We start from the raw sequence: 56,642 nt of genomic DNA on the forward strand, positions 1-56,642 counted from the left end.
CTATTAGGGCGCTCCGGCGCCTTGCGATCGCACGCACCAGACGCCGCGGGGCCCACCCTTCGGGCGGACGACGGGACTTTCAAAACACGCCCTAGCGCTGCTCGCCGACGGGGGGCGCCGCGGCGTCACCCGGCAGGAACACGGCGTCGCGTCCGGCGAGCTTGGCGCGGGCCAGGCCGATCATGGCCGTGGAGCTGTCCACTCCGCTGACCCGGTGTCCCTGTTCGGACGCGAGCAGCGACAGGCTGCCGGTGCCGCAGCCGAGGTCCAGGACGTCTCCGGGCGGGGCGGGCAGCCAGTCCCGCAGGCGTGCGGCCCAGGCCCGGCGCACCTCGGGATCGCGCAGGCCGTGGTCGGGCTCGTCGTCGAAGGCGGGCGCCGCCGCGTCCCAGTCGGTCGTCGGCACGGCCGTCCTCCTGTCATGGTTCGTCGTCATACGCCCGAGAGTGACACGCGCCACTGACAGTCGAATCGTGACAACGGCCACTGACAGAACGACGAAGGATGAGGAAGTCTCCGCGAATGGGTCTACCTCCGTGAAAAACGCGGAAGACAGTAGGCACCGAAGGAGGCAGCCATGCGCCGCATCACCGTGCAGAAGCCCCTGAAAAAGTCGGAGTCGCGCCGGACTCCCCGTGAGAACAAGGACGAACGCCCCGCGGGACGGCCCGAGATCCGCGAGGACATCGCACGAACGTGGTGGCCGGACGGCTGACCGGCCGGCTCAGCTCAGGCGCTTGCGGTAGTGGACGCGGTCGTAGGGCCCGTCCACTCGGCGTTCCACGGCCTCGTAGCCGAATCTCGGGTAGATCGTCCGGTTCTCCCACATCATGGCGTTGGTGTAGAGCCTGATCTCGGGCAGCGCGAGGGCGCGCGCGTGCGCCTCCACGAACTCCAGCAGCCGTCGCCCGACGCCGCGTCCGTGCGCGTCGGGGTGGACGGCGATGCTGTCGAGGAGGAGATGGTCCTCGTGGGCCTCGACGACGACCAGCCCGATCACTCGCGGCATCGGTCGACGTTCTTCACGGCCGCCACGTCGGCGGCCTCGGCGGGGCGGATCCCGTCGTGCGTCATGCCGTGCACGGTAGCTACCTGAGCGCAGGCTCAGCACTCCCTTAACGGCAGCATAAGGATCACTGTCACCCGCCTCCAACAGGCGATTTCGCGGTTCTCCCGGGCTAGCTTGCTGATCGCCCCCCACGGGTCCAGCACAGCAAACGCCGACTGTTTCCCAGGAGTTCCCCATGCCCGCACGCCGCAGGGTCGCCACCACCGCCTCCGTCGCCGTTGTCGGTGTCGTGCCGCTCGCGCTGACCGCGCTGGCCGCCTCGCCCGCGGCCGCGCACGGTTCGATGGGCGACCCGGTCAGCCGGGTCTCGCAGTGCTACGCGGAGGGCCCCGAGAGCCCGAAGTCCGACGCCTGCAAGGCGGCCGTCGCGGCGGGCGGTACCCAGGCGCTCTACGACTGGAACGGCATCCGCATAGGCGACGCGGCCGGGCGGCACCAGGAGTTGATCCCCGACGGCAAGCTGTGCAGCGCGGGCAGCGACGCCTTCAAGGGCCTGGACCTGGCCCGCGCCGACTGGCCGGCGACGAGCGTGAGCAGCGGCGCGTACACCTTCAAGTACCGCGTGACCGCCCCGCACAAGGGCACCTTCAAGGTGTACCTCACCAAGGAGGGCTACGACCCGACGCAGCCGCTGGCCTGGGGTGACCTGGACCTGCAGAACCCGGTGGCGACGGTCACCGACCCGGCCGCGTCCGGCGGCTTCTACACGTTCTCCGGCACGCTGCCGGAGCGTTCCGGCAAGCAGGTGCTGTACGCGGTCTGGCAGCGCTCGGACAGCCCGGAGGCGTTCTACTCCTGCTCGGACGTCACCTTCGGCGACGCGAGCGGCGGCAGCGGTTCGGGGACGGGTTCGGGCACGGATTCCGGGACCGGTTCCGGGACCACGACCGACGACTCCCCCGCGCCGACCGCCTCCGCGCCCTCCGAGGAGCAGATCGAGGACGGCGCCGACGAGTCGACGATCGAGCACAACGGCCACGGCGACCAGGACGCCAGTACGTCGGCGGACCCCGTCGCCGGGAACGAGGGCGCCGGCGAGGAGCCGGCGGTGGCCGCCGCCAACGAGCCCAAGGCGGCCGGGGCCACGGAGAACCTCGCCGAGACCGGCGGCGACAGCAGCACCCCGTACCTGGCGATGGGCGGCGCCGCGACCCTGGCGCTGGGCGCCGCCGCCCTGTTCATGTCGGTCCGGCGGCGGGCCGCGGTCGGCGGCCGGCACAGCCGCTGACCCTGACCCTGCCCCTGACACGAAGGAACTCCGGGGCCTGACGGGCGGCTCAGGCCGGTCAGGCCCCGGCGGGGCTCAACTGAAGACCGACGCGCAGGTGGTGGCCTTGGCGCGGGCCGGGTCCAGGGCGTTGGCCACCTCGTGGAAGGCGATCCGGTCGAACAGTCCGATCGCCAGATGCTCGGACAGGTCGACCGGACACAGGTCCTGGAGCAGGACGTTGCGTACGTCGGTCCCGTTGAGGAACTGGCTCCGGTACGGCGTCACGACCTGGTCGTACTTGGTCGCGATGACCGTGTACTTGACGCCGGGCACAGTGTCGCCGCCCGCGTTGAGCTTGGTGAGGAAGGCGGAGCCGACGATCTGGTCGGCGAGTCCGGGCGTGGCGGCGGAGAGCAGGTCCTCGGCGCCCGGGAAGAAGGGCAGCAGGTTGGTCAGGCCGGACAGGTTGGTGCCGTGGTTGTCGGGCGCGATGCCGACGAGGGCGTTCACCTCGGCCGCTCCGCCGAGGAACTTCAGGTAGTAGCGGGGCATCATCCCGCCCTGCGAGTGCCCCACCAGGTCCGCCTCGGCGGCGCCGGTCGCGGCGAGCACCTTGTCGACGAAGGCGTCCAGCTGCTCGGCCGACTTGTCGATCGGGCCGAGGCCGTGGAAGAACGGCACGCCGGGCAGCTGGCCGTAGTCGAGCGAGAAGACGCAGTAGCCGCGCTTGGTCAGATAGGGCGCGAGGCCGAGCCAGTTGTCGACGGAGTTGCCGAAGGTGCCGTGCACCAGGACGACGGGGCGCGGGTGGGCGGCGGACGGCTTGCAGGAGTAGTCGTTCCAGCCGCTGCTGGTGGCGGTCTCGGCGGCATGGGCGGTGGTGGCGGCGGGGACGACGGCGACCGCGGCGGTCAGCAGCAGCGCGGCGAGGGGTCTGAACACACTCTTCCAGGGCAGCATCGAGTGATCTCCTTGCGGCTCAAGGGAGGTACGACGGCCTTACGCCCTGTGATCCGGATCACGGGATGCTGGTTCAACTGCCAAGTTACGGACGAGTAGTTCAAGGGGGAAGTTACGCGTCAGTAAAAACTTCCAGTGGTAACCGGTGCTGGGTGTAGTGGGGCTGACGAAACGTCACCAGGCGGGCTTGATGGGACCATAGGGCGCGATACGGGCCAGCCCGTCGCGCAACGCCCGCAGTTCACCCTCACCGAGCAGTTCCCCCCAGGCCCGCACGGCGTCGGCCATCGCCTCCTCGGCCGCCCGGGTGCAGGCCCGGCCCCGCTCGGTCAGGACGACCAGCCGGGCCCGCGCGTCCCCGGGGTGCGGCCGGCGCTCGACGTACCCCTTGCGAGCCAGCTCGTCGACGAGCTGGCTCGCGGCCTGCTTGGTCACCCCGAGATGCGCCGCCAGCTCGGTGGCGGTCGCGCCGTGCGGGGCGAGCCGGGCGAAGGCGAACCCGTGGGCGGGCCGCAGTTCCTCGAAGCCCCGGGCCGCGACCCCGTCATTGATGCGCCGGGTCAGTTCACCGGCGGCGGCGAGCAGGGCTGCGGACAGGGCGACGGCCTCGGAGTTGTGCACGCAGGCATTGAAACACCCTTGACGATACGGTCAAGCCGCTTGACCATGGAGACCGACCAACTGGTCAAGCAACTTGACCAATTACCCCAGGGGGAGACCCATGCCCGTGATCCGCTCGTCCAACGCCGTCACCCACGACATCCACGGCGTCCGCTTCGTTTCGTACGCGACACCCCGTACCGGCAGCAAGGAGCTGTGCGCCTGGCGGGGCGAGGTCCCGCCGGGGACCAGGGCTCCCGCCCACACCGTGAACCGGGAGGAGATCCTGCACGTCCTCGTCGGGAATCTGCGGGTCACGGTGGACGGCCGCACCGACGACATCGCCGCGGGCGACACCCTGATCGTCAACCCGGGCGCGACCCTCGCCGTCGAGAACCCGACCGAGCAGACCGCCCTGACCTGGGTGACCACCTCCGTCGGCCTGTCCGCGGAGCTGGCCGACGGCACCGTGCTCACTCCCCCGTGGGCGAACTGACCCGCCCGCGTCCAGGACTCCGGCCCCGCCCGGGACTCCCCGCCCCGTCCGGGACTACCGGACGCGGGCGGGACTACCGGACGCGGGCGGGACTACCGGACGCGGGCGGGGTTCACGCCGCCAGCACCCCCGGCACCACCGCCCGGGGCCCGAACCTCGCCCGCAGCCGGTCCGCGACCTCCTCGATCCGCCGCGCCTTCTCGTCCACCGGGTCGAAACTGAGCTGGTACGAGGCCCCTTCGGCGGGGTCCAGCCCCTCCGCCCGCAGCGCGACCGCCCGCACCCGGGCCCGTTGCAGCCCCAGCGCCTCGTACATCCCGTACGCCACCCGGGTCAGCGCGGCCGAGTGCGCGGTCGGCTCCTTCAGCACCCGGCTGCGCGTGGTCGCCGAGCGGTCCGCGTACCGCACCGTGAGCGTCAGCGTCCCGCACACCTGGTCCAGCGCCCGCAGCCGCGCCCCCAGTTCCTCGGCGGCCGAGACCAGCGCCCGCCGGTGCCGGTCGGGATCCAGTTCGTCGCGCCCGAAGGGCCGTTCGGTGACCAGGGACCGGGCGATGCCGTCCGGCACCACCCGCCCGCGGTCCACCCCGTTGGCCTTCTCGTGCAGGTCCCGCCCCGCCTTCGCCCCGACCAGCCGTTGCAGCGTGGACAGCGGCGCGGAGGCGACCCGGCCGAGACTGTCCAGCCCGTACTCGCACAAGGTGCGCGCGGTGGCCGGGCCCACCCCCGGCAACGCCGTGACGGGCTGCCCGGCGAGGAACTCCACGATGCCGTCCCGCTCCTGCGGCACGACACGGGTCACTCCGGGCCGGGCGTCCCGCAGCGCCATCCGGGCCAGCATGGTCCCCGGACCGGCCCCGATCACACAGTCCACGCCGTACAGCGCGAGCGCCCGCACTCGGATCACGGAGGCCAGTTCGACCGCGCTGCGCCCGAAGTACCGTTCGGCGCCCCGCAGATCGACCAGCGCCCCGTCCGGCGGCAGGGCCTCGACGACGGGCGAGAACTCCTCCAGCAGCCCGAGCAGTCCGGGCAGGGCCGCCTCGTACATCGGCGGCAGCTGGAAACGTACGCAGAGGATGGTCATCCCGCACTCCCCGGACTCTGATGCCACAACTTCCTTGTCTGCGAGGGCTCCTGACCCGCGGGACGCAGATCGGCCCACGGATGCATTTCGTATCCGGTCGGCATCTGGATGCGCCGGCCGCCGGTCGGGTCGGCGCCACCCTCGGGCACGGGCTCCGCGAGCCGTGCCGCCACCACGTCGAGCCCTCCTTCCGCGCGCAGTTCGGCCAGTTCGGCGAGGTTCCAGGCGGCGCTGCCCACCACGCTGAGGCTGCGCGGCCCGCGCCGCTGGACGACCCCGCGCACCAGCAGCAGCCAGGAGTGGAAGACGGTGTGCGCGCAGGCGTCGTGGGAGTCGTCGAAGAAGGCGAGGTCGACCAGGCCCGTGCCGTCGTCGAGGGTGGAGAAGATGACCCGCTTGCCGGACCGGATCGGCGGGGTCTGGGTGGCCGCCTTGGCGCCCGCGACGAGGACCGTGTCGCCGTGCCGCGCCTCGCGCAGCCGGCGCGCGCCGACCACGCCCAGCTCGTCCAGGAACTCCCGGTGGTCGTCCATCAGATGGCGCGAGGTGTCCATCGACAGCACGCCCAGCTCGGCGCTGAGCCGCTCGGCGGAGGACAGGTCGGGCAGCCCGGCGGACGCGGTGCTCCGCCCGCCGGCCAGCGGCAGTTGGCCGCCTCCGGCACCCCGCGCGCCCCGGTGCAGCTCGGTCAGGTGCAGTTGCAGATCGCGCCGGTTGGCACCGAACGCGTCCAACGCGCCGACCTGCGCCAGCCGTCCGGCCAGAGGACGGCTGGGCCTGGCCCGCTCCCAGAAGTCCAGCAGCGAGGCGTACGGCTGCCCGTCCGCGATCCGCGCCGCCTCGGCCTCGCTGATGCCGTGCACATCGCTGAGGGCGAGCCGCAGTCCCCACACCGAAGGCAATTCAGACACCAGTTCGATACGGTGGGCGACCGCCGACCGGTTCACGTCCAGCGGCAGGATCGGCACCCCGCGCCGCCGCGCGTCGGCCAGCAGCAGCCGCTTGGGGTACATCCCGGGATCGTGGGTGAGCAGCCCGGCGTAGAAGGCGGCCGGGTGGTGCGCCTTCAGCCAGGCCGACTGGTACGTCGGCACCGCGAAGGCGACCGCGTGCGCCTTGCAGAAGCCGTACGAACCGAAGGCCTCGACGATCTCCCAGGTCCGCCGGACCGTCTCCGCGTCGTAGCCCCGGGCCGCCGCGTGCTCGGCGAACCAGAACCTGATCCGCCCCTGGGACTCCGGGTCGGACAGCCCGCGCCGCACCCGGTCCGCCTCGGCGCGTCCGCAGCCGGTCATGATGTCGACGATGTCGATGACCTGCTCGTGGAAGACGACGACCCCGTAGGTCCCCTTCAGCGGCTCCTCCAGGTCGGGGTGCGGATAGCGCACCGGCGCCCGCCCGTGCCGGGCCTCGATGAACGGCCGCACCATGTCGGCGGCGACCGGGCCGGGCCGGAAGAGCGAGATGTCGACGACCAGGTCGTGGAAGGTGGCCGGCTGAAGCCGCCCGACCAGGTCCCGCTGGCCCGGCGACTCGATCTGGAAGCAGCCGAGCGTCTCGGTGGAGCGGATCAGCGCGTACGTGGCCGGGTCGCCGGGCGGTACGGCGTCCAGGTCGAGCCCCTCCCCCGTGGCCCGCTCCACCTCCGCGACCGCGTGCGCCATCGCCGACTGCATCCGCACCCCGAGCACGTCCAGTTTGAGCAGCCCGAGGTCCTCCACGTCGTCCTTGTCGAACTGCGACATGGGAAAGCCCTCGCCGCTGGTCGGCACGACCGGCGTACGGGCGAGCAGGGAGGCGTCGGACAGCAGCACTCCGCAGGGGTGCATGGCGACTCCGCGCGGGAGGGCGTCCAGGGCCTCGGTCAACTCCCACAGCCGCCCGTACTTCTCCTTCTCCCCCGCCAGTTCCCGCAGTTCGGGCAGTTCCTCCAGGGCCGCGCGGGCGTCGCGGGCGCGGATGTGCGGGAAGGACTTGGCGATCCGGTCGATGTCCGCGGGGTCCATGGACAGGGCCGCGCCGACGTCCCGGATCGCGTGGCGGACCCGGTACGTCTCGGGCATGGCGACCGTGGCCACCCGCTCGGTGCCGAACCGGCCGATGATCGCGCGGTAGACCTCCAGCCGGCGCGCGGACTCCACGTCGATGTCGATGTCGGGCAGCACCGAGCGGCGCTCGGACAGGAAGCGCTCCATCAGCAGCCCGTGCTCGACGGGGTCGGCGTGGGCGATACCGAGGAGGTGGTTGACGAGCGAGCCCGCGCCGGAACCGCGCGCGGCCACCCGGATGCCCATCCCCTTCACGTCGTCCACGACCTGAGCGACCGTCAGGAAGTAGGAGGCGAAGCCGTGGTGGGCGATGACGTCCAGTTCCCGGTGCATCCGCTCCCAGTAGGAGCGCCTCCCCGTGTAGCCGCGCAGCACCATGCCCGCCGCCGCCCGCGAGGCGAGCACCCGCTGGGCGGTGCGCCGGTCCGCGCCGACCAGGCGCGGCTCGGGGAAGTGGACGGTGCCGATGCCGAGGTCGTCCTCGGGGTCGACCAGGCACTCGGCGGCCGTGGCCCGGGTCTGCTCCAGCAGCCGGTGGGCGGTGTCGCGCCGGAAGCCCGCGGCCTCCACGATCCGCTCGGCGGCGTGCAGCATGGCGGCGCCGTCCTTGAGCCAGGCCTCACCGGAGTCCAGCCCCTTGGCGGGGTCGACGGGGACGAGCCGGCGGGCGGCGTCCAGGATGTCGGCGACCGGGCCCTGTCCGGGGTCGGCGTAGCGGACGGCGTTGCTGAGCACCGGCCGGACCCGCTGCTCGGCGGCGAAGCCGACGGTACGGGCGGCCAGCCGCAGGGAGCCGGGTCCGGTGCCCTCGCGGCCGTGCCAGACGGCCTCCAGACGCAGGGCGTCGCCGTAGACCTCCCGCCAGGGGATCAGCAGCCGGGCCGCGCGGTCGGGGCGGCCGGCGGCGAGGGCGCGGCCGACGTCGGAGTCGGGGCCGAGCAGGACGGTGAGGCCGTCGCCCCGGTTGTCGGCCCGGGGCAGCAGCGGCGGGCCTTCACCGGTGTGCGATGCCGTGACGATTCCGCAGAGGTCGGCCCAGCCGCGGGCGCCGTCCCGGGCCAGAAAGGCGACCCGGGGTGTCGACTCGTCGATGAAGGCACCGCCCCGCACGGGGGTGCGGCGCCGCTCGGCCCCCTGCCGCCGCGCCTCGGTCCCGGCCCCCTGCCGCCGTACGGCCCCTTCCCGCGCCGCGGCCCCCTCCCGCCGTACGGGGTCGAGGTCCTCCACCGCCAGTTCCGCGCCGAACAGCGGGCGGACCCCCGCCTTCGCGCAAGCCTTGGCGAAGCGGACGGCGCCCGCGAGGGTGTCGCGGTCGGTGAGGGCGAGGGCGTCCATGCCCCGTTCGGCGGCGCGCTCGGCCAGCCGCTCCGGATGCGAGGCGCCGTAGCGCAGGGAGAACCCGGAGACGGTGTGCAGATGCGTGAACCCAGGCATCCGCACCTCCAAAATCGAACATCAGTTCCCGACTGCCACACCCCCACCATAGACCAAATCTCGAACGCATGTACGACAACCGTTCGACCCTCCCCCACCTGCGAAAACGCCCGAAGCACCCGCCCTGCGCCCGCACGCAAGGAAGTCCCGCCCCTCGCGCGAGGGGCGGGACTTCCGTCGGACGTGTGCGAGATCTCAGCCGATCTCGGTACCCGTGGCCGACAGCGCCTCGGTCACCGGCTGGAAGAAGGTCTCCCCGCCGGAGGTGCAGTCACCGCTGCCGCCGGAGGTGAGGCCGACCGCCTTGTCGCCGGAGAACAGCGAGCCGCCGCTGTCACCGGGCTCGGCGCAGACATCGGTCTGGATGAGCCCGTTGACGATGTCGCCGTTGCCGTAGTTCACGGTGGCGTCCAGGCCGGTGACCGCGCCGGAGTGGACCTGGGTGGTCGAGCCGCTCCGGGTGACCTGCATGCCGACCGTCGCGTCGGCCGCGCCGGAGATCGCCTGCGCGGAACCGTCGTAGAGGTTGACCTCGCTCGGGTGGTCGACCTCGGCGGTGTACTTCACCAGGCCGTAGTCGTCGTCCGGGAAGCTGGACACCTCGTTGGTGCCGAGCTGGTTCCCTTGAGCGTCCTGCCAGTTGGTGATGGACTCGGTGCAGTGCCCCGCGGTCAGGAAGAACGGCTCCCCGCCCTTGACCACGTTGAAGCCGAGCGAGCAGCGGCCGCTGCCGTCGGTGATGGCGTCGCCGCCCGCGACGAAGGGCTTGAACTCCCCCTTGGTGCGCTGGAGTTCCGCCGTCGCCCCGAGCCCGTCGACGACCTCGGTGAGCTTGGCCCACTCGGTGTCGGAGACCGTGCGGTCCGCGGTGACCACGACCTTGTTGGCCGTCGGGTCGGTCACCCAGGAGGTGCCCGGGATGGTCGCGTCCTGCTTGAGCGTGCCGCGCGCGCTCTTCAGCTCGGCGAGGGAGTTCGCCACGACCCGCGCCTTGGCGCCGGCGGCCTCGACGGTCTCCGCCGCGCCCTCGTCCAGCACGTTCACGACGAGGTTCTTGCTCTCCGCGTCGTAGTACACGCCGGCCGTGTCCGCGCCGAGGTTCTTGACCAGCGTCGAAGCGAGCTTTCCGGCCGCCTTGACCGAGAGGGTCTCGGGCGTGGCGGTCGTCGAGGACTCGCTCGCGTTCGCAGTCTGGAAGGTGACACCCGCGGCCACCAGTGCGGCGATGCCCGCACCAGCCGCTGCGGCCCGCCGCTTGGGTATGCGTCGGTGCTTCAACTCACGTCCTCCTGTGGGGGGTCGATCCGGAGGTTGTGGGGACCTCCGGACCGGAAGGCGTTCGGTCACAGAGGCGGCGTACAGCAAAATGCCGCGTCCGTGCCGGTTGATCGGCGCCCACTATTCCGACCCTCACAGGGAGCACACAAGGTCGACTTCCGGACGTACACACGGAGTTCACACCTTGCCCCCGCATCCTTGACCGTGCACGGTCACCGCGGGCCCGTTCGCACTGCAAACTACTACCCGCGAGTAGCAATGTGCGGCGCATGAGGTCCACGCCTGTCCGGAAGCAGGCCCGTCGGGCCCGGAACACCCGCGCCCCGGACAGGGGTGAGCCCCCGTACGCCGGTCGCGTACGGGGGCTCCGGTGCTGTCGACCGCGTGTCCGGGTGAGGCCTAGAAGACGCTCATCCCGTAGGCGTTCAGGGCCTCCACAACGGGCTGGAAGAACGTCGTACCGCCCGAGGAGCAGTTGCCGCTGCCGCCCGAGGTCAGACCGTAGGCGGTGCCGTTGCTGCCGTAGAGCGGGCCACCGGAGTCGCCGGGCTCGGCACAGACGTTGGTCTGGATCATGCCGTAGACGATGTCGCCGCCGCCGTAGTTGACGGTCGCGTTCAGACCGGTGACGGTGCCGGTGTGGATGCCGGTGGTGGAGCCGTCACGGATGACGCTGGTGCCCACGGTCGGGTTGGCGGCCCGGACGATGTCCGTGTTGCCCGCGGTGCCCGACTTGGTGATCGTGGTGTTGGTGTACCGCACCAGACCGTAGTCGTTCGTCGGGAAGCTGGAGCCGGAGGTCGGCCCGAGCACCGTCGTACGGCCCGAGTTGGAGTACCACGTACCCGCGCCGTCGGTGCAGTGACCGGCGGTCAGGAAGTAGTAGGCGCCCGCGCTGTTGCGGACGTTGAAGCCGAGGGAACAGCGCCAGCTGGTCGCGTAGATGGCGTCGCCGCCCGCGATGTACTTCTCGAACTTGCCCGCGGTGCGCTTGATGGTGAGGGCGTCGGCGTTGCCGCCGGCCTGCTCGCGGATCTGGGCGATCTCCGCCTCGGAGACCGTGCTGTCGACGGTGACGACGACACGGTTGTTCTTGCTGTCCACGACCCAGGCGGTGCCCGGCACGTCGGCCTTGAGCACGGAGCCGCTGGCGCTCTTCAGCTCCGCGGAGCTGAAGGTGGTGGGGGTGTCGGCCGCGTTCGCGCTGGGGATCGCGATGGCTGCGGCGGCCACGAGGCCGGTCGATACGGCGATCAGCCGGGTCCGTCTCGTGATTCCGCTGCGAGGGGTGGTGCGCTTGATCCTCACTTTTCGTTCCTCCACATGGGAAGTCGGGGGCCCTCGTGGGGTTTCGGGCCCGTGAGGCGCAGTCAGGGGCCGGGGCTGTCCGGATTCCGAACATGCCGTGCCCCTGACAAGCGCTGTGGGGGAGTATTCGGCCGCACGCCCGACCGGCGCAAGAGCGCCTTTCGGCCGTCAAGCTTTGAACCATCTGTGCGCCGACCGTGCGGCCACGGGCCGCCCGCGGCCCGGCGCGCGAAGCGGCCGGGCCGGTGACGATCATTCACGAACGCAGGCGCGAGCGGCGGTACGGCGGAGTGCCGCCGGACCCTCGCCCGCCGGGCGCCCTCGGATCCGCGCCACCCCGGCGCACCCGGCCCGCCTCAGCAGTCGCAGCCGCAGTCGCAGCCGTCACAGCCGCAGGTGTCACAGCAGTTGCTGCAGCAGTCACAGCAGTTGCAGCAGTCCCCGCACGCGCTGCAATCGCAATTCGCACACGGCCCCTGCCGTCGCTCCCCGGACCAGGGGCCCTCGTACTCACCGCAGCACACCTGACAGGTACAAGCCAATCCCACCCACACCGCGCACCCGGCAATCAACCCGCGTCGATTCCGTCGCGGCGGCTCCGGGGGCAGCCCGGGACCGCCCGGCCCTCCGGGCGGCGCGTAGGGCCCGGCCAGGTGCGAGCAGGACGACGATCCGAACGCCCGGTCCACCGACCGCCGCAGCTCGTGCACCAGCAGCAGGTGCGCCAGCTTCGGATCGGTGAAGGTCACCTCGCGCAGCGCGAGCCGGATGCCGTGCAGCGCGTCGTCGGCCAGCCGCCGGGCCTCCGTCAGGGGCGTCCCGGTCGCGGTCAGCGGGTTCCACGCTCCCGACGCGGCGTCAGTTTCCCTGTCCTCCACGGCGTCCAGCAGATGCGCGAGCCGGCCGAACAGCCGGCCCGCCTCGGCGAGCGGCTCCGCGTTGCCGGGCCGCCCGGCCAGAACCGCGGTGTGCGCGAAGGCCGCCCCGGTCGCGGTCTCGGTCGGCTCGGTCACCACCAGCAGCGAGGTGCCCGGCCCGGCCAGCGCCTCGATCCCGGTCTGCCGCTCCACCGCGTCCACCAGCAGACCGGTGTCGAAGCCCACGGCGGACCCGCCGCGCGCTCCCGCGGCGTCCCAGCCGGCGGCGACCCGGCGCGCGGCCGGCGCCATCGGCCTGCGCGCCAGCAGCCCGTCCCCGTCGGCGAGATGGTCCCGCACCTTGGCCGAGGCCAGCACCAGCGACACCGCCGCCGCGAGCCGCGCCCCCTCGCCCCGCGCGACGGAGGCGGTGCGCATCCCGCGCAGCGGACAGGGCCCGGCCTTGCGCCGCAGCCCGTCGGCCGCTTCGGCCTGAGCCTCCGTCAGAATCGATATGAGCAGCCCGTCGTAGTTGGTCACCACCCGGGCGAACTGACCGTGGTCCCCGCGCAACGCCAGGCAGAGACCGCACAGATGAGCCATCCACTGACCGGCGAGGCGCTCCCCCAGCCGGTGCCGGCAGGGCCTGACCATTCCGAACACGACGTTCCCCCGGGGTTCGTACGACTGGAGCCGCCGCATCGTACCGGCCGCCCCCACGGCCCCTTCCGCGGCCTCCCGGTTCACCCGTACGCACCGCGCCTCACCCATACGCCGTGAAGAATCATATTTCACTCACAGTCAGCAGCCATGTGGGGCAGGCCCCTTGGCACTACTGGGCTCTCGACGTACGCGCCGTGCACCAGTACCGTCACAAACCCCCCGCGCGGCGTCTATCCACTTGGCGCGCCGTCCGCATCATGGATGACCATAGGGATGCGGAAAGCAAGAAAGACCGCTGTGAGAGGAGGCGTCCATGGGATCGGTGCGCAAGGCGAGTGCCTGGCTGGGCCTCGTTGACGACAACGATGACGAGCGTTACTACGACGACGACTACTCCGAAGGGACCGAGTCCGGGGAGGCCTGGGTCACCGACCCCCGGGTCAAGGTGGCCGCGGACGTCGCCGAGGAGAAGGGACGCCGGATCGGCACGGTCACCCCGGACAGCTTCCGGGACGCCCGCGCCATCGGCGAGCTGTTCCGGGACGGCGTCCCGGTGATCATGAACCTCTCGGCCATGGAGGCCACCGACGCCAAGCGCGTCGTCGACTTCGCGGCCGGTCTGATCTTCGGCCTGCGCGGTTCGATCGAGCGGGTGTCCACCCGGGTCTTCCTGCTGACCCCGGCCGACACGGAGATCATCAACGGCGAGCCCGCCGCGCACCGCGCGGACGGTTTCTTCAACCAGAGCTGAGGCAGGGCCGATCGTCGGCCCTGCCCCCTCGGGGGTTCACCGGAAGGCGTCGAGCCCGGTGAGCGCCTTGCCCAGCACGAGCTGGTGCATCTCCACGGTGCCCTCGTACGTGAGCACCGATTCCAGGTTCGTCGCGTGCCGCATGATCGGGTACTCCAGCGAGATCCCGTTGGCACCGAGGACCGTCCGCGCCGTGCGGCAGATGTCGATGGCCTCGCGGACGTTGTTGAGCTTGCCGAAGCTGACCTGCTCGGGACGCAGGCGGCCGGCGTCCATCCGCCGCCCGAGATGGTGCGCGAGCAGAATCCCCTTGTGCAGTTCGACCGCCATGTCGGCGAGCTTGGCCTGGGTGAGCTGGAAGCCCCCGATGGGCCGCCCGAACTGTTCCCTCGACTTCGCGTAGTCGACCGCCGCCTCGAAACAGGAGCGCGCCGCGCCCATCGCGCCCCAGACGATGCCGTAGCGCGCGTGCGACAGACAGCTGAGCGGTCCGCGCAGCCCGGTGACCTCGGGCAGGACCGCCTCGGCCGGCAGCCGCACCTCGTCCATGACCAGCTCGCTGGTGACCGAGGCGCGCAGGGAGAGCTTGTGCTTGATCTCGGGGGCCGAGAAGCCGGGGCTGTCGGTGGGCACCACGAAGCCGCGGATGCCGTCCTCGGTCTGCGCCCACACGACCGCGACGCCGGCCACGGACCCGTTGGTGATCCACATCTTGCGGCCGGTCAGCACCCAGTCGGAGCCGTCGCGCTTGGCGTACGTCCGCATGGAGGCCGGGTCGGATCCGTGGTCGGGCTCGGTGAGCCCGAAGCAGCCGATGACCTCGCCGGAGGCCATCCGCGGCAGCCACGCCCGCTTCTGCTCCTCGCTGCCGAAGCGGTGGATCGCGTACATGGCGAGGGAGCCCTGTACGGAGACCAGTGAGCGGATGCCGGAGTCGGCGGCCTCCAGCTCCAGACAGGCGAGCCCGTACTGGACGGCGGAGGCGCCGGCGCAGCCGTAGCCGCTCAGCGACATCCCGAGGGCGCCGAGGGAGCCCAGCTCGCGGGCCAGCTCCCGGATGACGGGCAGCTCGCCGGTCTCGTACCACTCGGCGACCTGCGGCAGGACCCGGTCGGCGGCCCAGCGGCGGACGGTGTCGCGGACCGCGAGGTCCTCGGGCTGGAGGAGGTCGTCGATCCCCAGCGGATCGGCGGGATCGAACGGGGGCAACGGCATGGGAGACCCTCCGGCAGCTCAAAACTAGCAGTGCTAGTCACGGGTTGAAGGCCGACGTTACGACGCAGTCTCCACCACGTCCAGCCTCCTCAGGCGGAGACCGGGGTCTCCGCGACCTCCCGGGGCGCCGGAACCTCCACGGGCGCCGCGACCGGCTCCTCGCAGTTCATGGTCCGCGGCAGCCGCAGCGCCATCACCGCGCCGAGCAGCAGCAGGCCCGCGCTGACCAGCAGCGTCACATGGAGCCCGTGCACGAAGCAGTTCCGGGCCGCGTCGCGCAGGGTTTCACCCGCGGTGCCGCCGAGCCGGCCGGCCACCTCGTAGGCCTCGCCCAGCGAGTGCCCGGCCGCCGCGGACGCCGAGGCGGGCACCCCGGGCACGGAGGACAGACCGGGGGTGTACGCCGCGTTCATCACGCTGCCGAGCAGTGCGATGCCGATGCCCGCGCCGAGCTGGTAGGAGGTCTCGCCGATCGCCGCCGCGCCGCCCGCCTGCTCCGGCGGGGCCTCGCTGAGCATCGACTCGTACGCCCCGAACAGCGTGGTCTCCAGGCCGAAGCCCAGCAGCACGAACCCGGACAGCATCAGCGCGGGATTGTCCGTCCCGCCCATCGCGGTCAGCAGGACGACCGCGAACGCCGTCAGGCAGAACCCGGCACACACCATGGCGCGCGGCCCGAACCGGCGCAGCATGCGCGCGCCGGCCAGTCCGGCGCCCATCGCCGCGATGGTCAGCGGCAGCAGCCGCAGCCCGGTCTCCAGCGGGGACAGATCGAGCACCAGCTGGAGGTACTGGGCCGCGATCAGCTCCAGCCCGACCAGGGCGAGCATCGCCAGGACGATGCAGCCGACCGAGGTGCTGAACGCGGGACGGGAGAACATCCGCAGGTCCACCAGGGGGTGCTTGCGGCGTCGCTGGCGTCGTACGAAGAGGATCAGCAGGGCGGCGCCCAGCAGCAGGGGGAGCGCGGTCATCCCGTCCAGATCGCCTCCGCCGAGGCGCTTCACGCCCAGCACCAGGCCGAACAGGCCGGCCGCCGCCATCAGCGCGCCGACCACGTCCCAGGGGCCGTCCGCCGCGCCCTTGGACTCGGGCAGCAGCAGCCGGCCCACGGGCAGGCTGACCAGCATCAACGGAATGTTGACGAGGAAGACGGAGCCCCACCAGAAGTGCTCCAGCAGGAAGCCGCCGAGCAGCGGTCCGACGGCCGCGCCGACCGCGGCCACCGCGCTCCAGATGCCGATGGCGAGCGCGCGCTCGCGCCGGTCGGGGAAGACCTGGCGGAGGATCGACAGGGTGGCCGGCATGATCATCGCGCCGCCGACGCCGAGCAGCGCCCGGGCCACGATCAGCACCTGGGCGGTGTCGGCGAGGGCGGCCATCGCCGACGCGACGCCGAACAGGGTGTAGCCGAGGAGCAGGATCCGTCTGCGGCCCACGCGGTCACCGAGCGTGCCGAAGAGAATCAGCAGCGAGGCGCAGACGAGCGGGTAGATGTCGACGATCCAGAGCAGCTCTATGGCGCCCGGCCTGAGGTCCTCGGTGACGGCGGGTACCGCCACGTGCAGCACGGTGGCGTCGACGGCGACCAGCAGCAGGCTGACGCAGAGGACGACGAGGACGACCCAGCGGTTGGCACCGGCCCCGGCAGCCCGACGGCGCAGCACAGCGGCCGTGGTCGTACCGGACATGTACGTACCTCCCAGACGTTCCCCCGACTTCGGCGGGCTCACGAGGTGGGGACTCCCCGTGACTCGGCCGGAGAGGAGCGGTGATCCCCGGCCCGCGCAACGAAGCGAGTGACTCGTCAGGGTACGCGAGTCCGCGCTGGTGGCGAGTGGCGGACCTCTCAGACTCCGGACTGAACACGTGTGGCGTACGCCACGTCCCGCCCTGGTGGGGAACGCCCCGGCGGGCCGTCCGGTTCCTGGCTCCCCAGATAATCGGGCCCGTGACCGATCTTTCCGCGCACGCGCGCCGCGCCGCTCCGGCCCTGCTGGGCTACGCCGCCGTGCGCGCCCTGGGCCTGACCGTGCTGGCACTGTGGAGCGCCGCGCGCGACAAGAGCGGGTACACCCTGCTGACGGCCCGCTGGGACTCGCTCTGGTACACGAGGGTCGCGGAGCTGGGGTACGGCTACGAGGTACGGCTGCCGAACGGCGACATCCACTCCAACCTGGCCTTCTTCCCGCTGCTGCCGTGGCTGGAGCGGATCCTCGCCGCGGTCACCCCGCTCTCCTCCGCCGACGCGGGGTTCCTGGTATCGGCGCTCGCCTCGCTCGCCGCGGCCTGGGGGATCTTCGCGGTCGCCGATCATGTGCACGGCCGCCGGGCCGGGGTCTGCGCGGTGCTGCTGTGGGCGGTGCTGCCGGTCGGGATCGTGCAGTCGATGGCGTACAGCGAGTCACTGTTCACCGCGCTGGCGACCTGGTCGCTGTACGCGGTGCTGACCGGGCGCTGGGTCACCGCGGGCACGCTCGCCCTGCTGGCCGGGCTGACCCGTCCGGTCGGGCTGGCCGTGGTGGCGGCGGTGTGGGCGGCCGGCATCGCCTCGTTCGTGCGGGACCGACGTGCGGCGCGCGAGGGCCGCGCGCGGGCGTCCGAACACGCCCCCTCCCCCGCCCCCGGCACGACCGTGCCCGGCGCGTCCGCCACCCGGCGCGCCCTGGGCATGCTGCTCGCGCCCCTGGGCGCCGCCGGCTACGTCCTGTGGGTGGGCCACCGCACCGGCGGGGGCCCGCTCGGCTATCTCGACGTCCAGGCCGGCTGGCGCAACGGCTTCGACGGCGGCTACGCCTTCGCCCGGTTCGTCGCCGAAAAGTTCACGTCGTCTCCGACGGCCCTCGCCGGGCTCGCGCTGATCGCCGGGGTGGCCGCCCTCGTCTGGCTGTACATCGTCTGTCTCCGACAGGGTCAGCCGCTCCCCCTGCTGGTGTACGCGGGGATCGTCCTCGCCCTCGCGCTCTGCGCCTCCAGCTACTTCGGCTCGAAACCGCGCCTGCTGCTGCCGGCCTTCCCGCTGCTGCTGCCGCCCGCCGTGGCCCTGGCCCGGCAGACGACGCGCAGGTCGGCCGCGGTGCTGGGCGCGGTCGCGGTGGGGTCGGCGGTCTACGGGGCCTTCTGGCTGAACGGCTCCGGGCCGCCGTGACCCGTTCGGGCACACCCGGTGATCGCCAAGAGAATTCAGGACCAGCTTTCGGTGAACGAATTCAAAAGCGGTATAAAAACCCTGTGCCGGAATGATCAAAGGAATTGAAGGGCTCAGTCGCCGCCGAATGCGAAGTCGCAGGAAATAGGGCGCCCGCTGAGAGGAATCCCACATCACATCGTCATCACAAACCGGTGGATTCGACGGGCTTCCCAGCTCACTCGCTGTAACGTCGATTGGGTGCGTACCGAACGAAAGCCCACCCGTCTGGACCGGGTGTTCGCAAGGCTGGACCGTGAACCGGAACGGCCGGCCCACCTCGATGTGCCGAGGATGAGCCGGCACCGGGTCGCGCTTCTCGCCGCGACCCTGGCCTTCTACGGGGCGATCGTGTGGGCCGTGGTCATCACCTCGTGGCTGGTCCGGCTCGACTGGCAGGTCATGTTCTTCCGGCCCTACCAGCAGTGGTCGGAGATCCACGCGTTCGTCGACTACTACGTGGTGCTCGGCCAGCGCGGCCCCACCGCGGTGATGGTCGCGGCCTGGCTGGGCTGGCGCTCCTGGCGGCAGCACACCCTGCGGCCGCTCCTCGCGCTCGGCGTCTCCCTGCTGCTGCTGAACGTCACGGTCGGCGCCGCCAAGATCGGCATGGGCCGCCTCGGCCCGCACTACGCGACCCAGGTCGGCTCGAACGAGATGTGGCTGGGCGGCGATATATTTCCCAGCGGCCACACCGCCAACGCCGTGGTGACCTGGGGAATCCTGGCCTACATGGCCTCCACCCCGAGAGCCCGCCGCTGGCTGTCCGCGCTGTCCGCGGTGACCTCGCTCGGCGTCGGCCTGTCCACCGTGTACCTCGGTACGCACTGGCTGAGCGACGTTCTCCTCGGCTGGGCCGCCGGCCTGCTGATCCTGCTGGCGCTGCCCTGGTTCGAGCCGCTGATCGCCCGTGCCGAGGCCGTCATCCTCGATCTGCGGGACCGCAGGCGGGCCGGACACACCGGTACCGCCCCGGCCGCACCGGTCGAGGTTCCGGTGCTGCTCAAGCCGCGCGAGTCGGCCCAGGACGTCTCTCCCACGGCCCACTCACCCCGGGCGCCGGTCTATCTGGCGCCGGGCCCCCACACGGCCCGTTCGGAGCGCACCCCGGTCACCCCGGCCGGCAGTCGCAGACCGCCCCAGACCGAGCGGCTGGGCCGCGGCACGACCTCCGCGGCCCGCCCGGTGACGGGCGGCTGACCGTCCCAGGACCGCGGGGCCGGTACGCACAAGCCCAACCCCGCGGCGACGGCCCCGGTTCCTCCACCTGAGGGGCCGGGGCCGCCGCTTGCCGTCTCAGCCCTTCCAGGCCCGGGTCACGAGGCCGTCCCGCACCTCGAAGTTCAGGCGGCCGCTCAGGTATTCCATGGTGATGATCGCCCCCGGCGGCAGGGACCGGACCTTGGTCCAGCCGCGTTCGCGGGCGAGCCGCTCGGCGCGGTCGGCGGTCAGGCCGAGATAGCTGTCGGGCTGGTCCCGGGGTTCTGCGGAAGGTGTCGGAATCGGTGCCATGCCGCCACGCTAGGCCCTGCGCGGCGGTGTGGGCCAGAGGGGTGGCGCCCAAGGCACTCGTCCCTCTCCGGTCACACTTCTGTCACAGGACCACGACACGCGTTTCGGCCCAACCGCGTCACACGTTCGAGCGGTTCCGTACATCTTTCGCAGGCATTCGAACTCAATTCCCGCGTGTCGTGAAGCCTCTTCGAAAAGGCCGTCGGAAAGTTCCGGGGTAACTCCCCCGGGGCTCCCTTTCTCGCCCGATTCCGCGCGGGCAGGGGAGATCCGCCGCCGCACAGGAATTGCCTCGCCGCGACACAGCACCCTCGTACGCCCCCTGTCGGACGCACGGCGCCGCGAGCATCATGGCGTGGGCTCGCGGGCACGCGCGGCGCGGGCCTCGGGGGCCCGGGGCAGGCGAGCGAAGGGGCGAGCGAGCGATGGGCACTGAGACCGTGCGGACGCCGGTACGACCCGTGCGGCGCAAGCGGAAGGGCCGGCTGGTCGTCGACTGGCTGACCACCACCGACCACAAGAAGATCGGCCATCTGTATCTGATCACGTCGTTCGCGTTCTTCCTGCTCGGCGGTCTGATGGCGCTGCTGATGCGGGCCGAGCTGGCCCGGCCCGGTCTCCAGCTCATCGACAACCAGCAGTTCAACCAGCTGTTCACGCTGCACGGCACGATCATGCTGCTGCTCTTCGCGACCCCGGCGTTCGCGGGCTTCGCCAATGAGCTGATGCCGTTGCAGATCGGGGCGCCGGACGTCGCCTTCCCCCGGCTGAACATGCTGTCCTACTGGCTCTACCTGTTCGGCGGGCTGATCGTGATCGGCTCGCTGTTCGTGCCCTCCGGGCCCGCCGACTTCGGCTGGTTCGCCTACGCGCCGCTCAACAGCCTGGAGCGCTCACCGGGCGTCGGGGGCGATCTGTGGATCATGGGCCTCGCGCTCTCCGGGTTCGGCACGATCCTCGGCGCCGTCAACTTCGTCACCACCATCATCGGGATGCGCGCACCGGGCATGACGATGTTCCGGATGCCGGTCTTCGTCTGGAACACCCTGTTCACGTCGATCCTGATCCTGATGGCGTTCCCGGTGCTGGCGGCGGCGCTGCTGTGCCTGGAGGCCGACCGGCGCTTCGGCTCGCACGTCTTCGAGGCCGCCAACGGCGGTGCGCTGCTGTGGCAGCACCTGTTCTGGTTCTTCGGCCATCCCGAGGTGTACATCATCGCGCTGCCGTTCTTCGGGATCGTCAGCGAGATCATCCCGGTCTTCTCGCGCAAGCCGATGTTCGGCTACCTGACCCTGATCGGGGCGACGATGGCGATCACCGGTCTGTCGGTGGTGGTGTGGGCGCACCACATGTTCGCCACCGGAGCGGTGTTGTTGCCGTTCTTCTCGTTCATGAGCTTCCTGATCGCGGTGCCGACCGGGGTGAAGTTCTTCAACTGGACCGGCACCATGCTCAAGGGCTCGCTCTCCTTCGAGACGCCGATGCTGTGGTCGGTGGGCTTCCTGGTGACCTTCCTGTTCGGGGGTCTGACCGGGGTGATCCTGGCGTCGCCGCCGATGGACTTCCACGTCACGGACAGCTACTTCGTGGTCGCGCACTTCCACTACGTGGTCTTCGGCACCGTGGTCTTCGCGATCTTCGCCGGGTTCTTCTTCTGGTGGCCGAAGTTCACCGGCCGGATGCTCGACGAACGGCTCGGCAAGATCCAGTTCTGGACCCTCTTCGTCGGCTTCCACACGACGTTCCTGGTGCAGCACTGGCTGGGCGCGGAGGGGATGCCGCGCCGCTACGCCGACTATCTGGCCGCCGACGGCTTCACGGCCCTGAACACCGTCTCGACCGTCGGCGCGTTCCTGCTCGGCATCTCGACGCTGCCGTTCCTCTACAACGTCTGGAAGACGGCCAAGTACGGAGAGAAGGTCGAGGTCGACGACCCCTGGGGCTACGGCCGTTCGCTGGAGTGGGCGACGTCCTGTCCGCCGCCGCGGCACAACTTCACCACTCTGCCCCGGATCCGCTCGGAGTCCCCGGCGTTCGATCTGCACCATCCCACGTTCGCGGCACTCGCTCCAGAGCCCGCGTCAGACGGTCCCGAGCGGTCCTGATGGCGTCGGTCAGCTCGACGGGCTCCAGCACCTCGAACTCGAAGCCCAGCAGCATCACATGGATGACCATCACGTCCAGACTCCCCGCCCCGGTGCGCAGCAGACAGCTGCGGGGCCCCTCGGGCTCCAGCACCCCGGCGGAGGGCGAGATGTGCTCGGCGGCCTCCCGCAGCGGGACCAACAGCCGCACCAGCGCCTGGGCGGCGTAGGCGCGGGTGGAGACGCCCTGGGAGACGTAGGCGGCGAGGTCGTCGGCGGGCGGTCGGCGGGGGGTGAAGCGGGGGCCGTGCGGCGGGCGCGGGGTGATGCGGTCCACGCGGAAGATGCGCCAGTCGTCCCGGTCCAGGTCCCAGGCGACCAGGTACCAGCGCCGCTCGGTGCAGACCAGGCGGTGCGGTTCGGCGCGGCGGCGGGTCAGCGTGCCGTCGTGCCCGCGGTACTCGAAGCGCAGCCCCTCCGCGTCCCGGCACAGGTGGGCCAGTTCGGTGAGGACCCCCGGGTCGACCGCGGAGGGCAGGCTGCGCAGCATCGGCACGGTGAAGGCGTTCAGGGCGCTGACCCGGCGGCGCAGGCGGTTGGGCAGGACCTGTTCCAGCTTGGTCAGGGCCCGCACCGAGGTCTCCCCGATGCCTTCGATGCCCTGTCCCGCGGCCGTGCGCAGGCCGACGGCGACGGCGACCGCCTCGTCGTCGTCCAGCAGCAGCGGCGGCAGTTCGGCGCCCGCGCCCAGTTGGTATCCGCCGCCCGAGCCGGGGCTGGCGTTGACCGGGTAGCCCAGTTCGCGCAGCCGCTCCACGTCCCGGCGCACGGTGCGCGCGGTGACACCGAGACGCTCGGCGAGTTGGGCGCCGGACCAGTCCCGGTGGGCCTGGAGGAGCGAGAGCAGGCGCAGCAGTCGTGCCGAGGTCTCCAACATGGCGCCGAGTCTGCCAGCGCGATCGGACAGTTACGGTCCGCAATGCTCAACTGGCAAACACCCAGGCGCGGGATATGGACACCTGGCGCGCATCAGGATGAGTGGCGGTTCGCCCCTCTCACGGTGTGTAGGACAGCTGCGGCACGACGAAGCAGGTGCCGTCCATGTCCCCCTGGGTCACCCAGCCCCGGCCGTCCTGCCAGCGGGCCACCGACAGACACGCCCGCCGGGTGCCGGGCGGCTCGGGCAGGTGCGCGAAGCGGACGGGAAGCAGCAAACCGCCCGCGGTGTAGTCCTGGCTGCGGCTCATCCACGCGTCCACGCACGCGCGCGTGACACCCGTGTCCGCGCAGGACCGGGCCGCGTCGGTGAACCAGCGGGCGGCCGCCCAGCCCTCCACCTGCCACTGCGAGTGGGTGTCCAGCCCGTCGGTCGCGTCCCGGAACTCCCGTACCGCGGCATGCCCGATGTCCTCGAAGTTACGGCTGGATCCCGTCGCCCACAGGGCGTTGCGGCAGCGCGGGGCGTCCTTGTAGTCGTCGGCGACGGTGGACGTCCAGTTCTGTACGTTCGTCACCTTCGCGGTGAGTCGCACGCCGGCCTCGTCCAAAGCCGCGCACAGCCGGGCGTTGCCGTGGCCGTCGATGGCGTCGAAGACCAGATCGGCACCCCGGTCCTTCAGATCCGCCGCGACGGCGCGGAAGTTGGGCAGCGCGAAGTCCACCTGCTCGGTGATCACCTCGTACCCCTCGGCCTTCAGTCCCCGCTCGACGAGCCGGGCGTAGGCGGCGGACGCGGACTGGTTGTAGGAGACGACGGCGGCCGTGCGGGCGCCGTGCTCGCGCTTGAAGTAGCGGTAGACCTCGGTGCCGCCGTACAGCTGCCCGTCCCAGCCGACCGTGCCCCGGCGGGGCGCCAGGCTGCCGTAGACGCCGTACAGATGGGGCCAGGTGTCGTAGGCGGCGCCGATCGGCTGGCCGCCGATGTCGGGCACGCCGGCCCGGGAGACCCGTGAGGCGCCCGCGTAGTCGAGGGCCGTGGTGGCGACCAGCGCGACGACCCTGTCCTCGTCGATCAGCCGGTGCACGCACTCGTTGTTGCCGACGCCGCTGCCGCCGTCGTCGCACAGCCGCACCTCGACGGGCCGCCCGCCGACGCCCCCGCGCGCGTTGAGGTGCTCGAAGTACGCCTTGGCGCCGTCCCGCGGCCCGGTGAAGGCGTTGCCGCCGACCGGGCTGGTGGCGCTGGTGATGATGCCGACCCGGATCGGACCGGCCTCCGGGGCCGACGTCGTACGGGTCCCGCCCTCGAAGTCGCTCTCCGGCAGCCGGCTGCCGCAGGCGGCGCTCAGCACGAGCAGCAGCGCCGCCAGCGCCTCAGCAGCCCGCGACCGGCGAGGCCGAGCCATTGCCGCTCAGTTGCACCAGCGCGCACAGCGTCTTGGCGGACACCTTCCAGGTGCCGTCCTGCTCGACGGCGGTCCCCGCGGCGTCGGGCAGGGCGGTGGCACCGTTCAGGGTGAGCGTGTACGTCACGTCCGCCTCGGTGGGCGAGGTGAAGGCGACCTCGGTCACCTGGGCGCCGACCTGTCCGCCGCGCTCGTCGCCGCTGAACGCCCGGAGCACCGGCGCCATCTCCTCGCCGTTCTCCAGGACGTTCTGCTTGTCGTCGAGGGAGGTCGCGGGGTCGAAGAACTTCCGCCAGTTCTCCTGGATCTCCCGCTCGGCCGCCGCGGCGTCGGCGGGAGCGGTCGCCGCGGGGGCGCTGGTCGTGCGCTCCACGGAGGGGGTCGGCGGGGTCGCTCCGCCGCCGCCTCCCTCGTCGTCGCTGCAGGCCGCGAGGGCCGGGGCCAGGAAGAGCAGCAGGGCGGCCGCCAGCGCGGTACCGCGGCCCGCGTTGCGCCGACTGAGGTCGCTCACGGGAACCATCTGGCTCACCACCGGGTGTCGGTCCGGGCCGGGTGCGCCCGGTGCTTTCAGGGTCAGCTCACAGAGGGCATAGTGCAAGCCATCGGCTGACATGGACAGACATATGACGTGTGAAGCCCAAGGAGCCAGCGATGCGGACATCCCGACTCCGGAACGTGCGGCCCGTCCTGTGGGCCGGCTGGGCCGCCCTCGCAGCGGGGGCGGTGCTCTGCGTCCTCGGCTGGTACGGCGTGTCGGGCGAGCGGTTCGCCGAGCGGCAGCTGCCCTACCTCGCCTCCTGCACGGTCCCCGGCGCGGCCCTGATCGTCGCCGGCGCGGTGCTGCTCGCGCGCGGCCGCGACGCGCTCACCGCGGCCCGTGTGGACGAGCTGTACGGGCTGCTCGTGGCGGCCGGTCCCGAGGACGCCGAGCCCCCCGGCCGGCCGGCGGCACCGCTCGCGGTCAGCGGGGACCTGCTGATGGTGCCGGGCGGCACCCTGTGGCACCGCGCGGACTGTCCGCTGGTGGCGGGCAAGGCGGAGGCGGTTCCGGTGGACAGCGGGCTGGTGCGGGGCGGCGAACTCGGCCCCTGTCCGATCTGTGAGCCGGCCGAAGCGGACGACTGATGTCCGGCCTGACGTACGACCTCACCCTCGCCGGGCTCTCGGTCGGCAGCGCGGCCGCGCTCACCGGGATCGGTCTGGTCGTCACGTACCGGGCCACCGGGGTGCTGAACTTCGCGCACGGCGCGGTCGCCATGGTCTGCGCCTACGCGCTGCGGCAGTGCGTGGTGGAGTGGGGCTGGCCGCTGTGGGCGGGCACCGCGGTGACGCTGCTGGTCCTCGCGCCCGCGATCGGGATGGCGCTGGAACGGTTCGTGTTCCGCCCGCTGTCCGTCCTCGGCGACGACCCGGCCCGCGCCCTGGTGGCGTCGATCGGCGTGTTCGTGCTGCTGGTGGGCGGGGCCGCGCTGCTGTGGGGGCAGGGGGCGCGGGACGACGCGCCCGAGGTGCTGGGTGCGGCCGACCCCTGGGGGCAGCTCGCGGTGGTCCTCGTCCTGGCCGCCGGTGTCGGCGCGGTGGTCCGGTGGACGCGGTTCGGGCGGGAGCTGCGGGCCGTGGTGGACGACCGGCGGCTCGCCGTGCTCGGCGGGGTGGACGCGGACCGGGTCGCCTCGGCGGGCTGGGCGTTCGGCTCGTTCACGGCCGGCCTCACCGGGGTGCTGCTCGCGCCGTACGTGCGTCTCGACCCCTACGGGCTGCCGCTGCTGGTGATGGAGGTCGTCGCGGTGGCGGTGGCGGCACGGATGCGGAGTCTGCCGGTGGCCGTGCTGACCGCGCTGGGCATCGGCGTGGCACAGGCCCAGCTCACCCGGCTGCACCCGTCGGGGTGGGGCGAGCCGCTGCTCCAGGCGGTCGGGGCGAACCTGTTCGTGGTGGCGCTGCTCTTCGCGGCGCTGGCCCTCCCGGGCGTCGGCGCGCGGGACGCCCTGCCGCGTACGGCCACCGCGAGGGTGCCGACCCCGCCGGGGGCGTGGATCGTGGCGCTGGTGCTGTTCCTGCTGCCGCTCGGCTTCGCCGGTTCGGACCTGCACACCTCGGTCCAGGTCCCCGCACTGGGCGTGGTCCTGCTCTCCCTGGTCGTCGTCACCGGCCGGGGCGGCCAGATCTCGCTCGGCCAGGCGGCCTACGCGGGCCTGGGCGCCCTCTTCACGGCACTGCTGGCGGCGGGCCGCTTCCCCGGCCTGCCCCGGCTGCCCGAACTGGCCGCGCTGGCGGTGGCGGTGCTGCTGGTGGCTCCGCTGGGCCTGCTGACCGGCTGGCCCGCGATCAGCCGCCGCGGGCTGGCGCTGGCGCTGGCGACGTTCGCGGTGGGCGTCGGCGTGAGCCGCTTCGTCTTCGCCCAGCCGTACGCGACCTCGGGCCTGGCGCTGGGGCGCCCGGCGGGCTTCGAGAGCGACCGCGCCTACTACCTGCTGGAGCTGGTCCTGCTGGGCGCGGCCCTGCTGGCGGCGCACACCCTGCGCACCGGACGTACGGGCCGCGCCCTGGCGGCCATGCGGGACCACGAGGCGGGCGCCTCGGCCGCCGGGGTGCGGGTCCCGTCCCTGAAGCTGCTGGCGTTCGTCGCGGGCGCCGCGCTGGCCGCGCTGGGCGGCGGCATGCTCGGCATGGGCCTGCGCGCCTTCGACCCCGGCGCCTACGACCCGGTGCGCGGCCTGCTCTGGTTCGCCGCGGTCGTGGTGCTGGGCGCCGACAGCACCCTGGGCGCCCTCGCGGCGGCGGCCCTGCTGGTGGGCCTGGACGCGGGCGCGCGGGGCGGCGTGGCGGCGGCCCTGATCGGCGTACTGGCGGTGCTCGTGGGCCGGTTCCCCGGCGGCCCGTACGAGGCGCTGCGCTCTGTGACGGCCCGTCTGCGGCCGCACGTCGACACACGGCTGACCACACCCGGCGAGTCGGTACGCGCCCGACTCGCCGGAGCGGACCGGCGCCGGACGGGGCCGGCACACCCCGCGGCAGCCCACACACCACCTGCCGCCACGGAAAGCCCGCGGCCGACCCAGCACGCGGGCCTGCGGACACGCCCCGACACCCGGCTGCCGGGAGCCTCCACCGAACCCGGCGACCGGCGGAGGGCGCGCGGTAGCGAGGAGGCCCCCTCGCCCGGCGCCCTGCCTGCCGCCGAAACCGTAGACCCCCCGACGGCACCCGCCACGACACTGCGCGCACGCCTGCGCAGGCGACTCGCCCACGCCCACACACCCACCACCAGCACTTCCGCCCAAGCCGGGAACCACCCCACGCCACACGGCGAGGGAGCCCCCGACCGCGCCGTCGAACCCGGCGACCGGCGGAGGGCGCGTCGTGCGACGCTGCGCGCACGTCTGCGCGCGCGGTTCGCGGCCGGCGCCGGGGGTGACGCACGGGCGGCCGGGGCGGTCGAGGAGCGCGGCGCCGGTCGGCCCGCGTCCGCCCGGTCGGGGCGCCCCTCCCCACTGCCCGCCCTGCCGGCACGCGCGCCGGTGCTCAGCACGCACGGTCTCCGGGCGTCCTACGACGGCTTCCGCGCCCTCGACGGCGTGGACCTGGAGGTGCCCCCCGCCCGGATCACCGCGATCGTCGGACCCAACGGGGCCGGAAAGAGCACCCTGTTCCACTGTCTGGCGGGCACCCTGCGCCCCTCCGGCGGCCAGGTCCGCCTCGGCGGCCGGGACATCACCCGGCTGCCCGCGCACGCCCGCACCCGGCTCGGCATCGGGCGCACCTTCCAGCAACTCGCCGTCTTCCCCTCCCTGACGGTGGCCGAGAACGTGAGGGTCGGCGCGGAACAGGGCCACGCCGACGACCCGGCCGCCGTGGAACGCGCCCTGCGCCTGCTGGGCCTGGACGGCCCGGTGCGGGACGCCCCCGCCGCGGGCCTGCCCACCGGCACGCTCCGCCGGGTCGAACTCGCCCGCGCCCTGGCCGGCGGCCCCCGACTGCTGCTCCTGGACGAACCCGCCGCCGGTCTGGACACCGCCGAGATCACCGCGCTGGCCCGGGTGCTGAGGGCACTCGCCGCCGACGGCACCGCCCTGGTGGTCGTGGAGCACGACCTGGACCTCGTGGCCGATCTCGCGGACTTCGTCCACGTCATGGCGGCCGGCCGCGTCGTCGCCTCGGGCCCCCCGGACCACGTCCTCCACACGCTCGGCACCCAGGAGACCCCCGCATGACGCTCTCCCTGCGCGAGGCGCGTGTGCGCTACGGCCCCCTCGAAGCCCTGCACGGCGTCACCCTCGCCGCGCCCGGCCCCGGCCTGACCGTCCTGCTCGGCCGCAACGGCTCGGGCCGTACGACCGCGCTGCGCGCGCTGGCCGGGACCGTCGCGCCGACCGCGGGTTCGGTGGTGTGGGACGGCATGGACGTGACCCGCGTCCCGGCGTACGAACGCGCCCGGCGCGGGCTGTGCCTGATCCCGGACCGGCGGGCGGTCTTCGGCTCCCTGACCGTCCGCGAGAACCTCGACCTCACCTCCCCCGCCCACGGCCCGGCCCTGGACGCCTACCCCCGTCTGGAACGGCTGCTGGACCGCCGGGCCGGCACCCTGTCCGGGGGCGAGCAGCGCATGCTCGCGCTGTCCCGGGCGCTGCTGGGCCACCCGCGTGCGGTGCTCGTGGACGAGGCGGCCCAGGGCATGTCCCCGGCGGTGGCCGCCCGCACCTACGAACTCCTCGCCGGACTGGACGCGTGTGTGGTCCTGGCCGAGCAGCGGCTGCCGCCCGTCCTGCGCGACCGGCCCGCGCTGGTGTACGAACTGCGCCGCGGCTCGGTCGTGTTCGCCGGGGAGGCGGCCGAGTGGGCCCGCTCCCGGGCCGGGCGGGCGACGGGCCGACCGGGCTAGCCGGGAGACAGGGCGGGCGACACACGCCCTATGGCAGGAGCAGCAGGACCTCGGTGCGCAGTCGGTCCGGATCGCTGCCGATCGTCTTCTTGTTGAGCTTGTACAGGGCCTGCCAGCCGCCCTTGACCCCGTACTTGCGGGCGATGGACGAGAGCGTGTCGCCGGACTTCACCGTGTGCATGCGGCCCTTGAGCCCGTACCGCTTGGAGCACACGGGCCAGGCTCCCCAGCCCTGTACGGCCAGGACCTTCTGCGCGACCGCGATCTGCTGCGCGCGGGTGGCGAGATCGGCGCGCGCCGCGTACTTCAGGCCACCGAACTCCTTCCAGGTGGGCTGCCAGAACTGGAGGCCGCCGTAGTAGCCGTTGCCGGTGTTGATGTGCCAGTTCCCGCTGCTCTCGCACTCGGCGATGCAGCCCCAGGGCCACTGGTCCGCCGCGCAGGCGGGGAGCCGGGTCGCGTCCGGCACGTGGGGGGTGGCCGGCGGTGCCGCGTGGGCGGCCGCGGGGTCGACGGCGGTGAGCAGGGCGGCCGCGAGGGCGAGGGTGATCGTCGTGCGGTACATCGGCCCACGCTAAGCAGCGGCGCGCGCGGGGGCCGTCCCGGCGCGTCGGTGGGCCGGGGCGCCCCACCCGGTCGGCGGACCGGGCGGGGTCCGCAAGGATGTCCGCGTCTTCGCTCAGCAGTGCGCACGCCGGGGAGCCAACCGCCGTGACCTGTAGCGCACTTGACCAGTAGTGCGCGATTCCCGGCCGCACGGTGACCGTGTGCGACGGTCGGTTCGATTCCGTTCGCCCCGGTGCGTGACTCCCGCCGCAGATCGCCCGTTGTCTATGCATGAGCCCGGGACCCACCCGGATCACGGGCCGGGAGCCACCCGGCCGCGCCACGCACCACATCCCGAGGGAGCCACCCGTGCCGCGCATGCTCGACGTCAGCGACGAGGTACGCGCCGAGATCGGCGACGAAGAAGCCGACCGGCTGCTCGCCGGAGACAACGCCCCCGGCAGCTACGACTGCACCTCCTGTCGCACCCAGGGCGACTCCGAACAGGAGCGCACCAGCACCGTTCTGTTCATCGGGGACGAGACCGCCGTCCTCGCCTTCGCGCACGCCACCTGTCTGCCCTCGCAGGTCGTCCAGGTCACCGAGGAGCAGCTCCAGGGCGCGGTGCGGTCGATCACCGGCGACTCGGCCCCCGCGGAGCCGGACCGGGCGGCGCCCGAGCAGGCGGTGCTCGGGGTGACCAGCGGACTGATCCTGATCGCCGGTGAGTTGCACCCGGCGCTGGTGGTGGAGCCGACCGGGCCCATCGTCCGGCCCGGCTCGACCGACATCGGTGACGACTTCCTGCCGCTGCTGATCGAGCAGGGGTTCATGCCGGTGACGCAGATCGAGTCGGTGCCGCCCGTGCTGCACGGCTGGTCGGTCCTGCTCGCCATGGGCCAGCTGCACGCGGTGCTCCAGCCGGGAGCGGGTGGCGGCCAGCCGGTGGCCTGGTGGCAGGCGCACCAGCCGCTCCAGGTCACCGAGGGGTGGCGGGCCGCGGCCAACAAGCACCAGCAGGTGCTGCTGTTCGCGGCGCCGGTGGGCTCCATCGGCCGTCAGCCGCGCGAGGACCTGCTCCGCGACGCCCTCGACAAGGCCGCGGCCAACGGCAAGCTCGTGGCGTCCGCGCTGCCGCTCGCGGGCACCTGAGCGACGGGCGGGAGGGAACCGCGCGACGGACGGCGGCCACGGTCAGCCGGTTATTTCCGTGCGGTTCCGCACGCCCCCCGAGTACGCCTCACGGCCGCATCCCTTGCCGGGGCCCGTCGTTTGGAGATACGTGCACGCATACGATGCTTCTCCGTCGGCAACGCCGATCTACGACGCGCTCTACGCCGAGTACGTCAAGTCCTTCCGCACCCTGCCGGGCGACCGCAGCGGCGAGGAGGATCTGGGGTTCACCGCCTTCGGGAACATTCCGCACAGTACGGGCTCCTACGGCGGACACCGGCCCGGGTCCTTCTCCAGCTCGTACAGCGCCTACAGCGCGGGCGCGCACAGCGCCCGGCAGTCGCAGTGGCAGCGGATCGGGCACATCGGGCCGCAGGGCACCGGCAGCACCGCGCTCCAGCCGGTCCCCCGCAGGAGCGTCTGAGGTACGAGAAGAGGGCGGTCCCCGACGGGACCGCCCTCTTCTCGTGCCCTGCGGCTACTTCTTGCGTCCGCGCTTCTCGCGGACCCGCACGGAGATGTGGATCGGGGTGCCCTCGAAGCCGAACTCCTCGCGCAGGCGGCGCTCGATGAAGCGGCGGTAGCCCGCCTCGATGAAGCCGGAGGCGAAGAGCACGAACCGCGGCGGCTTGGTGCCGGCCTGGGTGCCGAACAGGATGCGCGGCTGCTTGCCGCCCCGGATCGGGTGCGGGTGGGCGGCGACCAGCTCGCCGAGGAAGGCGTTGAGCCGGCCGGTGGGGACCCGGGTCTCCCAGCCGGCCAGGGCCGTCTCGATCGCCGGGACCAGCTTCTCCATGTGCCGGCCGGTGCGCGCCGACACGTTCACCCGGGGCGCCCAGGCGATCTGGGCCAGCTCGGTCTCGATCTCCCGCTCCAGGTAGTAGCGGCGCTCCTCGTCGAGGGTGTCCCACTTGTTGAAGGCGACGACCATCGCGCGCCCGGCCTCCACGGCCATCGTCACGATGCGCTGGTCCTGGACGGAGATGTTCTCGGAGGCGTCGATCAGGACGACCGCCACCTCGGCCTTCTCCACCGCGGCGGCGGTGCGCAGCGAGGCGTAGTAGTCGGCGCCCTGCTGGAGGTGGACCCGCTTGCGGATGCCCGCGGTGTCGACGAACTTCCAGGTGACGCCGCCGAGTTCGATCAGCTCGTCGACCGGGTCCCGGGTGGTGCCGGCGAGCGAGTCGACGACGACGCGCTCCTCGCCTGCCACCTTGTTCAGCAGCGAGGACTTGCCGACGTTGGGGCGGCCGATCAGGGCGATGCGCCGGGGTCCGCCGACCGCGGTGCCGAAGGACTGCTCGGGGGCGTCGGGGAGGGCGTCCAGCACGGCGTCCAGCATGTCGCCGGTGCCGCGGCCGTGCAGGGCCGAGACCGGGTGCGGTTCGCCGAGGCCGAGGGACCAGAGGTAGGAGGCGTCCGCCTCGCCGCTCGGGCCGTCGACCTTGTTGGCGCACAGCACGACCGGCTTGCCGGCCTTGCGCAGCAGCCGTACGACCGCCTCGTCAGTGTCGGTGGCGCCGACCTTGGCGTCGACGACGAAGACCACGGCGTCGGCGGCCTCGATGGCGTACTCCGCCTGGGCGGCCACGGAGGCGTCGATGCCGAGGACGTCCTGCTCCCAGCCGCCGGTGTCGACGACCTTGAAGCGGCGCCCGGCCCACTCGGCCTCGTAGGTCACCCGGTCGCGCGTGACGCCGGGCTTGTCCTCCACGACGGCCTCGCGGCGCCCGATGATGCGGTTGACGAGCGTCGACTTGCCGACGTTCGGGCGGCCGACGACGGCGAGGATCGGGAGCGGGCCGTGGCCCGCCGCCTCGATCGCGCCCTCGACGTCCTCGATGTCGAAGCCCTCTTCCGCGGCGAGCTCCATGAACTCCGCGTACTCGGCGTCGCCAAGTGCCCCGTGGTCGTGCGGCTCGCCCGCGCCCTCGGAGTGGATCTGGTCGTTCATGAAGTCCGTACCTCGTTCAGTGTGGTGATCGGTGGACCGCCCGATCCGGGTGATCCACTACTCAAGTGTCGCCCAGGGTCATTCTGATGGATATCCGTGGGAGAAGGAGCGGCGTTCGGTGCGTGCGCTCGGCGTGCGGTGCGGAGGGTCATGTGGCGGAGCCACCTGTCCCTCCGCGCCGTGCGGCGAGCGGGCGTGCCGGGCGTCGCGACGCCGCGGAGATCCATCAGAACGACCCTAGCGGCCGGTGAGCCGCCTGGCGTTTACCAGGTGCTCGGTGAGCTGCTTCTGGATGCGCTCGGTCGCCTCGTCCAGCGCCGTGCGGGTGCGCCGTCCGCTGCCGTCGCCCGCCTCGAACGGGTCGCCGAAGACGACGTCGACGCGGCTGCGCAGCGCGGGCAGCGCCTTGACCAGCCGGCCGGGCCGCTCGGTGCTGCCCAGCACGGCGACCGGGACGACGGGCGCGCCGCTGCGCACGGCGAAGTAGGCGAGTCCGGCGCGCAGGGAGGCGAAGTCGCCCTCGCCCCGGGTGCCCTCGGGGAATATCCCGAGGACGCCGCCGTTCTCCAGGACGCCGAGCGCCCGGGTGACGGCGGTGCGGTCGGTGGTGGTGCGGTCCACCTTCAGCTGGCCGATGCCGGTCAGGAAGGGGTCGAGCGGGCCGATGAACGCTTCCTTCTTGATCAGGAAGTGCGTCGGCCGGGGTGCCACGCCCATGACCATGGGGCCGTCGATGTTGTGGGAGTGGTTGACGGCGAGGATCGCCGGTCCGGTGGCCGGCATCCGCCAGGCGCCGAGCACCCGCGGCCGCCACAGCCCGTACATCAGGCCGACGCCGATACGCCGGCCGACCTCGGCGCCCCGCGGGGACGGCAGCTCGGTCACTTCGTGGCCCGCTTCTCCTCGACGAGGGTCACGACGCACTCGATGACCTGCGTGAGGGTCAGCTCGGTGGTGTCGACCTCCACGGCGTCGCCGGCCTTGGCCAGCGGGGAGGTCTTGCGGCTGGAGTCGGCGGCGTCCCGCTGGATCAGGGCCTCGCGGGTGGCGTTGACGTCGGCGCCCTTCAGCTCGCCGCTACGGCGGGCGGCGCGGGCCTCCGCCGAGGCGGTCAGGAAGATCTTCAGGTCGGCGTCGGGCAGCACGGTGGTGCCGATGTCCCGGCCCTCGACGACGATGCCGACCTCGGCGCCGGCCGCGATGGAGCGCTGGAGTTCGGTGATCCGGGAGCGCACCTCGGGCACCGCGCTGACCGCGCTGACCTTGGAGGTGACCTCCTGGGTGCGGATCGGGGCGGCCACGTCGATGCCGTCGACGGTGATCGTCGGCTTCTCCGGGTCGGTGCCGGAGACGATGTCGGGCTTGCCGGCCACGGCGGCGATGGCGCCCGCGTCGTCGACGTCGATGCCGTTGGTCACCATCCACCAGGTGATCGCCCGGTACTGGGCGCCGGTGTCGAGGTAGCTCAGGCCGAGCTGGGCGGCGACGGCCTTCGACGTGCTCGACTTGCCCGTGCCGGAGGGGCCGTCGATGGCGACAATCACGGGCTGGGCGGCGCCGTTTTCCACGGGGGGACACCTTCCTGGTGCTGTGTGGTGGGGTGCAGGGGCGCGAGAGTGCCCCGCACCAGGTTACTGGGTGCCCGTCACTCGTCCGGACGCCGACCGCCCGGGGCCACCGCCGCGGCGGCCCCTCACTGGCGGATCGACCAGCCCCGCTCCCGCAGCGCCGCCGTCAGTACGGGCACCGCGTTGGGCTCCACCATCAGCTGGACCAGGCCGGCCTGCTGCCCGGTGGCGTGCTCGATACGGACGTCCTCGATGTTGACGCCGGCCCGTCCGGCATCGGCGAAGATCCTGGCCAGCTGGCCCGGCTGGTCGTCGATCAGCACGGCCACGACCTCGTAGACGCGCGGCGCGGAGCCGTGCTTGCCGGGCACCCGGACCTGGCCGGCGTTGCCGCGGCGCAGGACGTCCTCGATGCCGGCGGTGCCCTCGCGGCGCTTGGCCTCGTCGGAGGACTGAAGGGCCCGCAGCGCCCGCACGGTCTCGTCGAGGTCGGTGGAGACGTCCGCGAGCAGGTCGGCCACCGGCCCCGGGTTCGCGGAGAGGATGTCGATCCACATCCGCGGGTCGGAGGCGGCGATCCGCGTCACGTCCCGGATCCCCTGGCCGCACAGCCGTACGGCGGCCTCCTCGGCGTTCTCCAGGCGGGCGGCGACCATGCTGGAGACCAGGTGCGGCATGTGGGAGACGAGGGCCACGGCGCGGTCGTGGGCGTCGGCGTCCATGACCACCGGTACGGCCCGGCAGTGCGAGACCAGTTCCAGGGCGAGGTTCAGCACCTCGGTGTCGGTGTCCCGGGTCGGTGTGAGCACCCAGGGCCGCCCCTCGAAGAGGTCGGCGCTCGCCGCCAGCGGGCCGGACTTCTCCCGGCCGGACATCGGGTGGGTGCCGAGGTACGCCGAGAGGTCGAGGCCCGTCTCCCGGAGCTCGCGCCGGGGGCCGCCCTTGACGCTCGCCACGTCGAGGTAGCCGCGGGCCACTGAGCGCCGCATGGCGTCGGCGAGCACCCCGGCGACGTGCGCGGGCGGCGCGGCGACGATCGCGAGGTCCACCGGGCCCTCGGGCGCCTCGTCGGTGCCGGCGCCGAGGGCGGCCGCGGTCCGGGCCTGCTCGGGGTCGTGGTCGGCGAGGTGGACGACGACGCCCCGGGCCGCCAGGGCGAGCGCCGCGGAGGTGCCGATGAGGCCGGTGCCGATGACGAGTGCGGTTCTCACTGGGCGATGTCCTTGCGCAGGGCGGCCGCGGCACCGAGGTAGACATGGGCGACCTCGGCCCGGGGCAGGTCGGACTCGATGTGCGCGAGCAGCCGGACCACGCGGGGCATGGCGCCCTCGATGTCCAGTTCCTGGGCGCAGATCAGCGGTACGTCGACGATGCCGAGCTTGCGGGCGGCGGCCGCGGGGAAGTCGCTGTGCAGGTCGGGCGTGGCCGTGAACCAGATGCTGATCAGGTCGTCGGTGGTCAGGCCGTTGCGCTCCAGAACGGCGGTGAGCAGGGCTCCGACCCGCTCGTCCATGTGGCCGGCCTCGTCCTCGTCGAGCTGGACGGCACCCCGGACCGCTCGTACCGCCACGGCTTGGCTCCCTTGCTGCTGTACGGATCACTGTGCGCGTCCAGCCTAGTCAGGGCCGGGCGCGGGGGTGGGGGGCGCCCGGCTCCTGAGACGGGCGCGGGGCCGGTGCGGCCGGAGTGTTTCGGGTGTTCACTCCCGGTTGCTTCTACTTCGATCCTTTCGATGCAAAGATGCTGTTCATCCGGCCCGTCTCCGCCCATCCCCTTCCGCACCCCCGGAGTGACGACATGACGAACGGTCCGACGCGGCGCACGATCCTTCTCGCCACCGGCACCGGCGCGGCGACGCTCCTCGTGGGCTGCGGCGACTCCGGCGACGACGGGGGTTCCTCCGAGCAGACCGTCGAGACCTCCGAGACCGCCACCGGCTCGGTGGGGGCCGACGGCGAGGAGCTGGCCGCCACGGCCGACATCCCGGTCGGCGGCGGCAGGATCTTCAAGGATCAGGAGGTCGTGGTCACCCAGCCGGAGGAGGGCGAGTTCAAGGCCTTCTCCAGCATCTGCACCCACCAGCGGTGCCCGGTGGCGAGCGTCTCGGACGGCACGATCAACTGCACCTGCCACGGGAGCAGGTTCTCGATCACGGACGGCGCGGTCGTCACCCCGCCCGCCACCGTGCCGCTGCCCGAGAAGGAGATCGTGGTGGAGGGAACCTCCATCCGCCTGGTGTGAGGCGCCGCGTACGCTCCCCTGTCATGCACCCCGAGACCCTGGTTCGCGACCACACGATCTACGCCTGTGTGATGGGTTCGCGCGCGTTCGGTCTCGCGACGGACGGCAGCGACACCGACCGGCGGGGCGTGTTCCTCGCCCCCACCCCGCTGTTCTGGCGCTTCGACAAGCCGCCGACGCATGTCGAGGGCCCGGCCGAGGAGCAGTTCGGCTGGGAGCTGGAACGCTTCTGCGAACTGGCGCTGCGCGCGAACCCCAACATCCTGGAGTGCCTGCACTCCCCCCTCGTGGAGTACGCCGACAGCACCGGCCGTGAGCTGCTCGGCCTGCGGGACGCCTTTCTGTCCCGGCAGGCCCACGACACCTTCGCGCGGTACGCGCTGGGCCAGCGCAAGAAGCTGGAGGGCGACGTCCGCAACCACGGCGCCCCGCGCTGGAAGCACGCGATGCATCTGCTGCGGCTGCTGACGAGCGCCCGCGATCTGCTGCGCACCGGCACCCTCACGCTCGACGTCGGCGACCTGCGCGAGCCGCTGCTCGCGGTCAAGCGCGGCGAGGTGCCGTGGCCGGAGGTCGAGGCGTGGATGACCCGGCTCGCGGGGGAGGCCGAGCGGGCGGCGGAGCGCAGTCCGCTGCCCGCCGTACCGGACCGGAGGCGGGTGGAGGACTTCCTCGTCCGCGTCCGCCGCGCCTCAGCGCTCCAGCCGGACCCGTACGACGAAGTCGTGCAGGGCGTCGTGGACGGTGGGCGCCTCGGGCAGGGCTGACGCGGCCTGCGTCGCGTCCAGCAGCGCGTGCAGGGCCGTCACATCGGCCTCCACGCGCGCGTGGTCCACGTCGGCCGCCCCGTGCTCCCGCTCCGCCTTGGCCGCGATCAGCTCCGGCAGGTAGGCCGGGGCCTCGGGCACCTCACCGAGCAGCGTGGGCAGATGGGCCTGCACCGCGCCGCCGCGCATCAGGTGGATACCGGTGAGCAGGACCCGGAAGGTGTAGAGCAGCGGCTTGAGCTCCTCGGTTCTGGTGAACAGCCGCCACTGGGTGTTCGCGAAGCCCCGGTAGTGGTGAGCGTGGTGGGCGGTGAGGACGCCGGGGGCGAGCGCGGCCAGTTCGCGGTGCGCGTCGGTGGTGTGCACGACGAGCGGGGAGAGCAGCTGCTCCAGGACGTAGCCGTTGCGGCGCAGCATCAGCCGGACGAACTTGCGCAGGTCGTGGGTGACCAGGTCCATCTCGACGCCGTCCCGGTCCCACATCCGCGACCGGGTCTCGGCCGGCTCGCGCAGTCCGACGAGGTCGGCGGCGGACAGCAGGTGCACCCCGCGCAGGTCCACGTCGGAGTCCCGGGAGGGGAAGCCGTAGAGGTGGGCGCCCGAGACGGTGGCGAAGAGCACCGGGTCGGGCTGCTCGGCGACGACGGGCGCGAGGTCGATGTCCAGGGCGTCGATCATCCGCTAAGCGTCCCAGAGGGCGCCCAGCGCGATCAGGTCGCCCCGGTACTCGATGCGGTCCGCCCACTCCCGGGGCCACGCGTCGGCCCCGAGGTACGCGCCGGCGAAGGCGCCGGTGAGGCAGGCGATGGAGTCGGAGTCGCCGGAGGAGCAGGCGGCCCGCCGCAGGGCGGTGACCGGCTCGTCGACCAGGAGCAGGAAGCAGAGCAGGCCGGTGGCCAGGGCCTCCTCGGCGATCCAGCCCTCCCCCGTGGCCAGGCAGGGGTCGGTCTCCACCGAGCCCGCGCGCACGGCCCCCTGGAGCCGTTCCAGGACGGCAATGCACTCGTCCCAGCCGCGCGCGATGAAGTGCTCGGGGCTCGGGTCGTGGCTGCGGGTCCACAGGTCGCCGAGCCAGGTGTGGTGGTAGCGGGTGCGGTTGTCGTAGGCGTACGAGCGGAGCAGGCCGACCAGGCCGGTCGGCTCGGCGCCCTGCGCGAGCAGCCGCACGGCGTGCGCGGTGAGGTCGGAGGCGGCCAGCGCGGTGGGGTGGCCGTGGGTGAGCGCGGACTGCAACTGGGCGGCGCCCGCGCGCTGTTCGTCGCTCAGTCCGCGGGCGAGGCCGATGGGCGCGACGCGCATGTTGGCGCCGCACCCCTTGGAGTCGACCTGACTGGCGTCCTGCCACACCCGCCCCTCCTCCTTGAGGAGGCCGCAGGCGATCAGACAGGTCCGGCCCGGCGCGCGGTTGTTCTCCGGGGACCGGTACCACTCGACGAACTCCTCCCGCACCGGCCGCTCCAGCCGCTTGGGCGCGAGGGTGCCCCGGTCCATGGCCGTGCGCAGGCCCTTGCCCAGCGCCAGCGTCATCTGGGTGTCGTCGCTGACGATCGCCCGCGCGGGCAGGTCCATCTCGCGCCACGGTCCGCACTTGGCGAGGATCGAGGGCACGTCATTGAACTCGGTGGGGAATCCCATCGCGTCCCCGAGCGCGAGACCGATCAGGGCCCCGGTGGCGGCGCGCTTGTTCACGAGGGCGGTCATACGGAGGGTCCTTCCGGGGTCGGCCTCAGCAGTGGCGGGTGGAGGGTGGCGGCGGTGCCGGCGCGGTACAGTGCGGCGGGCTTGCCCCGGCCGCCGGTGAGGCGGGAGGCGCCGGGGACCGCCTCGACGAAGCCCGGCGTGGCGAGCACCTTGCGCCGGAAGTTGGGCCGGTCCAGGGCGGTGCCCCACACGGCCTCGTAGATCTGCTGGAGCTCGCCGAGGGTGAACTCGGGCGGGCAGAAGGCGGTGGCCAGGCCGGTGTACTCCAGCTTGGCGCCGACCCGGTCGTGGGCGTCGGCGAGGATCCGGTCGTGGTCGAAGGCGAGGGCCCCGGCGCGGTCGTACTGGACCCAGCGGGCGTCCGCCGCGTCGCTGCCGCCGTGCACCTCGGGCGCGTCGGGCAGCAGGGCGGCGAAGGCGACCGAGACGACCCGCATCCGGGGGTCGCGGCCGGGCTCGCTGTAGGTGCGCAGCTGTTCCAGGTGGAGCCCGGAGACGTCCGACAGGCCGGTCTCCTCGGCGAGTTCGCGGCGGGCCGCCGTCTCCGCCGACTCGTCGGGCTGCACGAAGCCGCCGGGCAGCGCCCACCGCCCGGCGTACGGCTCCTGCCCGCGCTCGATCAGCAGCACGTGCAGGGCGCCCTCGCGGACGGTGAGGACGGCGAGGTCGACGGTGACGGCGAAGGGTTCGTGGGCGTACTTGTCGTACCCCTGCACGACCACCGCCTCCTTAAGAGTCAGAACGACTAATAGTCCTCGTGACTAGTAGTCATCGTGACTATAAAGAGTGCGGCCCCAACTCCGCAAGCCCTGAGCGCCTCCCTCCGGCCCTTCCGCGCAAACGAAGGCGGCCGGACACCGGGAAACCCGGTACCGGCCGCCACAAGCCCGCTGAGGCGCTCCTAGAGGTCGACCTCCTTCATCAGCATGCCGACCTCGGTGTTCGACAGGCGGCGCAGCCAGCCCGACTTCTGGTCGCCCAGGGTGATCGGCCCGAAGGAGGTGCGCACCAGCTTCTCGACGGGGAAGCCGGCCTCGGCCAGCATCCGCCGCACGATGTGCTTGCGGCCCTCGTGCAGGGTCACCTCGACCAGGTAGTTCTTGCCGGTCTGCTCGACCACCCGGAAGTGGTCGGCGCGCGCGTAGCCGTCCTCCAGCTGGATGCCGTCCTTGAGCTGCTTGCCCAGGTCGCGCGGGATCGGGCCGACGATGGCCGCGAGGTAGGTCTTCTTCACGCCGTACTTGGGGTGGGTCAGCCGGTGCGCCAGCTCGCCGTGGTTGGTGAGCAGGATGACGCCCTCGGTCTCGGTGTCGAGCCGGCCCACGTGGAACAGCCGCGTCTCCCGGTTGGTGACGTAGTCCCCGAGGCACTGCCGGCCCTCGGGGTCCTCCATGGTGGAGACGACACCGGCCGGCTTGTTCAGCGAGAAGAACTGGTACGACTGCGTCGCGACGGTCAGACCGTCGACCTTGACCTCGTCCTTCTCCGGGTCGACCCGCTTGCCCTGCTCCAGCACGATCTCGCCGTTGACCTCGACGCGCGCCTGCTCGATCAGCTCCTCGCAGGCCCGCCGGGAGCCGTAGCCCGCACGCGCGAGGACCTTCTGGAGCCGCTCGCCCTCCTGCTCGGCGCCGGGGAAGGTCTTGGGCAGCTTGATGTCCTTCTTGCCCGCGTACCGCTCGCGGTTGCGCTCCTCGGCACGGGCCTCGTACTCACGGGACGTGGCCGGCGCCGTGCGCCCGCGCCCGGTCGACTGGCCCTGCCGGGGGCCGCCCTTGGCACCACCGCGCGCCGAGGCGCCACGTCCCGACTTCGGGCCGTCCTGGGTGGCGCCGGGACCCACGTCGTAGCGCCGCTCCTCGGGGCGCGGCTTCTTGGGCCGGCCGCCCTGCTTCTCGTCGCGGTTGTTCCCGGCACCGCGGTAGTTACCGCGGCCACCGCTGCTCCCGCCGCGGCCGCCGCTGTTGCCACCACGGCTCCCGCCGTTGTTTCCGCTGCTGTTCCTGCCGCTGCTGCTTCGCATCAAAGTTCCGTCGTGTTGTCGTCTGCGTCCTCGGAATCCGGAGCGTCCGGATCGAACGACGGTACGGCCTCCTGGGTCTCGGCCTCGATCGCCTCCGCCTCGGGGAGGAAGGGCGCGAGTTCCGGTAGCTCGTCCAGGCCGCGCAGGCCCATCCGCTCCAGGAAGTAGTTCGTCGTCCTGTACAGGATCGCACCTGTTTCGGGTTCCGTCCCCGCCTCCTCGACCAGACCCCGTTGCAGAAGGGTGCGCATCACACCGTCGCAGTTGACCCCGCGCACCGCGGAGACCCGGCTGCGGCTGACCGGCTGCCGGTACGCCACCACGGCGAGGGTCTCCAGCGCGGCCTGGGTCAGCCGGGCCTGCTGCCCGTCGAGGACGAAGCCCTCCACGGCCGGCGCGTACTCGGCCCGCGAGTAGAAGCGCCAGCCGCCCGCGATCCGCCGCAGTTCGAACCCGCGGCCCTGGACGGTGTATTCGTCGGCCAGTTCGCGCAGGGCGTCCGCGATCCGCCTCCTGGGCCGCTGGAGGATCTTGGCGAGGTGCTCCTCGGTCGCGGGCTCGTCGACGACCATCAGGACGGCCTCCAGGGCCGGCTTCAGTTCGAGGCCGGCCGCCGAGCGCAGCCCGGCCGGCAGCTCACCGCTCTCCTCGCTCACTTCTTCTCCTCGTCCTTCGGCGGCTCCGGCGGCCGGTCGAACTCGTCCGTCACCAGGGGCTCGGCCCCGTCCTCCCCGCCGGTCCAGCGCACCGTCAGCTCGCCGAGGGCGTCCTCCTGGTCCAGCGCCACGGCCTTCTCCCGGTACAGCTCCAGCAGGGCCAGGAAACGGGCGACGACGGTCAGGGTGTCGTCGGTGTCCTCGATCAGCGCCCGGAAACTGGCCTCGCCCAGCTCCTTCAGCCGCGCGACCACGATCCCGGCCTGCTCCTGCACGCTGACCAGCGGGGCGTGGATGTGGTCGACGTACACCTGCGGCTTGGGCCGGGGCTGCATCGCCTTCACGGCGAGCCTGGCGAAACCTTCCGGTCCGATGCTGATGACCACCTCGGGCAGCAGCTCGGCGTGGTGCGGTTCGAGTCCGACGGTGCGCGGGTAGCGCCGCGCCTCCTCGTCGAGCCGGCGGTTGAAGATCTCGGCGATCTGTTTGTAGGCGCGGTACTGGAGCAGCCGGGCGAAGAGCAGGTCCCGTGCCTCCAGCAGGGCCAGGTCGCCCTCGTCCTCGACCTCGGCGGCGGGCAGCAGCCGGGCGGCCTTGAGGTCCAGCAGGGTCGCGGCGACCACCAGGAACTCGGTCGTCTCGTCCAGGTCCCAGTCCGGCCCCAGGGCCCGGATGTACGCCATGAACTCGTCGGTCACCTTGGAGAGGGCGACCTCGGTGACATCCAGCTTGTGCTTGGAGATCAGCTGGAGCAGCAGATCGAAGGGCCCCTCGAAATTGGCGAGCCGAACCTTGAAGACACCTTCGTCCGCCTGGGCGGGCGCGGAGGACTCTGAGGACTCCGTGGGCTCGTGAGCCTCCGAAGGCCCCGCGGGCTCAGTGGGCTCGGCAGGACCCGAGGAGTCCGGGCGCTCGGCCGGCTCGGTGGGCGCGGCGGGCTCAGTGGGCTCGGCAGGGGCGACGGTCCCCGCCGGGACGGCGGCAGGTGCGGCAGGTTCCGCGGGCTCCGGTTCCGGAGCGGGGGCCTCGGGCGGGGGTCCCGGTTCGGGCGGCGGTCCGGGATGCGGTTCCGGAGGAACGACCCCCGGGCCCCGGCCCAGCGCGCGCCGACGGCCACCGGATGCGCCGGCGGCGGGGACGGGAGCGTCGTTCGAGGTCATCGCCCCCGCAGGCTACCGCTACCGCCCGCGAAGCCGTCGTACGAGGATGCTGGCGTCCCCGCGGGATTCCAGGTCGGCGAGGACCACGGCCACCGCCTCGCGGACGATCCGCCCGCGGTCCACCGCGAGTCCGTGCTCGCCGCGCAGGACCAGGCGGGCGTGCTCCAGGTCCATCAGCTCCTCGGCCGAGACGTACACGGTGATCTTCTCGTCGTGCCGCTCACGTCCGCTGGGCCGGCGGGCGGCGGCCCGCCCGCGCTTGCGCTGGGCCGGCGGTCCGGCGGCGCCGGAACCTTCCTGTGCCTCCGGCCGGCGCCCGGAGCGCTCAGCGGCTGCGGCCCGGCTCCGGGACTCCCCGGTATCGGCCGGTTCGGCGTCCGCGGCGACATGCTCCGCGCCCCCGCCGTCGCCGCCCTGCGCGGGCACCGACTGCGGCGCGTCCTCGGCGGGGCCGTCGCTCTCCCCCGCCGGCGCGGGCACCCGGGCCTCGCCGTTGGCCCCCCGCCGGGGAGTCGACGCCTGGAGCGCCGTCCCCCCTGTCGTGCGGAAAAGTTCGTCGGCCCCCGGCAGACTCACTCGGCGTGACACCGGGCGAGCACCTCCCTGGCGAGCTGGCGATAGGCGGCGGCACCGACGGAGTTGGAGGCGTACGTGGTGATCGGCTCACCGGCGACCGTGGTCTCCGGGAAGCGGACCGTACGCCCGATGACCGTGTGGTAGACGTGGTCGTCGAAGGCCTCGACGACACGCGCCAGCACCTCACGGCTGTGCACCGTGCGCGAGTCGTACATCGTGGCGAGGATCCCGTCGAGCTCCAGCTCCGGGTTGAGCCGTTCCTGGACCTTCTCGATGGTCTCCGTCAGCAGCGCCACACCACGGAGGGCGAAGAACTCGCACTCCAGCGGCACGATCACCTTGTGCGCGGCCGTCAGGGCGTTCACCGTGAGCAGGCCGAGCGAGGGCTGACAGTCGATCACGATGTAGTCGTAGTCGGCCATGAGCGGCTTCAGGGCGCGCTGGAGCGTCGACTCGCGGGCGACCTCGGAGACCAGCTGGACCTCCGCCGCCGACAGGTCGATGTTGCTCGGCAGCAGGTCCATGTTGGGGACCGCGGTCTTCAGCAGGACCTCGTCGGCCGACATGCCCCGCTCCATGAGCAGGTTGTAGACCGTGAGGTCGAGCTCCATCGGGTTGACACCGAGTCCGACCGACAGCGCGCCCTGGGGGTCGAAGTCCACGAGGAGGACCCGGCGTCCGTACTCCGCCAGCGCCGCACCCAGGTTGATGGTCGACGTGGTCTTGCCGACGCCGCCCTTCTGGTTGCACATGGCGATGATCTTCGCCGGACCGTGGTCGGTCAGCGGCCCCGGAATGGGGAAGTACGGCAGCGGCCGTCCGGTCGGGCCGATGCGCTCGCGACGCTGGCGTGCCGCGTCGGGCGCGAGGGTGGCCGCGTACTCGGGGTCGGGCTCGTACTCCGCGTCGGGATCGTAGAAGTGCCCGTCGGGCAGTTCGTCGTAGTCGGCGAAGTGGTTGTGGGGCGCGCCACTTCCGTCGCCGGCCATGGCGTTCACGTGATGGCCATCCATGCTCTGGTGTGCTGACGGAGTCACGCCGGTCTGCTGGTGACTCCGGTTGGCTGCGAAGGTGCGCACCGCGACGGAGCCGACAGCCTCGAAACCCGCGGGAGCCTGGCCCCGCGCAGGGCTTCCTGGTTGACCACCCCCGGGAAGAAATGTCGACTCATTCACAAGTCGTCTTACCTCCTTGGTGACCAGGAAACTTCTAGACAAGGTCAGCGTGGCACCATGCCGACAGTCGGCGACTCTATGGCGTGTCGGGCGTCCGCAGCAACACAATCCGCCGGACCCGGCAGGATGTGTCGGCAATGAAACATCCCTCTGTCAAGGGCGTACGGGCGTCGCACAGCAGGTTTCACCGGTGTGCGAATCGGTCGAAGCGTTACGTTCGAGGCGAGTTGGCCGAGCGTAGCAAAGTGACCATACACACACCCGGCCGGACCTTGTCGGGCAAGGTCCGGCCGGGTGGGCGACGTTGACGATCCGTGATGGGGGTCCCCCCGATCGAGCGAAGCCGAGATTGGGGGAGTATCGCCTTTACGAAAAGGTGACTTAGCTGTTCACCGCGTCGATTCGGGTCAGCCGAGCAGCGAGTCCAGCTCGACGTGCTCCAGGCCGTGCGCCTCGGCGACCTCGCGGTAAACGACCTTGCCGTCGTGGGTGTTGAGACCCTTGGCGAGCGCCGGGTCGCGGCGCAGGGCCTCCACCCAGCCGCGGTTGGCCAGCTCCACGATGTACGGCAGCGTCGCGTTGGTCAGCGCGTAGGTCGAGGTGTTGGGCACCGCGCCCGGCATGTTGGCCACGCAGTAGAAGACCGAGTCGTGGACGTTGAAGGTCGGCTCGGCGTGCGTGGTGGGACGGGAGTCCTCGAAGCAGCCGCCCTGGTCGATCGCGATGTCGACAAGGACACTTCCGGGCTTCATCCGGGCCACCAGCTCGTTGGTGACCAGCTTCGGGGCCTTGGCGCCCGGGATGAGGACCGCGCCGATGACGAGGTCGGCGTCGAGCACGGCCTTCTCCAGCTCGAAGGCGTTGGACATGATCGCGCGGACCTTGGTGCCGAAGACCTTGTCGGCCTCGCGCAGCTTGTTGATGTCACGGTCGAGCAGCGTGACGTGGAAGCCCATGCCGACGGCGATCTGGGTGGCGTTCCAGCCGGAGACACCGCCGCCGATGACGACGGCCCGCGCCGGCTGGGTGCCGGGGACACCGCCGGGGAGCACACCGCGGCCGCCGACCGAGCGCATCAGGTGGTAGGCGCCGACCTGCGGGGCCAGCCGGCCCGCGACCTCGGACATCGGGGCGAGCAGCGGCAGCGCGCGGGAGGGCAGCTCGACCGTCTCGTAGGCGATGGCGGTGGTGCCGGACTCTATGAGGGCGTCCGTGCATTCCTTGGAGGCGGCCAGGTGCAGGTAGGTGAAGAGCGTCTGGTCCTTGCGGAGCCGGTGGTACTCCTCGGCGATGGGCTCCTTGACCTTCAGCAGCAGGTCGGCGGTGGCCCACACCTCGTCGGCGGTGTCCAGGATGACGGCACCGGCGGCGGTGTACTCGGCGTCCGGGATCGAGGAGCCGAGACCGGCGCCGCGCTCGATGACGACCTGGTGGCCGTTGCGCACCAGCTCGTGCACACCGGCGGGGGTGATGGCCACCCGGAACTCGTTGTTCTTGACCTCGCGGGGGATGCCGACCTTCACGTCGATCACGGTCCTTGGCTCAGAGGGTGTGGGGCATAGCAAGACATACCCGTGCATGCGGGGGCACACCGGGAGACACCGCGGAGAAGGTGCGGCAGAGCCAGTCTAATGAAGGTGTTCCCGCTGTCTAGCCTTTCATTGCATTAATCTTCAGCGGATGTACTGCGGATTTCGCAGGCGTTAGCTCGCTGTAGCGTCGTCTTCTGACTCCGACTCCTCTTCCGGGAACTCTTCACCCAGCATGCGCTCGGCCGCCCCGCGGTGCAGTCGAGCCGCGGCGGAGTCGCCGAGATGCTCCAGGGTGTCGGCCATGCGCAGGTGCAGCGCGGCCTGGAGCCGGACGTCGTCGGCGTGCCGCGCCCACTCGACCGCCTCCTGGCAGGTGTGCAGCGACTCCTCGGGCCGGCCCGCGTACTCCTGGACCCGCGCCAGCTCGCTCAACGCCCTTGCCTGGGCGGCGACATCGCCGGTGCGGCGGTGTCCGGCGACCGCGGCCCGCCAGTTGCGCTGCGCCTCGCCGTAGCGGCCGGCGAAGGTGTGCGCGGCGCCGATCCGGCCGTACAGCCGGGCCGCGTCGGCGCGCTCGTCACGGGCCAGCCGCTGGGCCAGGGCCCGGCCGAACCAGTCGGCGGCCCGGTCGTAGTCCGCGAGCTCCAGATGGGCACCGCCTACGGATTCCATCGCCCGGCCGGTCGCATACGGATCGTTCGCCTCGCGTCCCGCGTCCAGCGCGGCCCGGTAGCGCGCCAGCGCCGCCTTGGTCCGGCCGGTCCGGGCGTCCAGGTCCCCGAGGTTCAGCAGGGCCGCTGCCCGCTCGCGGGGCAGGTTCCGGCGCTCGGCCACATCCAGGACCAGCGTGTGGATGCCGTACAGGTCACCGGCCGCCGCCTGGGTGCCGAAGTGCGCGACCATGGCCCGGACCAGCTGGGACATCAGCCGCCGGGCCAGGGTGTCCAGCTCCCCGTCGGCCACCGCGAGCCGGGCCGCGGCCAGCAGCGCGGGCCTGCGGATGCGCAGCCAGTCGGCCGCCGCACGGGGGCTGGGGAAGCGCAGGGAGCGCGGCATGCCGAGCAGCTTCTCGCGGGCCTGGGGGCTGTCGGTCTCGGTGATCGCGCGGCAGGACTGGAGCAGCCGCACGGTCCGCTCCAGCATCCGGGCGCGGGCCAGCTGGAGCTCGGCGGGGCGGTCCTGGGCCTCGGTGAGGGCCTTGAGCAGGGGGTGCAGACAACCGGGGACCTCGTACTGCGGCAGCGGGGACTCCACGGCACGCAGCAGGCCGAGGGCGACCAGTTCGTCCAGGGTGGTGCGGGCGCCGCTCACCGAGCAGCCGGCCAGCGCGGAGGCGGTGTGCGGGTCGATCAGGCCGGCCGGGGCGAGGCTGAGCAGCCGCAGCATCCGGGCCGCCGGGGCGGGCAGGGCGGCGTGGGTGAGCCGGAAGACCCGGGCCAGCGGGTTGCCTGCGGTGTCCTCGTCCAGCTCGGCGTGGACCTGCTTGGCGAGGTCGGCGACGGCCGCCTTGGGCCGGGCCGCGAGCCATCCGCCGGCCAGCATCAGCGCGGCGGGCTGGGCCTGGCACTCCTCGACCAGGCCCTCGGCGGCGCGCGGGTCCACGGTGATCCGGACCGACCCCGCGTAGCCGGCCAGCAGTTCCACCGCCGACTTGGTGTCCAGGCCGCCCAGCGTGCAGGGGCGGACGTCGGAGATCCCGGTGAGGGGCCCCGCGGAGACGGCGACGACCAGACAGGCCGGGGAGTCGGGCAGCAGCGCGTCCACCTGGTCCGCGGTGGCCGCGTCGTCGAGCAGCAGCAGGACCCTGCGGCCGGCGAGGGCCTCGCGCAGCGCGGCCGTGAGGTCCTCCTCGTCGGCACCGGGCGGCGCCGGCAGATCCAGGGCGGCGAGGAGGTCACGGACGACGGAGTCGACGGGGACGGGGGTGCCGTCGGGCTCGCCGAGCCGGGCGCGCAGCACGCCGTCGCGGTAACGGTCGGCGACCTGCCGTACGAGTTCCTCGGCGAGAGCGGTGCGGCCGGAGCCGGGCCGGCCGGCGATGAGCAGCACCCGGGCGCGCGGCGCCTTCTTGCCCGAGAGGGTGTCCAGGCCCGCCCGCTCGATGTCGGCGAGCAGCTCCTTCAACTCCCGTGTCCGGCCCAGGAATTGACCGTCGGCCGACAACTGAACGGCGCCTGTGTCCACCGCCTGATCCGTCACGGGCCACGCTCCCGTCCCACACCGCACGCGCAAGCCCGCCGGGATTCCGGTACGGGCGTGTTTCAGAGCCTAGTTCACGCTCTGCTACGACCCGTGTGGAGCGCGGCGGCGACATCCCCCGATCGGATCAGCCGATGGTCACACCACCGACACCGGTGCGGGGCCGGGCGTGGAAGGGACCCGGAGCCGGGCCCGCAAGAGACCCGGAGCCGAGCCGGGAAGGGACCCGGAGTCAGGCCTGGAAGGGCCGCGCGGGCCAGGGCGCCTCGGCCGGACGCAGTGCCTCAAGGCCGTCACCCGCACGGGCGGCGACCAGCGAAAGCACGCCCACCACCAGGCAGTTGTTGTGCAGCTCGCCCGCGAGCACACCCCGGACCAGTTCGGTCAGCGGGACCCGCGCGTGCTCCATGTCCGCCTCCTCGTCCTCGGTCTCGAAGCGCGCGCCCTCGGCCTCGGACAGATCACGGGCGAGGAAGATCCGCACGGCCTCGTCGCAGCCGCCGGCCGTGGTGTAGACGTCGGTCAGCACCCGCCAGTCCTCGGCCTTGACGTGCGCCTCCTCGTACAGCTCCCGCTGGGCCGCGTGCAGCGGGTTCTCACCGGGGATGTCGAGCAGCCCCGCGGGGATCTCCCACAGCTTGTGCCGCACCGGGTGCCGGTACTGCTTGATCAGCAGGACCCGGTCCCGGTCGTCCAGGGCGAGGACGGCGACCGAACCCGGGTGGACCTGGTAGTCGCGGCGGACGACTCCGCCGCCGGGCATGACCACCTCGTCCGTGCGGACGGAGGTCTTGTTGCCCACGAACGGGGTCTCCGTCGCACGGATCTCCCACTCCTCCGGGGTGTCCTTGATCGTCATGCCCTGCCCTTCCCCACCTGTAGAAACCGGGGTGCGCGCGTCCTGAACGCGCACACCCCGGTCACCGTAACAACCCTTGTGTCACTTACCCGTCTTGCGCTCGACGGCCGCCTTCACCAGACCCGCGAACAGCGGGTGGGGGCGGGTCGGACGCGAGCGCAGCTCGGGGTGCGCCTGGGTCGCCACCAGGTAGGGGTGGACGTCCCGCGGGTACTCGACGTACTCGACGAGCTTGCCGTCCGGCGAGGTGCCGGAGAACAGGATGCCCGCCTTCTTCTCCAGCTCCGCGCGGTAGGCGTTGTTCACCTCGTAGCGGTGGCGGTGCCGCTCCTCGACGTACTCCTTGCCGTCGTAGACCTCGCGGACGATGGAGCCCTCGGCCAGCTTGGCCGGGTACATGCCCAGGCGCATCGTGCCGCCCATGTCGCCCTCGCCGGCCACGATGTCCAGCTGCTCGGCCATCGTGGAGATGACCGGGTGGCCGGTGGCGGGGTCGAACTCGGTGGAGTTGGCGTCGGAGATGCCGGCCAGGTTGCGGGCCGCCTCGACCACGATGCACTGCAGGCCCAGGCAGAGGCCGAGCAGCGGGATCTTGTTCTCGCGGGCGAACTTGATCGCGCCGACCTTGCCGAGCACACCGCGGTCGCCGAAGCCGCCCGGAATGCAGATGCCGTCGACGTCACCGAGCTGCGCCTTGGCGCCGGCCGGGGTCTTGCAGTCGTCGGAGGTGACCCACTTGATCTTCACCCGGGCCTTGTTGGCGAAGCCGCCGGCGCGCAGCGCCTCGGTGACCGAGAGGTAGGCGTCGGGCAGGTCGATGTACTTGCCGACCAGGGCCAGGGTGATCTCGTGGTCGGGGTTGTGGACGCGGTCGAGCAGGTCGTCCCAGGTCGTCCAGTCCACGTCCCGGAAGGGCAGGTCCAGCTTGCGGACGACGTAGGCGTCCAGGCCCTCGCCGTGCACGGTCTTCGGGATGTCGTAGATCGAGCGGGCGTCGGGGCAGGCCACCACGGCGGCCTCGTCGACGTCGCACATCAGCGAGATCTTCCGCTTGATGGCGGTGGGGACCTCGCGGTCGCAGCGGAGCACGATGGCGTCCGGCTGGATACCGATGTTGCGCAGCGCGGCGACGGAGTGCTGGGTCGGCTTGGTCTTCAGCTCGCCCGAGGGGCCGATGTACGGCAGGAGCGAGATGTGGACGACGAAGACGTTGTCCCGGCCGACCTCGTGGCGCACCTGGCGGACGGTCTCCAGGAACGGCAGCGACTCGATGTCGCCGACCGTGCCGCCGACCTCCGTGATGACCACGTCGACCTCGTCGGTCGCCATACGCCGGATGCGGTGCTTGATCTCGTTGGTGATGTGCGGGATGACCTGCACGGTGTCGCCCAGGTACTCGCCGCGCCGCTCCTTGGCGATGACGGTCGAGTAGACCTGTCCTGTAGTGACATTGGCGGAGCCGTCCAAGTCACGGTCGAGGAAGCGCTCGTAATGTCCGATGTCCAGATCCGTCTCGGCGCCGTCGTTGGTGACGAACACCTCACCGTGCTGGAAGGGGTTCATCGTGCCGGGGTCGACGTTCAGGTACGGGTCGAGCTTTTGCATCACGACGCGCAGGCCCCGCGCCTTGAGCAGCATGCCCAGGCTGGAGGCGGTGAGGCCCTTGCCGAGCGAGGAGGCGACACCCCCGGTGACGAAGATGTGCTTGGTCGTCGTGGCTTTGCTGTTTCGGAAAGCAGCGGGGGTCATGGCCAAGGCGGGGCTCCCGTGGTCGCGGTCTGGGGTGCGGTCCGGCGTTCCCACCGGGGATTCCGGAGGCGCCGTCGCTGCGGTTCGGGGGTTTTTCTCCCACCGGTCCACGGGCTACCAGGGTATCAGCGCCTCGGGGCGATGGCTTCCGGCCACGCTCCGCACACGCGTCGGCACACACCCGCACGGGCGCACCGGTTCCTCACCCGTTGCTCACCCGTTCGGCCCACCCGCGTTGCCCGGAGCGGCACGCAGATCATCTACGTGCGTCGTATCCTCGTCGGACACTCACTGCCGAGCCGGACCGGCAAGACGGCACCACCCCAGCCCGTACGACCGGAACGACGCGAGCTCGTCAGTTCGTTGAGCGACGAAGGACGTTTTGCCTCAGGGCGGAGCGGCTGCTTTGCTTCACCGCTCGACGACGCTTTACAACGACCCCTTGACCGCACTAGCGACCGCCCCCATTCCCGCGGGGGTGACGTGGCCGTTCGACTGGAGTTGCACGTGGCCGGGCGCATCGAAGACTACGCACTCATCGGAGACATGCAGACCGCGGCGCTGGTCTGCCGGGACGGCACAGTGGACTGGCTGTGCCTGCCCCGCTTCGACTCGCACGCCATCTTCGCCGGTCTGCTGGGCACCGAGGAGCACGGCTTCTGGCGGCTCGGACCGGCCCACGCGGCCGACGCGGAGCCGCCGACCGCGGCCCGGCGCAGCTACCGCGGGGACTCGCTGATCCTGGAGTCCGAGTGGGACACCCCGCGCGGCACGGTCCGGGTCATCGACTTCATGCCCCCGCGCGACGGCGCCCCGCAGCTGATCCGCATCGTGGAGGGCGTCTCCGGCCGGGTCCGGATGCGCTCGGCCCTGCGGATGCGGTTCTCCTACGGCCGGGTCGTGCCGTGGGTCCACAAGCACGAGGGCCGTACGGTGGCCGTCGCCGGCCCGGACTCGGTCTGGTTCGACACCGACCGCGAGACCTACGGCAAGTCGCTGACGACGTACTCGGACTTCACCGTCGCCCCCGGCGACCGGATCGCCTTCACCATCTCCTGGCAGCCCTCGCACCACCAGCCGCCGCCGCTGCCGGAGCCCGAGCAGTCGCTGGCGGCGACCGAGGAATTCTGGCGCGAGTGGGTCGAGCACTGCACGTACCACGGCCCCTACCGCGAGGCCGTGGTCCGCTCGCTGATCACGCTGAAGGCGCTGACCTACGCGCCCACCGGCGGCATCGTGGCGGCGCCCACGACCTCGCTGCCGGAGGAGATCGGCGGCGTCCGCAACTGGGACTACCGCTACACCTGGCTGCGGGACGCGGCGATCACCCTCTCCTCGCTGCTGCGCACCGGCTACCGCGACGAGGCCCGCGCCTGGCGCGAGTGGCTGCTGCGGGCGGTCGCGGGCGACCCGGAGAACCTCCAGATCATGTACGGCATCGCCGGTGAGCGCGAGCTGGGCGAGGCGGAGCTGGACTGGCTGCCCGGCTACGAGAACTCGGCGCCGGTCCGGGTCGGCAACGGCGCCGCCCACCAGCTCCAGCTGGACGTCTACGGCGAGGTCACCGAGGCCCTGCACCTCGGGCACATGACCGGTCTCGCCCGCAACGACTACGCCTCGGTGCTCCAGCTGAAGCTCATCCGCTACCTGGAGGACCACTGGAACGAGCCGGACGAGGGCATCTGGGAGGTCCGCGGACCCCGCCGCCACTTCGTGCACTCCAAGGTCATGGCCTGGGTCGCGGTGGACCGCACCATCAAGCTCATCGAGTCCGGGGACGCGGACGGCCCGCTGGAGCGCTGGCGCGAACTGCGCGACGACATCCACCGGGACGTGTGCGAGAAGGGCTACGACAAGGAGCGCAACACCTTCACCCAGTCCTACGGCTCCCGCGAGCTGGACGCCTCCCTGCTGCTGATCCCGCAGATGGGCTTCCTGCCGCCGGACGACAAGCGGGTCATCGGCACCATCGAGGCGATCCAGCGCGAACTGTCCACTCCGGACGGGTTCATCCTGCGCTACCCGACGCAGGGCGAGGCCGAGGGCGTCGACGGACTGCCCGGTGACGAGGGCGCGTTCCTCGCCTGCTCCTTCTGGATGGCCGACGACCTGGCGATGATCGGGCGCGTCGACGAGGCCCGCAAGCTGTTCGAGAAGCTGCTGTCGCTCCGCAACGACCTCGGTCTGCTGGCCGAGGAGTGGGACCCGCACCTCCAGCGCCAGGTCGGCAACTTCCCGCAGGCGTTCAGCCACGTCCCCCTGATCGACACGGCCCTGCGCCTGACGGCCTCGGGGGCGTACGGCGGCTGAACGAGCCCTCGTGGGCGGGCCCGCCTAGGCTGGAAGCAGACACTTCCCCCTTCCGGAAAGGGGGCCGCCATGGCTTCCCTCTCGAAGGCGGGCGCGGCCCTTGCCGCGCTGCGCGAGGATCTCAGCGGCGATGTGTTCGCACCGGGGGACCCGGGCTACGACGAGGCCCGGGTCGTCTTCAACGCGATGATCGACCGGCGTCCCGCGGTCATCGCGCAGTGCGTGGACGAGGCCGACGTGGTGCGCTCGGTGCGGTTCGCCCGGGACCTGGACCTGCCGATCGCGGTGCGCGGCGGCGGGCACAGCGTGGCCGGCATGGCACTGAACGACGGCGGAGTCGTCGTCGACCTGCGCCATATGCGGGCGGTCACCGTGGACCCCGGGGCCGAGGCGGTACGGGTGGCGGGCGGCGCCACGATGAGCGACCTGGACCGCGCCTGCCAGGAGCACGCCCTGGCCACCACCGGCGGCCGGGTCTCCACCACCGGGGTCGGCGGCTTCGTCCTCGGCGGCGGCTCCGGCTGGCTGGAGCGGTGGAGCGGGCTCGCCGCCGACAACCTGCTCGCCGCCGAGCTGGTCACCGCGGACGGCCGTAGGGTGAGGGCGAGCGCGGACGAGAACGCGGAGCTGTTCTGGGCGCTGCACGGCGGCGGCGGCAACTTCGGCGTGGCGACCTCCCTCACCCTGAAGCTGCACGAACTGCCCGAGTTCGCCCTCGCCTTCCTGCTGTACCTGCCGGAGTACGGCGGCGAGGTCGTGCGCACCTTCCGCGACCTGATGGCGGTGGCACCGAACGAGGCGGGCGGCGGCGTCCTCTACGTCACCGGGCCGCCCGAGGAGTTCTGCCCGCCGCACCTCCAGGGCCGGCTGCTCTGCGCGGCGCTGCTGACGTACGCGGGCGGCGAGGCGGACCTGCGCAAGCTCGCCGAGCCGATGCTGGCGCTGCCGCACGAGGCGGAGATGGTCGGGGCGATGCCGTACGTCGAGGCGCAGTGCATGCTGGACGATCCGCCGGGGATGCGGAACTACTGGTCGGCGGAGTACCTGACGGGTCTGCCGGACCCGTACGTCGACGTGTTCTGCGCCCGGGCGGAGGACATGCCCGTGCCGTCCGGGACGATCCACGTGGTGTTCCCGCTGGGCGGTGCCGTCGCCGACGGTCCGCACGAGTACCCCGTCCCCTACCGGGACGCGAGCTGGGGCACCCATCCGTTCGGCATGTGGGAGGACGCGGCCGACGACGAGCGCTGCATCCAGTGGGTCAGGAACGTCCGCGCCGACGCGCGGCCCTGGAGCACGGGCGCGGTGTACCTCAACTTCATCGGCGCGGAGGGCCCGGAGCGGGTGATCGCCGGGGTGGGCGCCGAGAACCACCGGCGGCTGGAACGGGTCAAGCGGGAGTACGACCCGGACAACGTGTTCCGCTTCAACCACAACATCAGGCCCCGCTGAGCCCGGTGCACACCGGCCGGTCCGCCCGGGATGATCGTTTCCTTGACCGGGGCGAGATGTCCCGGGGTGACGGACACGGGTAGCGTCCGGCTCATGGACAGCGGCAGGGACAGCAGATTCGACACCCAGGGCGCCGGCATCACCGTGCAGCGGGCACTGGAGCTGCCCGGCCTGCGCGGCGGGCTCCCGGAGATCCTGGCGGGCGCGGACCGGCTGGGGCGCACCGTGCGCTGGGTGCACGCCGGCGAGGTGCCGAACATCGCCTCGCTGCTCAAGGGCGGCGAGCTGCTGCTGACCACCGGCTACGGCCTCGGCACCCGTCCGGCCGAACAGCGCGCGTTCGTGCGCACCCTGGCCGAGCGCGGGATCGCCGCCCTGGTGGTGGAGCTGGGCCCGCGTTTCGCCCGGCTGCCCGCCGCGCTCGTGGACACGGCGCGGGCGACCGGTCTGCCGCTGGTGCAACTGCACCGCGAGGTGCCGTTCGTGACGGTCACCGAGGAGATCCACACCGAGATCGTCAACGGCCACTACGCGCTCCTCCAGCGTGCCGAGGAGGTGCACCGCCGCTGCACGGAAGCCCTGTTGGGCGGCGGGGGCATCCCCCAGGTGCTGGGCATCCTCGCCGATTTCTGCGGCAACCCGGTCTTCCTGGAGACGGCCGACGGCCAGCTGCTGTACGCCGCCGGGTCGGGACCGGAGAACGCCGATCCGCTCCAGGTGTGGGAGGGGCTGCGCGGCCCGCACAAGGACGCGCCGCCACCGCCGGCCGGCTCGGTGCTGGTGGACGTGCCGGGCGGCGGTCCGGGCGCCGGGTCGGTGCGGGCCCGGCTGGTGCTGCTGCCGGTGCGGGCGCCGCTGGCTCCGGTGCACCGGATCGCGGCCGAACGGGCCGCGGGCATCCTCGCCGTGGTGCTGATGCAGGCGCGTCAGGAGGAGGAGCTGGCGGCCCGCGGCCGCGGTGACTTCCTCACCGACCTCGCCGAGGGCCGGATCACCGCGGAGGACGCGCCCGCCCAGGCGCGGGTGCTGGGGTTCAAGCCGGGCGAGGGCCCGCTGCTGCCGGTGGTGATGCGGCTGGGTGACGCACTCGCCCCGGGCGGCGGCTGGGCGGTGCTGGCGCGGGCGGTCGCCGAGGAGCTGGCGTCGGTGGGCGTTCCGGTCCTGCTGGGCGTACGGCCCGTCGAGGGCCGGGTGCCGCTGCTGCTGGGCCTGCGCACGGAGTCGGAGCGGCCGACGGTCGCCGACCGGGTCGCGGCGGCCCTGCGCGCCGGAGTGGAGCGGGCCGGGATGCAGCGGCCCGGGGCGCTGCCGCCGGTCGTCGTGGTCGGGGTCGCGGGCGGCTGGGCGGCGGCCTCGGCGAGCCTCAGGCACGCGGCGGAGACCGCGACCGCGGCGCAGGGCCTCACCGACCGGCCCTGGTACGACGCCCGGCGCCTCGACATCGACCTGCTGCTGTGGCGGCTGCGCGACCACCCCGACCTCGCCGCGTTCGTGGACCGGGCGATCGGTCCGCTGCGCGACCACGACGTGCGCTCCAAGCCGCCGCTGCTGCCGACCCTCCAGACCTATCTGGCGCACGCGGGACGCAAGGCGGAGACGGCCCGCGAACTCCATCTGAACCGGCAGACCCTCTACAACCGCCTCGCCCGGATCGGCGAGTTGCTCGGCACCGACCTCGACGACCCGCAGACGGTACTGGCGTTGAGCCTGGCCCTGCGGGCCCGCCGGCACCTGCCCTGAGCCGTGTTCCGCAGGCCCTAGATCAGGGGTCTGCGGACCTGGGTCAACTCGTCGTAGACGCTGAGGACTTGGGCGACCGTCTCGTCCTCGGTTGGCCAGGTCGCGGCCTGGCGCGCGCCCCGTTCCCGGAGCCGTTCGCACCGCTCCGGGTCGCCGAGCAGCCGGACGACGGCGTCGGCGAGGGCCCCGGGACGGCCGTAGGGGACGAGTTCGGCGGCGTCGCCGACGAGTTCGGGCACTCCCCCGACCTCGGTCGCGACGAGCGGCACCCGGGC

The 56,642-nt window shown here is 72.3% G+C and carries 48 protein-coding genes and 3 pseudogenes (1 of these 51 running past the window's edge); 17 read left to right on the plus strand and 34 right to left on the minus strand.

Annotated features, from left to right (window positions below):
• Positions 1-94 precede the first annotated feature (94 nt).
• Positions 95-436 (minus strand): annotated as a pseudogene (locus AB0E07_RS33390) (class I SAM-dependent methyltransferase); the annotation flags it as partial.
• Between the two features lie 141 nt (positions 437-577).
• Here AB0E07_RS33390 and AB0E07_RS33395 point away from each other — a divergent pair.
• Positions 578-715, plus strand: a complete 138-nt coding sequence (locus AB0E07_RS33395; protein ID WP_362260519.1) for a hypothetical protein — start codon at positions 578-580, stop codon at positions 713-715.
• Between the two features lie 9 nt (positions 716-724).
• Here the strand turns inward: AB0E07_RS33395 and AB0E07_RS33400 are convergent.
• Positions 725-1,074: pseudogene (locus tag AB0E07_RS33400) on the minus strand (GNAT family N-acetyltransferase).
• A 170-nt stretch (positions 1,075-1,244) separates the two neighbouring features.
• On the opposite strand from AB0E07_RS33400, the gene AB0E07_RS33405 reads away from it, so the two are divergent.
• Entirely contained in the window at positions 1,245-2,297 is a 1,053-nt protein-coding gene (locus AB0E07_RS33405; RefSeq protein ID WP_362260521.1) for a lytic polysaccharide monooxygenase, read from the plus strand.
• Between the two features lie 75 nt (positions 2,298-2,372).
• Here AB0E07_RS33405 and AB0E07_RS33410 read toward each other — a convergent pair whose 3' ends face one another.
• The gene (locus AB0E07_RS33410) at positions 2,373-3,239 is read right to left on the minus strand and encodes an alpha/beta fold hydrolase (protein ID WP_362260523.1); all 867 of its coding nucleotides are present in this window, start codon (positions 3,237-3,239) and stop codon (positions 2,373-2,375) included.
• A 174-nt stretch (positions 3,240-3,413) separates the two neighbouring features.
• Positions 3,414-3,860 carry a MarR family winged helix-turn-helix transcriptional regulator gene (locus AB0E07_RS33415; protein ID WP_362260525.1) on the minus strand — a complete coding sequence of 149 codons (447 nt, stop codon included), beginning with the start codon at positions 3,858-3,860 and terminating at the stop codon, positions 3,414-3,416.
• Between the two features lie 100 nt (positions 3,861-3,960).
• Between AB0E07_RS33415 and AB0E07_RS33420 the strand changes: the two genes are divergently transcribed.
• Complete coding sequence (locus tag AB0E07_RS33420) at positions 3,961-4,335, plus strand: cupin domain-containing protein (RefSeq protein WP_362260527.1); 375 nt, start codon at positions 3,961-3,963, stop codon at positions 4,333-4,335.
• A gap of 112 nt (positions 4,336-4,447) precedes the next feature.
• Here the strand turns inward: AB0E07_RS33420 and AB0E07_RS33425 are convergent, their stop codons facing one another.
• From AB0E07_RS33425 to AB0E07_RS33445, 5 genes are all read right to left on the minus strand, one after another.
• Positions 4,448-5,422 (minus strand): hypothetical protein, encoded by a 975-nt coding sequence (locus AB0E07_RS33425; protein WP_362260529.1) that lies wholly within the window; start codon positions 5,420-5,422, stop codon positions 4,448-4,450.
• The gene (dnaE, locus tag AB0E07_RS33430) at positions 5,419-8,904 is read right to left on the minus strand and encodes a DNA polymerase III subunit alpha (protein ID WP_362260531.1); all 3,486 of its coding nucleotides are present in this window, start codon (positions 8,902-8,904) and stop codon (positions 5,419-5,421) included. Before dnaE ends, AB0E07_RS33425 begins: the two co-directional genes overlap by 4 nt.
• Positions 8,905-9,099: 195 nt before the next feature.
• Positions 9,100-10,182, minus strand: coding sequence for a S1 family peptidase (locus tag AB0E07_RS33435; RefSeq protein WP_362260533.1), 1,083 nt, complete (start codon positions 10,180-10,182; stop codon positions 9,100-9,102).
• Between the two features lie 399 nt (positions 10,183-10,581).
• On the minus strand, positions 10,582-11,490 hold the full coding sequence (locus AB0E07_RS33440; protein WP_362260535.1) for a S1 family peptidase: 909 nt from the start codon (positions 11,488-11,490) through the stop codon (positions 10,582-10,584).
• Positions 11,491-11,846: 356 nt separating this feature from the next.
• Positions 11,847-13,001 (minus strand): DUF5685 family protein, encoded by a 1,155-nt coding sequence (locus AB0E07_RS33445; protein WP_362260630.1) that lies wholly within the window; start codon positions 12,999-13,001, stop codon positions 11,847-11,849.
• A gap of 322 nt (positions 13,002-13,323) precedes the next feature.
• On the opposite strand from AB0E07_RS33445, the gene AB0E07_RS33450 reads away from it, so the two are divergent.
• A complete protein-coding gene (locus AB0E07_RS33450) occupies positions 13,324-13,761 on the plus strand; it encodes a cell division protein SepF (protein ID WP_362260537.1) in 438 nt (145 codons plus the stop codon).
• Between the two features lie 36 nt (positions 13,762-13,797).
• Here the strand turns inward: AB0E07_RS33450 and AB0E07_RS33455 are convergent, their stop codons facing one another.
• Positions 13,798-14,976, minus strand: coding sequence for an acyl-CoA dehydrogenase family protein (locus tag AB0E07_RS33455; RefSeq protein ID WP_362260539.1), 1,179 nt, complete (start codon positions 14,974-14,976; stop codon positions 13,798-13,800).
• 89 nt (positions 14,977-15,065) lie between these two features.
• Positions 15,066-16,667 (minus strand): MFS transporter, encoded by a 1,602-nt coding sequence (locus AB0E07_RS33460; RefSeq protein ID WP_362260542.1) that lies wholly within the window; start codon positions 16,665-16,667, stop codon positions 15,066-15,068.
• A 260-nt stretch (positions 16,668-16,927) separates the two neighbouring features.
• On the opposite strand from AB0E07_RS33460, the gene AB0E07_RS33465 reads away from it, so the two are divergent.
• Together AB0E07_RS33465 and AB0E07_RS33470 are read left to right on the plus strand one after the other, a co-directional pair.
• Entirely contained in the window at positions 16,928-18,124 is a 1,197-nt protein-coding gene (locus AB0E07_RS33465; RefSeq protein WP_362260544.1) for a glycosyltransferase family 39 protein, read from the plus strand.
• Between the two features lie 240 nt (positions 18,125-18,364).
• Positions 18,365-19,363, plus strand: coding sequence for a phosphatase PAP2 family protein (locus AB0E07_RS33470; protein ID WP_362260546.1), 999 nt, complete (start codon positions 18,365-18,367; stop codon positions 19,361-19,363).
• A 96-nt stretch (positions 19,364-19,459) separates the two neighbouring features.
• Here AB0E07_RS33470 and AB0E07_RS33475 read toward each other — a convergent pair whose 3' ends face one another.
• The gene (locus AB0E07_RS33475; protein ID WP_362260548.1) at positions 19,460-19,675 is read right to left on the minus strand and encodes an I78 family peptidase inhibitor; all 216 of its coding nucleotides are present in this window, start codon (positions 19,673-19,675) and stop codon (positions 19,460-19,462) included.
• 425 nt (positions 19,676-20,100) lie between these two features.
• On the opposite strand from AB0E07_RS33475, the gene ctaD reads away from it, so the two are divergent.
• Positions 20,101-21,780: a cytochrome c oxidase subunit I gene (ctaD, locus tag AB0E07_RS33480; protein WP_362260550.1), complete on the plus strand. Its 1,680-nt coding sequence runs from the start codon at positions 20,101-20,103 to the stop codon at positions 21,778-21,780.
• On the opposite strand, the gene AB0E07_RS33485 is transcribed toward ctaD, so the two are convergent.
• From AB0E07_RS33485 to AB0E07_RS33495, 3 genes are all read right to left on the minus strand, one after another.
• Positions 21,671-22,696 (minus strand): YafY family protein, encoded by a 1,026-nt coding sequence (locus AB0E07_RS33485; protein WP_362260552.1) that lies wholly within the window; start codon positions 22,694-22,696, stop codon positions 21,671-21,673. The two genes, ctaD and AB0E07_RS33485, sit on opposite strands and share 110 nt — an antisense overlap.
• A 118-nt stretch (positions 22,697-22,814) precedes the next feature.
• Complete coding sequence (locus AB0E07_RS33490) at positions 22,815-24,104, minus strand: ABC transporter substrate-binding protein (RefSeq protein WP_362260554.1); 1,290 nt, start codon at positions 24,102-24,104, stop codon at positions 22,815-22,817.
• Complete coding sequence (locus AB0E07_RS33495; protein ID WP_362260556.1) at positions 24,073-24,624, minus strand: hypothetical protein; 552 nt, start codon at positions 24,622-24,624, stop codon at positions 24,073-24,075. Before AB0E07_RS33495 ends, AB0E07_RS33490 begins: the two co-directional genes overlap by 32 nt.
• Before the next feature lie 131 nt (positions 24,625-24,755).
• Between AB0E07_RS33495 and AB0E07_RS33500 the strand changes: the two genes are divergently transcribed.
• The 3 genes from AB0E07_RS33500 to AB0E07_RS33510 are packed head-to-tail and all read left to right on the plus strand — an operon-like array spanning position 24,756 to position 28,986.
• Positions 24,756-25,229 carry a hypothetical protein gene (locus AB0E07_RS33500; protein WP_362260558.1) on the plus strand — a complete coding sequence of 158 codons (474 nt, stop codon included), beginning with the start codon at positions 24,756-24,758 and terminating at the stop codon, positions 25,227-25,229.
• Positions 25,229-28,318: an ATP-binding cassette domain-containing protein gene (locus tag AB0E07_RS33505; RefSeq protein ID WP_362260560.1), complete on the plus strand. Its 3,090-nt coding sequence runs from the start codon at positions 25,229-25,231 to the stop codon at positions 28,316-28,318. The genes AB0E07_RS33500 and AB0E07_RS33505 overlap by 1 nt, the downstream gene beginning before the upstream one ends.
• Entirely contained in the window at positions 28,315-28,986 is a 672-nt protein-coding gene (locus tag AB0E07_RS33510) for an ATP-binding cassette domain-containing protein (RefSeq protein WP_362260562.1), read from the plus strand. Before AB0E07_RS33505 ends, AB0E07_RS33510 begins: the two co-directional genes overlap by 4 nt.
• 28 nt (positions 28,987-29,014) lie before the next feature.
• Here the strand turns inward: AB0E07_RS33510 and AB0E07_RS33515 are convergent, their stop codons facing one another.
• On the minus strand, positions 29,015-29,551 hold the full coding sequence (locus AB0E07_RS33515; protein WP_362260564.1) for a transglycosylase family protein: 537 nt from the start codon (positions 29,549-29,551) through the stop codon (positions 29,015-29,017).
• Positions 29,552-29,901: 350 nt separating this feature from the next.
• On the opposite strand from AB0E07_RS33515, the gene AB0E07_RS33520 reads away from it, so the two are divergent.
• Complete coding sequence (locus AB0E07_RS33520) at positions 29,902-30,684, plus strand: hypothetical protein (RefSeq protein WP_362260566.1); 783 nt, start codon at positions 29,902-29,904, stop codon at positions 30,682-30,684.
• Between the two features lie 130 nt (positions 30,685-30,814).
• Positions 30,815-31,129 (plus strand): hypothetical protein, encoded by a 315-nt coding sequence (locus tag AB0E07_RS33525; protein WP_362260568.1) that lies wholly within the window; start codon positions 30,815-30,817, stop codon positions 31,127-31,129.
• A 54-nt stretch (positions 31,130-31,183) separates the two neighbouring features.
• Here AB0E07_RS33525 and der read toward each other — a convergent pair whose 3' ends face one another.
• From der to aroH, 5 genes are all read right to left on the minus strand, one after another.
• Complete coding sequence (der, locus tag AB0E07_RS33530; RefSeq protein ID WP_362260570.1) at positions 31,184-32,659, minus strand: ribosome biogenesis GTPase Der; 1,476 nt, start codon at positions 32,657-32,659, stop codon at positions 31,184-31,186.
• Between the two features lie 237 nt (positions 32,660-32,896).
• A complete protein-coding gene (locus AB0E07_RS33535; RefSeq protein ID WP_362260572.1) occupies positions 32,897-33,544 on the minus strand; it encodes a lysophospholipid acyltransferase family protein in 648 nt (215 codons plus the stop codon).
• Complete coding sequence (cmk, locus tag AB0E07_RS33540; protein WP_362260574.1) at positions 33,541-34,227, minus strand: (d)CMP kinase; 687 nt, start codon at positions 34,225-34,227, stop codon at positions 33,541-33,543. Before cmk ends, AB0E07_RS33535 begins: the two co-directional genes overlap by 4 nt.
• A gap of 125 nt (positions 34,228-34,352) precedes the next feature.
• Entirely contained in the window at positions 34,353-35,438 is a 1,086-nt protein-coding gene (locus AB0E07_RS33545; protein ID WP_362260576.1) for a prephenate dehydrogenase, read from the minus strand.
• Positions 35,435-35,797, minus strand: coding sequence for a chorismate mutase (gene aroH / locus AB0E07_RS33550; RefSeq protein WP_362260578.1), 363 nt, complete (start codon positions 35,795-35,797; stop codon positions 35,435-35,437). The genes AB0E07_RS33545 and aroH overlap by 4 nt, the downstream gene beginning before the upstream one ends.
• 227 nt (positions 35,798-36,024) lie before the next feature.
• Here aroH and AB0E07_RS33555 point away from each other — a divergent pair, with 227 nt between their 5' ends.
• Together AB0E07_RS33555 and AB0E07_RS33560 are read left to right on the plus strand one after the other, a co-directional pair.
• Positions 36,025-36,468 (plus strand): Rieske (2Fe-2S) protein, encoded by a 444-nt coding sequence (locus tag AB0E07_RS33555; protein ID WP_362260580.1) that lies wholly within the window; start codon positions 36,025-36,027, stop codon positions 36,466-36,468.
• Positions 36,469-36,491: 23 nt separating this feature from the next.
• The gene (locus tag AB0E07_RS33560) at positions 36,492-37,235 is read left to right on the plus strand and encodes a nucleotidyltransferase domain-containing protein (RefSeq protein WP_362260582.1); all 744 of its coding nucleotides are present in this window, start codon (positions 36,492-36,494) and stop codon (positions 37,233-37,235) included.
• Here AB0E07_RS33560 and AB0E07_RS33565 read toward each other — a convergent pair.
• The 12 genes and pseudogenes from AB0E07_RS33565 to AB0E07_RS33620 form a co-directional block, all read right to left on the minus strand.
• The gene (locus AB0E07_RS33565) at positions 37,161-37,913 is read right to left on the minus strand and encodes a nucleotidyltransferase domain-containing protein (protein WP_362260584.1); all 753 of its coding nucleotides are present in this window, start codon (positions 37,911-37,913) and stop codon (positions 37,161-37,163) included. The genes AB0E07_RS33560 and AB0E07_RS33565 overlap by 75 nt on opposite strands.
• Positions 37,914-37,916: 3 nt before the next feature.
• Positions 37,917-38,936, minus strand: a complete 1,020-nt coding sequence (locus AB0E07_RS33570; RefSeq protein ID WP_362260586.1) for an ADP-ribosylglycohydrolase family protein — start codon at positions 38,934-38,936, stop codon at positions 37,917-37,919.
• Positions 38,933-39,652 carry an NUDIX domain-containing protein gene (locus AB0E07_RS33575; RefSeq protein ID WP_362260588.1) on the minus strand — a complete coding sequence of 240 codons (720 nt, stop codon included), beginning with the start codon at positions 39,650-39,652 and terminating at the stop codon, positions 38,933-38,935. The genes AB0E07_RS33570 and AB0E07_RS33575 overlap by 4 nt, the downstream gene beginning before the upstream one ends.
• 185 nt (positions 39,653-39,837) lie before the next feature.
• The gene (locus tag AB0E07_RS33580; RefSeq protein WP_362260590.1) at positions 39,838-40,959 is read right to left on the minus strand and encodes a pseudouridine synthase; all 1,122 of its coding nucleotides are present in this window, start codon (positions 40,957-40,959) and stop codon (positions 39,838-39,840) included.
• Positions 40,959-41,615, minus strand: coding sequence for an SMC-Scp complex subunit ScpB (scpB, locus tag AB0E07_RS33585; RefSeq protein WP_362260592.1), 657 nt, complete (start codon positions 41,613-41,615; stop codon positions 40,959-40,961). The genes AB0E07_RS33580 and scpB overlap by 1 nt, the downstream gene beginning before the upstream one ends.
• Positions 41,612-42,775 (minus strand): segregation/condensation protein A, encoded by a 1,164-nt coding sequence (locus AB0E07_RS33590; protein WP_362260594.1) that lies wholly within the window; start codon positions 42,773-42,775, stop codon positions 41,612-41,614. Before AB0E07_RS33590 ends, scpB begins: the two co-directional genes overlap by 4 nt.
• An 18-nt stretch (positions 42,776-42,793) precedes the next feature.
• Complete coding sequence (locus AB0E07_RS33595; RefSeq protein ID WP_362260596.1) at positions 42,794-43,363, minus strand: hypothetical protein; 570 nt, start codon at positions 43,361-43,363, stop codon at positions 42,794-42,796.
• The gene (locus AB0E07_RS33600; protein WP_362260598.1) at positions 43,348-44,526 is read right to left on the minus strand and encodes a ParA family protein; all 1,179 of its coding nucleotides are present in this window, start codon (positions 44,524-44,526) and stop codon (positions 43,348-43,350) included. The genes AB0E07_RS33595 and AB0E07_RS33600 overlap by 16 nt, the downstream gene beginning before the upstream one ends.
• Positions 44,527-44,933: 407 nt before the next feature.
• Positions 44,934-46,049, minus strand: coding sequence for an alanine dehydrogenase (gene ald, locus AB0E07_RS33605; protein ID WP_362260632.1), 1,116 nt, complete (start codon positions 46,047-46,049; stop codon positions 44,934-44,936).
• A gap of 143 nt (positions 46,050-46,192) precedes the next feature.
• Positions 46,193-48,257 (minus strand): annotated as a pseudogene (locus AB0E07_RS33610) (tetratricopeptide repeat protein).
• 232 nt (positions 48,258-48,489) lie between these two features.
• Positions 48,490-49,116: an NUDIX hydrolase gene (locus tag AB0E07_RS33615; protein ID WP_362260600.1), complete on the minus strand. Its 627-nt coding sequence runs from the start codon at positions 49,114-49,116 to the stop codon at positions 48,490-48,492.
• 81 nt (positions 49,117-49,197) lie between these two features.
• Positions 49,198-50,865, minus strand: coding sequence for a CTP synthase (locus AB0E07_RS33620; protein ID WP_362260602.1), 1,668 nt, complete (start codon positions 50,863-50,865; stop codon positions 49,198-49,200).
• 507 nt (positions 50,866-51,372) lie between these two features.
• On the opposite strand from AB0E07_RS33620, the gene AB0E07_RS33625 reads away from it, so the two are divergent.
• From AB0E07_RS33625 to AB0E07_RS33635, 3 genes are all read left to right on the plus strand, one after another.
• Positions 51,373-53,175, plus strand: a complete 1,803-nt coding sequence (locus tag AB0E07_RS33625) for a glycoside hydrolase family 15 protein (RefSeq protein WP_362260634.1) — start codon at positions 51,373-51,375, stop codon at positions 53,173-53,175.
• Positions 53,176-53,244: 69 nt separating this feature from the next.
• The gene (locus AB0E07_RS33630) at positions 53,245-54,627 is read left to right on the plus strand and encodes an FAD-binding oxidoreductase (protein WP_362260604.1); all 1,383 of its coding nucleotides are present in this window, start codon (positions 53,245-53,247) and stop codon (positions 54,625-54,627) included.
• 93 nt (positions 54,628-54,720) lie between these two features.
• A complete protein-coding gene (locus tag AB0E07_RS33635; RefSeq protein ID WP_362260606.1) occupies positions 54,721-56,367 on the plus strand; it encodes a PucR family transcriptional regulator in 1,647 nt (548 codons plus the stop codon).
• 17 nt (positions 56,368-56,384) lie between these two features.
• On the opposite strand, the gene AB0E07_RS33640 is transcribed toward AB0E07_RS33635, so the two are convergent.
• Positions 56,385-56,642, minus strand: partial view of a glycosyltransferase family 4 protein gene (locus AB0E07_RS33640; RefSeq protein WP_362260636.1) — the final stretch only. The gene runs 888 nt beyond the window's last position; 258 of the gene's 1,146 nt are visible here — the last part of the coding sequence; the start codon falls outside the window, past its right edge; its stop codon occupies positions 56,385-56,387.

Source organism: Streptomyces sp. NPDC048002, from assembly GCF_040653275.1.
Taxonomy (GTDB): domain Bacteria; phylum Actinomycetota; class Actinomycetes; order Streptomycetales; family Streptomycetaceae; genus Streptomyces.

Coding starts and splice junctions, on each gene's coding strand:
- AB0E07_RS33395 (WP_362260519.1), top strand. CDS start 578: ATGCGCCGCATCACCGTGCAGAAGCCCCTGAAAAAGTCGGAGTCGCGC.
- AB0E07_RS33405 (WP_362260521.1), top strand. CDS start 1,245: ATGCCCGCACGCCGCAGGGTCGCCACCACCGCCTCCGTCGCCGTTGTC.
- AB0E07_RS33410 (WP_362260523.1), bottom strand. CDS start 3,239: ATGCTGCCCTGGAAGAGTGTGTTCAGACCCCTCGCCGCGCTGCTGCTG.
- AB0E07_RS33420 (WP_362260527.1), top strand. CDS start 3,961: ATGCCCGTGATCCGCTCGTCCAACGCCGTCACCCACGACATCCACGGC.
- AB0E07_RS33425 (WP_362260529.1), bottom strand. CDS start 5,422: ATGACCATCCTCTGCGTACGTTTCCAGCTGCCGCCGATGTACGAGGCG.
- dnaE (WP_362260531.1), bottom strand. CDS start 8,904: ATGCCTGGGTTCACGCATCTGCACACCGTCTCCGGGTTCTCCCTGCGC.
- AB0E07_RS33445 (WP_362260630.1), bottom strand. CDS start 13,001: ATGGTCAGGCCCTGCCGGCACCGGCTGGGGGAGCGCCTCGCCGGTCAG.
- AB0E07_RS33450 (WP_362260537.1), top strand. CDS start 13,324: ATGGGATCGGTGCGCAAGGCGAGTGCCTGGCTGGGCCTCGTTGACGAC.
- AB0E07_RS33455 (WP_362260539.1), bottom strand. CDS start 14,976: ATGCCGTTGCCCCCGTTCGATCCCGCCGATCCGCTGGGGATCGACGAC.
- AB0E07_RS33460 (WP_362260542.1), bottom strand. CDS start 16,667: ATGTCCGGTACGACCACGGCCGCTGTGCTGCGCCGTCGGGCTGCCGGG.
- AB0E07_RS33475 (WP_362260548.1), bottom strand. CDS start 19,675: ATGGCACCGATTCCGACACCTTCCGCAGAACCCCGGGACCAGCCCGAC.
- ctaD (WP_362260550.1), top strand. CDS start 20,101: ATGGGCACTGAGACCGTGCGGACGCCGGTACGACCCGTGCGGCGCAAG.
- AB0E07_RS33485 (WP_362260552.1), bottom strand. CDS start 22,696: ATGTTGGAGACCTCGGCACGACTGCTGCGCCTGCTCTCGCTCCTCCAG.
- AB0E07_RS33490 (WP_362260554.1), bottom strand. CDS start 24,104: ATGGCTCGGCCTCGCCGGTCGCGGGCTGCTGAGGCGCTGGCGGCGCTG.
- AB0E07_RS33495 (WP_362260556.1), bottom strand. CDS start 24,624: ATGGTTCCCGTGAGCGACCTCAGTCGGCGCAACGCGGGCCGCGGTACC.
- AB0E07_RS33500 (WP_362260558.1), top strand. CDS start 24,756: ATGCGGACATCCCGACTCCGGAACGTGCGGCCCGTCCTGTGGGCCGGC.
- AB0E07_RS33505 (WP_362260560.1), top strand. CDS start 25,229: ATGTCCGGCCTGACGTACGACCTCACCCTCGCCGGGCTCTCGGTCGGC.
- AB0E07_RS33510 (WP_362260562.1), top strand. CDS start 28,315: ATGACGCTCTCCCTGCGCGAGGCGCGTGTGCGCTACGGCCCCCTCGAA.
- AB0E07_RS33515 (WP_362260564.1), bottom strand. CDS start 29,551: ATGTACCGCACGACGATCACCCTCGCCCTCGCGGCCGCCCTGCTCACC.
- der (WP_362260570.1), bottom strand. CDS start 32,659: ATGAACGACCAGATCCACTCCGAGGGCGCGGGCGAGCCGCACGACCAC.
- AB0E07_RS33555 (WP_362260580.1), top strand. CDS start 36,025: ATGACGAACGGTCCGACGCGGCGCACGATCCTTCTCGCCACCGGCACC.
- AB0E07_RS33560 (WP_362260582.1), top strand. CDS start 36,492: ATGCACCCCGAGACCCTGGTTCGCGACCACACGATCTACGCCTGTGTG.
- AB0E07_RS33565 (WP_362260584.1), bottom strand. CDS start 37,913: ATGATCGACGCCCTGGACATCGACCTCGCGCCCGTCGTCGCCGAGCAG.
- AB0E07_RS33570 (WP_362260586.1), bottom strand. CDS start 38,936: ATGACCGCCCTCGTGAACAAGCGCGCCGCCACCGGGGCCCTGATCGGT.
- AB0E07_RS33580 (WP_362260590.1), bottom strand. CDS start 40,959: ATGCGAAGCAGCAGCGGCAGGAACAGCAGCGGAAACAACGGCGGGAGC.
- AB0E07_RS33590 (WP_362260594.1), bottom strand. CDS start 42,775: ATGACCTCGAACGACGCTCCCGTCCCCGCCGCCGGCGCATCCGGTGGC.
- AB0E07_RS33615 (WP_362260600.1), bottom strand. CDS start 49,116: ATGACGATCAAGGACACCCCGGAGGAGTGGGAGATCCGTGCGACGGAG.
- AB0E07_RS33620 (WP_362260602.1), bottom strand. CDS start 50,865: ATGACCCCCGCTGCTTTCCGAAACAGCAAAGCCACGACGACCAAGCAC.
- AB0E07_RS33630 (WP_362260604.1), top strand. CDS start 53,245: ATGGCTTCCCTCTCGAAGGCGGGCGCGGCCCTTGCCGCGCTGCGCGAG.
- AB0E07_RS33635 (WP_362260606.1), top strand. CDS start 54,721: ATGGACAGCGGCAGGGACAGCAGATTCGACACCCAGGGCGCCGGCATC.